General features: G+C 67.7%; 53 protein-coding genes (2 of these 53 cut by a window edge). 25 read left to right on the forward strand and 28 right to left on the reverse strand.

Translation table 11 applies throughout. The features are described from left to right. Positions 1-35, reverse strand: partial view of a helix-turn-helix transcriptional regulator gene (locus tag ACZ54P_RS07835; protein WP_465460727.1) — the 5' end (the start) only. Its footprint begins 928 nt before the window's first position; 35 of the gene's 963 nt are visible here — the first part of the coding sequence; it begins with the start codon at positions 33-35; its stop codon lies beyond the left edge, outside the window. Positions 36-96: 61 nt separating this feature from the next. Between ACZ54P_RS07835 and ACZ54P_RS07840 the strand changes: the two genes are divergently transcribed. Beyond that, the gene (locus ACZ54P_RS07840) at positions 97-1,254 is read left to right on the forward strand and encodes an epoxide hydrolase family protein (protein ID WP_465460728.1); all 1,158 of its coding nucleotides are present in this window, start codon (positions 97-99) and stop codon (positions 1,252-1,254) included. A 507-nt stretch (positions 1,255-1,761) separates the two neighbouring features. Here the strand turns inward: ACZ54P_RS07840 and ACZ54P_RS07845 are convergent. Next, entirely contained in the window at positions 1,762-2,121 is a 360-nt protein-coding gene (locus ACZ54P_RS07845) for an arsenate reductase family protein (protein ID WP_465460729.1), read from the reverse strand. A gap of 88 nt (positions 2,122-2,209) precedes the next feature. Here ACZ54P_RS07845 and ACZ54P_RS07850 point away from each other — a divergent pair, with 88 nt between their 5' ends. Continuing rightward, positions 2,210-2,779 (forward strand): YdeI/OmpD-associated family protein, encoded by a 570-nt coding sequence (locus ACZ54P_RS07850; protein ID WP_465460730.1) that lies wholly within the window; start codon positions 2,210-2,212, stop codon positions 2,777-2,779. Here ACZ54P_RS07850 and ACZ54P_RS07855 read toward each other — a convergent pair whose 3' ends face one another. Next, on the reverse strand, positions 2,780-3,985 hold the full coding sequence (locus ACZ54P_RS07855; protein ID WP_465460731.1) for a PP2C family protein-serine/threonine phosphatase: 1,206 nt from the start codon (positions 3,983-3,985) through the stop codon (positions 2,780-2,782). It lies immediately after the preceding gene. Between the two features lie 150 nt (positions 3,986-4,135). Between ACZ54P_RS07855 and ACZ54P_RS07860 the strand changes: the two genes are divergently transcribed. The 7 genes from ACZ54P_RS07860 to ACZ54P_RS07890 all read left to right on the forward strand — a co-directional run bounded on the left by ACZ54P_RS07860 (position 4,136) and on the right by ACZ54P_RS07890 (position 13,607). After that, complete coding sequence (locus ACZ54P_RS07860) at positions 4,136-6,187, forward strand: hypothetical protein (protein WP_465460732.1); 2,052 nt, start codon at positions 4,136-4,138, stop codon at positions 6,185-6,187. 10 nt (positions 6,188-6,197) lie between these two features. Beyond that, positions 6,198-6,620: a DoxX family protein gene (locus tag ACZ54P_RS07865; protein WP_465460733.1), complete on the forward strand. Its 423-nt coding sequence runs from the start codon at positions 6,198-6,200 to the stop codon at positions 6,618-6,620. Between the two features lie 298 nt (positions 6,621-6,918). Continuing rightward, the gene (locus ACZ54P_RS07870) at positions 6,919-8,211 is read left to right on the forward strand and encodes an extracellular solute-binding protein (protein ID WP_465460734.1); all 1,293 of its coding nucleotides are present in this window, start codon (positions 6,919-6,921) and stop codon (positions 8,209-8,211) included. Beyond that, entirely contained in the window at positions 8,208-9,194 is a 987-nt protein-coding gene (locus ACZ54P_RS07875) for a carbohydrate ABC transporter permease (RefSeq protein WP_465460735.1), read from the forward strand. The genes ACZ54P_RS07870 and ACZ54P_RS07875 overlap by 4 nt, the downstream gene beginning before the upstream one ends. Then, a complete protein-coding gene (locus ACZ54P_RS07880) occupies positions 9,191-10,021 on the forward strand; it encodes a carbohydrate ABC transporter permease (protein WP_465460736.1) in 831 nt (276 codons plus the stop codon). Before ACZ54P_RS07875 ends, ACZ54P_RS07880 begins: the two co-directional genes overlap by 4 nt. A 3-nt stretch (positions 10,022-10,024) precedes the next feature. Beyond that, entirely contained in the window at positions 10,025-11,470 is a 1,446-nt protein-coding gene (locus ACZ54P_RS07885) for a glycoside hydrolase family 3 protein (protein ID WP_465460737.1), read from the forward strand. Between the two features lie 214 nt (positions 11,471-11,684). Next, on the forward strand, positions 11,685-13,607 hold the full coding sequence (locus ACZ54P_RS07890; RefSeq protein ID WP_465460738.1) for a GTP-binding protein: 1,923 nt from the start codon (positions 11,685-11,687) through the stop codon (positions 13,605-13,607). A gap of 180 nt (positions 13,608-13,787) precedes the next feature. Here the strand turns inward: ACZ54P_RS07890 and ACZ54P_RS07895 are convergent, their stop codons facing one another. The 4 genes from ACZ54P_RS07895 to ACZ54P_RS07910 all read right to left on the reverse strand — a co-directional run bounded on the left by ACZ54P_RS07895 (position 13,788) and on the right by ACZ54P_RS07910 (position 17,591). Continuing rightward, positions 13,788-14,669 (reverse strand): NAD(P)-dependent oxidoreductase, encoded by an 882-nt coding sequence (locus ACZ54P_RS07895; RefSeq protein WP_465460739.1) that lies wholly within the window; start codon positions 14,667-14,669, stop codon positions 13,788-13,790. Positions 14,670-14,821: 152 nt separating this feature from the next. Continuing rightward, positions 14,822-15,559: a GNAT family N-acetyltransferase gene (locus ACZ54P_RS07900; protein ID WP_465460740.1), complete on the reverse strand. Its 738-nt coding sequence runs from the start codon at positions 15,557-15,559 to the stop codon at positions 14,822-14,824. Between the two features lie 51 nt (positions 15,560-15,610). Further along, a complete protein-coding gene (locus ACZ54P_RS07905) occupies positions 15,611-16,705 on the reverse strand; it encodes a glycosyltransferase family 4 protein (RefSeq protein ID WP_465460741.1) in 1,095 nt (364 codons plus the stop codon). Positions 16,706-16,802: 97 nt separating this feature from the next. Continuing rightward, the gene (locus ACZ54P_RS07910) at positions 16,803-17,591 is read right to left on the reverse strand and encodes an inositol monophosphatase family protein (protein ID WP_465460742.1); all 789 of its coding nucleotides are present in this window, start codon (positions 17,589-17,591) and stop codon (positions 16,803-16,805) included. Positions 17,592-17,609: 18 nt separating this feature from the next. On the opposite strand from ACZ54P_RS07910, the gene ACZ54P_RS07915 reads away from it, so the two are divergent. Then, a complete protein-coding gene (locus tag ACZ54P_RS07915; RefSeq protein ID WP_465460743.1) occupies positions 17,610-18,323 on the forward strand; it encodes a creatininase family protein in 714 nt (237 codons plus the stop codon). A 41-nt stretch (positions 18,324-18,364) separates the two neighbouring features. Here ACZ54P_RS07915 and ribA read toward each other — a convergent pair whose 3' ends face one another. From ribA to ACZ54P_RS07945, 6 genes are read right to left on the reverse strand one after another with little or no spacing between them, the layout of a single operon-like run. Continuing rightward, positions 18,365-18,988, reverse strand: coding sequence for a GTP cyclohydrolase II (ribA, locus tag ACZ54P_RS07920; RefSeq protein ID WP_465460744.1), 624 nt, complete (start codon positions 18,986-18,988; stop codon positions 18,365-18,367). Beyond that, entirely contained in the window at positions 18,985-19,980 is a 996-nt protein-coding gene (locus ACZ54P_RS07925; RefSeq protein ID WP_465460745.1) for a lysylphosphatidylglycerol synthase transmembrane domain-containing protein, read from the reverse strand. Before ACZ54P_RS07925 ends, ribA begins: the two co-directional genes overlap by 4 nt. Beyond that, positions 19,977-20,795, reverse strand: a complete 819-nt coding sequence (locus ACZ54P_RS07930; RefSeq protein WP_465460746.1) for a methyltransferase domain-containing protein — start codon at positions 20,793-20,795, stop codon at positions 19,977-19,979. Before ACZ54P_RS07930 ends, ACZ54P_RS07925 begins: the two co-directional genes overlap by 4 nt. Then, entirely contained in the window at positions 20,792-21,859 is a 1,068-nt protein-coding gene (locus ACZ54P_RS07935; protein ID WP_465460747.1) for a glycosyltransferase family 4 protein, read from the reverse strand. Before ACZ54P_RS07935 ends, ACZ54P_RS07930 begins: the two co-directional genes overlap by 4 nt. Beyond that, a complete protein-coding gene (locus ACZ54P_RS07940) occupies positions 21,856-22,254 on the reverse strand; it encodes a 6-pyruvoyl trahydropterin synthase family protein (protein ID WP_465460748.1) in 399 nt (132 codons plus the stop codon). Before ACZ54P_RS07940 ends, ACZ54P_RS07935 begins: the two co-directional genes overlap by 4 nt. Positions 22,255-22,275: 21 nt before the next feature. After that, a complete protein-coding gene (locus tag ACZ54P_RS07945; RefSeq protein WP_465460749.1) occupies positions 22,276-23,256 on the reverse strand; it encodes a zinc-dependent alcohol dehydrogenase in 981 nt (326 codons plus the stop codon). Between the two features lie 61 nt (positions 23,257-23,317). Between ACZ54P_RS07945 and ACZ54P_RS07950 the strand changes: the two genes are divergently transcribed. Next, a complete protein-coding gene (locus ACZ54P_RS07950; RefSeq protein WP_465460750.1) occupies positions 23,318-24,046 on the forward strand; it encodes a CDP-alcohol phosphatidyltransferase family protein in 729 nt (242 codons plus the stop codon). Positions 24,047-24,052: 6 nt separating this feature from the next. Here the strand turns inward: ACZ54P_RS07950 and ACZ54P_RS07955 are convergent, their stop codons facing one another. The 3 genes from ACZ54P_RS07955 to ACZ54P_RS07965 form a co-directional block, all read right to left on the reverse strand. After that, a complete protein-coding gene (locus ACZ54P_RS07955; protein ID WP_465460751.1) occupies positions 24,053-24,415 on the reverse strand; it encodes a tautomerase family protein in 363 nt (120 codons plus the stop codon). A gap of 1 nt (position 24,416) precedes the next feature. After that, entirely contained in the window at positions 24,417-24,980 is a 564-nt protein-coding gene (locus tag ACZ54P_RS07960) for a TetR/AcrR family transcriptional regulator (RefSeq protein WP_465460752.1), read from the reverse strand. A 755-nt stretch (positions 24,981-25,735) separates the two neighbouring features. Next, positions 25,736-28,213: a sensor domain-containing protein gene (locus ACZ54P_RS07965; RefSeq protein ID WP_465460753.1), complete on the reverse strand. Its 2,478-nt coding sequence runs from the start codon at positions 28,211-28,213 to the stop codon at positions 25,736-25,738. A 254-nt stretch (positions 28,214-28,467) separates the two neighbouring features. Here ACZ54P_RS07965 and ACZ54P_RS07970 point away from each other — a divergent pair, with 254 nt between their 5' ends. From ACZ54P_RS07970 to ACZ54P_RS07980, 3 genes are all read left to right on the forward strand, one after another. Further along, positions 28,468-29,619, forward strand: coding sequence for a beta-ketoacyl synthase N-terminal-like domain-containing protein (locus ACZ54P_RS07970; RefSeq protein ID WP_465460754.1), 1,152 nt, complete (start codon positions 28,468-28,470; stop codon positions 29,617-29,619). A gap of 128 nt (positions 29,620-29,747) precedes the next feature. Continuing rightward, entirely contained in the window at positions 29,748-30,434 is a 687-nt protein-coding gene (locus tag ACZ54P_RS07975; RefSeq protein WP_465460755.1) for a DUF998 domain-containing protein, read from the forward strand. Between the two features lie 55 nt (positions 30,435-30,489). Next, positions 30,490-31,122: an AAA family ATPase gene (locus ACZ54P_RS07980; RefSeq protein ID WP_465460756.1), complete on the forward strand. Its 633-nt coding sequence runs from the start codon at positions 30,490-30,492 to the stop codon at positions 31,120-31,122. A gap of 197 nt (positions 31,123-31,319) precedes the next feature. Here the strand turns inward: ACZ54P_RS07980 and ACZ54P_RS07985 are convergent, their stop codons facing one another. The 4 genes from ACZ54P_RS07985 to ACZ54P_RS08000 form a co-directional block, all read right to left on the reverse strand. Further along, complete coding sequence (locus ACZ54P_RS07985) at positions 31,320-32,474, reverse strand: 4-hydroxybenzoate 3-monooxygenase (protein WP_465460757.1); 1,155 nt, start codon at positions 32,472-32,474, stop codon at positions 31,320-31,322. A 70-nt stretch (positions 32,475-32,544) separates the two neighbouring features. Further along, positions 32,545-33,492, reverse strand: a complete 948-nt coding sequence (locus tag ACZ54P_RS07990; RefSeq protein WP_465460758.1) for a DNA polymerase domain-containing protein — start codon at positions 33,490-33,492, stop codon at positions 32,545-32,547. Between the two features lie 77 nt (positions 33,493-33,569). Next, the gene (locus tag ACZ54P_RS07995) at positions 33,570-34,085 is read right to left on the reverse strand and encodes a lytic polysaccharide monooxygenase auxiliary activity family 9 protein (protein ID WP_465460759.1); all 516 of its coding nucleotides are present in this window, start codon (positions 34,083-34,085) and stop codon (positions 33,570-33,572) included. Positions 34,086-34,311: 226 nt separating this feature from the next. Then, on the reverse strand, positions 34,312-36,231 hold the full coding sequence (locus ACZ54P_RS08000) for a CHAT domain-containing protein (protein ID WP_465460760.1): 1,920 nt from the start codon (positions 36,229-36,231) through the stop codon (positions 34,312-34,314). A 33-nt stretch (positions 36,232-36,264) separates the two neighbouring features. Here ACZ54P_RS08000 and ACZ54P_RS08005 point away from each other — a divergent pair, with 33 nt between their 5' ends. Beyond that, positions 36,265-36,672 (forward strand): hypothetical protein, encoded by a 408-nt coding sequence (locus tag ACZ54P_RS08005; protein WP_465460761.1) that lies wholly within the window; start codon positions 36,265-36,267, stop codon positions 36,670-36,672. Positions 36,673-37,011: 339 nt separating this feature from the next. Here ACZ54P_RS08005 and ACZ54P_RS08010 read toward each other — a convergent pair whose 3' ends face one another. Beyond that, complete coding sequence (locus ACZ54P_RS08010; protein ID WP_465460762.1) at positions 37,012-37,185, reverse strand: hypothetical protein; 174 nt, start codon at positions 37,183-37,185, stop codon at positions 37,012-37,014. Positions 37,186-37,551: 366 nt separating this feature from the next. On the opposite strand from ACZ54P_RS08010, the gene ACZ54P_RS08015 reads away from it, so the two are divergent. Then, positions 37,552-38,178: a hypothetical protein gene (locus tag ACZ54P_RS08015; RefSeq protein WP_465460763.1), complete on the forward strand. Its 627-nt coding sequence runs from the start codon at positions 37,552-37,554 to the stop codon at positions 38,176-38,178. A 52-nt stretch (positions 38,179-38,230) separates the two neighbouring features. Further along, positions 38,231-38,578, forward strand: a complete 348-nt coding sequence (locus ACZ54P_RS08020) for a hypothetical protein (protein ID WP_465460764.1) — start codon at positions 38,231-38,233, stop codon at positions 38,576-38,578. A gap of 66 nt (positions 38,579-38,644) precedes the next feature. Here the strand turns inward: ACZ54P_RS08020 and ACZ54P_RS08025 are convergent, their stop codons facing one another. Continuing rightward, the gene (locus ACZ54P_RS08025; RefSeq protein ID WP_465460765.1) at positions 38,645-39,103 is read right to left on the reverse strand and encodes a hypothetical protein; all 459 of its coding nucleotides are present in this window, start codon (positions 39,101-39,103) and stop codon (positions 38,645-38,647) included. A 154-nt stretch (positions 39,104-39,257) separates the two neighbouring features. Here ACZ54P_RS08025 and ACZ54P_RS08030 point away from each other — a divergent pair, with 154 nt between their 5' ends. Both ACZ54P_RS08030 and ACZ54P_RS08035 read left to right on the forward strand, forming a co-directional pair. Next, positions 39,258-40,154, forward strand: coding sequence for an ABC transporter ATP-binding protein (locus tag ACZ54P_RS08030; protein WP_465460766.1), 897 nt, complete (start codon positions 39,258-39,260; stop codon positions 40,152-40,154). Next, complete coding sequence (locus ACZ54P_RS08035) at positions 40,144-40,968, forward strand: ABC transporter permease (RefSeq protein ID WP_465460767.1); 825 nt, start codon at positions 40,144-40,146, stop codon at positions 40,966-40,968. The genes ACZ54P_RS08030 and ACZ54P_RS08035 overlap by 11 nt, the downstream gene beginning before the upstream one ends. Before the next feature lie 58 nt (positions 40,969-41,026). Here the strand turns inward: ACZ54P_RS08035 and ACZ54P_RS08040 are convergent, their stop codons facing one another. From ACZ54P_RS08040 to ACZ54P_RS08060, 5 genes are all read right to left on the reverse strand, one after another. Next, a complete protein-coding gene (locus tag ACZ54P_RS08040) occupies positions 41,027-41,884 on the reverse strand; it encodes an oxidoreductase (RefSeq protein ID WP_465460768.1) in 858 nt (285 codons plus the stop codon). Next, entirely contained in the window at positions 41,881-42,654 is a 774-nt protein-coding gene (locus ACZ54P_RS08045; protein WP_465460769.1) for a TetR/AcrR family transcriptional regulator, read from the reverse strand. The genes ACZ54P_RS08040 and ACZ54P_RS08045 overlap by 4 nt, the downstream gene beginning before the upstream one ends. A gap of 29 nt (positions 42,655-42,683) precedes the next feature. Further along, positions 42,684-43,097 carry a PGPGW domain-containing protein gene (locus ACZ54P_RS08050; RefSeq protein ID WP_465460770.1) on the reverse strand — a complete coding sequence of 138 codons (414 nt, stop codon included), beginning with the start codon at positions 43,095-43,097 and terminating at the stop codon, positions 42,684-42,686. 189 nt (positions 43,098-43,286) lie between these two features. Continuing rightward, positions 43,287-43,871 (reverse strand): FMN reductase, encoded by a 585-nt coding sequence (locus ACZ54P_RS08055; protein WP_465460771.1) that lies wholly within the window; start codon positions 43,869-43,871, stop codon positions 43,287-43,289. Beyond that, positions 43,868-44,953, reverse strand: a complete 1,086-nt coding sequence (locus ACZ54P_RS08060) for an LLM class flavin-dependent oxidoreductase (protein ID WP_465460772.1) — start codon at positions 44,951-44,953, stop codon at positions 43,868-43,870. Before ACZ54P_RS08060 ends, ACZ54P_RS08055 begins: the two co-directional genes overlap by 4 nt. 159 nt (positions 44,954-45,112) lie before the next feature. On the opposite strand from ACZ54P_RS08060, the gene ACZ54P_RS08065 reads away from it, so the two are divergent. Further along, positions 45,113-46,540 (forward strand): glycoside hydrolase family 76 protein, encoded by a 1,428-nt coding sequence (locus ACZ54P_RS08065; protein ID WP_465460773.1) that lies wholly within the window; start codon positions 45,113-45,115, stop codon positions 46,538-46,540. Here ACZ54P_RS08065 and ACZ54P_RS08070 read toward each other — a convergent pair. Next, a complete protein-coding gene (locus tag ACZ54P_RS08070; RefSeq protein WP_465460774.1) occupies positions 46,524-47,465 on the reverse strand; it encodes a hypothetical protein in 942 nt (313 codons plus the stop codon). The two genes, ACZ54P_RS08065 and ACZ54P_RS08070, sit on opposite strands and share 17 nt — an antisense overlap. A 284-nt stretch (positions 47,466-47,749) precedes the next feature. Here ACZ54P_RS08070 and ACZ54P_RS08075 point away from each other — a divergent pair, with 284 nt between their 5' ends. The 5 genes from ACZ54P_RS08075 to ACZ54P_RS08095 all read left to right on the forward strand — a co-directional run. Then, positions 47,750-49,801 (forward strand): DNA gyrase/topoisomerase IV subunit B, encoded by a 2,052-nt coding sequence (locus ACZ54P_RS08075; protein WP_465460775.1) that lies wholly within the window; start codon positions 47,750-47,752, stop codon positions 49,799-49,801. Positions 49,802-49,830: 29 nt separating this feature from the next. Beyond that, on the forward strand, positions 49,831-53,625 hold the full coding sequence (locus tag ACZ54P_RS08080; RefSeq protein WP_465460776.1) for a DNA topoisomerase (ATP-hydrolyzing): 3,795 nt from the start codon (positions 49,831-49,833) through the stop codon (positions 53,623-53,625). Between the two features lie 434 nt (positions 53,626-54,059). Further along, positions 54,060-55,067: an FkbO/Hyg5 family chorismatase gene (locus tag ACZ54P_RS08085; protein ID WP_465460777.1), complete on the forward strand. Its 1,008-nt coding sequence runs from the start codon at positions 54,060-54,062 to the stop codon at positions 55,065-55,067. Next, a complete protein-coding gene (locus ACZ54P_RS08090) occupies positions 55,064-56,521 on the forward strand; it encodes a class I adenylate-forming enzyme family protein (RefSeq protein WP_465460778.1) in 1,458 nt (485 codons plus the stop codon). The genes ACZ54P_RS08085 and ACZ54P_RS08090 overlap by 4 nt, the downstream gene beginning before the upstream one ends. After that, positions 56,518-57,272 carry the 5' portion of a DMT family transporter gene (locus tag ACZ54P_RS08095; protein ID WP_465460779.1) on the forward strand. 142 nt of this gene lie beyond the right edge of the window, so the window shows 755 of its 897 coding nt (coding positions 1-755); it begins with the start codon at positions 56,518-56,520; its stop codon lies off the right edge, out of view. The genes ACZ54P_RS08090 and ACZ54P_RS08095 overlap by 4 nt, the downstream gene beginning before the upstream one ends.

A 57,272-nucleotide genomic window follows, 5' to 3' on the forward strand; every position in this document is an offset into this window, starting at 1 on the left:
AGCAAACGGAGCAGTCTTGCCGAAGTTTCCAACATTCTTCGAGACTCCCTCCTCATTAGGAACGCAGTGTTCCTAATGGCACCTTATCTTGGTCTCATGAACGAGAACACCGAGATCAGACCCTTCCGCATCGACATCCCCCAGTCCGAACTGGACGATCTGGCCGACCGCCTCGCCCGGGTCCGCTGGGCGAACGAACTGCCCGCCGATCAGGTGACCGACGGCGTACAGCGAGGACCCGTCACGCCGGGCTGGGAGTACGGCGTGCCGCTCGAGTACGTGCAGCGACTGGTCGCCCGCTGGCGCGACGGCTACGACTGGCGTGAGTGGGAGGCGAAGCTCAACGCGTACCCGCAGTTCACCACCGAGATCGACGGACAGAACATTCACTTCCTCCACGTGCGCTCGCCGGAACCGGACGCGACGCCGCTGATCCTCACCCACGGCTGGCCGAACTCGGTCTTCGAATACCTCGACCTGATCGACCGGCTGACCGACCCGCGCTCGCACGGCGACGACGAGGCGAAGGCCTTCCACGTCGTGATCCCGTCGCTGCCGGGGTTCGGCTTCTCCGGTCCGACCAACGAAAAGGGCTGGAACCGCTACCGCACGGCTCGCGCCTGGGCCGAGCTGATGCGGCGGCTGGGTTACGAACGCTATGGCACGCACGGGAACGACGCCGGTTCGTTCGTCGCCCCCGAGGTCGGCCGCGTCGATCCGGAGCACGTGATCGGCGTGCACGTCACGCAGCTGTTCTCGTTCCCGAGCGGCGACCCGGCCGAGTTCGAGGGCATGACGGAGAAGGAACTGGAGTACATGGAGTTCCTCCAGAACTTTAACGACGACATGTCCGGCTACGCGAAACTCCAGGAAAGCGCGCCGCAGAACCTCGCACACGCGCTGGCCGATTCGCCGACCGGGCAGCTGGCCTGGAGCGCGCAGCTGCTGGCGGGCACGAACGACGACCACGTCCTCACCAACACGACGCTGTACTGGCTGACGAACACGGCGGCTTCAGCGGCGCGGTTCTACTACGAGGACAAGCACACCGACCACCCCACCGAGCCGACGACCGCGCCGACCGGCCTGGCGAGTTTCGCCTACGACTTCCGTCCCCTGCGGCGCTTCGCCGATCGCGACCACGCGAACATCGTGTCGTGGGAGGAATTCGACCGCGGCAGCCACTGGGCGACGCAAGACGCTCCGGACCTGCTGCTGGGGAGCATCCGGGACTTCTTCGGCAAGCTGGCATGACCGCTTGTGAGTGTTTTGGGTCGTTCTAACGACCCAAACACTCACGAGCCCTCGACTCGCGTCGCCCCTTGCCGCACCGGAATTGTTTGCGTGAAGTACGTGATGGCCCCCTTCCTTGCGCCAGGCGCAAGGAAGGGGGCCTTCATGTACTGGGGGAGGTGCCTTCACGCGCCGCCGCTGTGGCTGGTGGTGCTACTGAGGCTCCTGATGGTCTTCCGGGCGGGTGAAGGGAACTTTAAGGGACCCAGAGTCCTTCACGGACCGGCCGCTACCGAACTCGCCCACCGTAGGTACCTAAAACACGGTTGGCTCTAACGACCCAAAACACTCACGAGCCCTCGACTCGCGTCGCCCCTTGCCGCACCGGACCTGCCCTCCGTGACTGCTCCCGCACCCGAGCATCGCCGGCGAGCGTGGGATGTGGCGCCCTAGCGGCTTGATGCCCGCGTCCTGGTCGGCCCGCGACGGCCGTCGCCACGAATCGGCGACGGGCCCACAGCTGTCTCTCTATCCGGGAAGGACGGACTGGACGGCTTCGGGGGTGCGCGCGACGACCGTCGTGCCATCGTCGGCGGTGATGATCGGCCGCTGGATCAGCTTCGGCTGCGTGACCAAGGCCTCGATCCACTTGTCTCGGTCGGCGGGCGTGCGCCCCCAGGTCTTCAGTCCGAGTTCTTTCGTGATCGGCTCGGCGGTGCGGGTGATGTCCCACGGTTCGAGCCCGAGCCGCTTAAGGACGGCCTTCAGTTCCTTCGCCGTCGGTGGTTCCTCCAGGTACTTCCGCACGGTGTACTCGGCACCCGCCTCGTCCAGCATCGACACCGCCGACCGGCATTTGCCGCACGCCGGGTTCACCCAGATCTCCATGTCGGGCCACCTCTGTCCTGAAAGTGCTCAGTCGATGAGCACTTTACTTCCGATGATGGTCCCAGACGTTACGAGAGAGGACCCGGCCATGGACGAGCCCACCTTCACCGCCGCCACCCCCGCCGAGTGGCGTGCCTGGCTGAGCGAGCACGCCGGCACCGAGAAAGCGGTCTGGCTCATCATCCAGCACAAGGACAGCGGTGTCCCCGGCGTGGCCATCCACGAGGCGATGGAGCAGGCCCTGTGCTTCGGCTGGATCGACGGGCTCCACCGCAAGAACGACGCCGGTAGTTCCCGGCTGCGGTTCACCCCGCGCGATCCCCGGAGTTCGTGGAGCCGGGTCAACCGCGAGCGGGCGGCCCGCCTGATCGCGGAGGGCCGGATGACCGCGCGGGGTCAGGCGATGATCGACCTGGCCAAGGAGAAGGGCCGCTGGCAGGTCGTGCCCGACGGCGCCGGCGTCCCCGAAGACCTGCGGATCCGCCTCGACGCCGACGAGGCCGCCCGCACCCACTTCGAGAAGTTCCCGCCGTCGTCGAAAAGGCTGATCCTGGAATGGATCCTGACCGCGAAGAAGCCGGAAACCCGGGAGCGGCGGATCGCGAGGACCGTCGAACTCGCGGCCGTGAATCGCCGCGCCAATCACCCGGTCCGGTGATCAGTTCAGGTCGCGCCGAGCCACGAGGAGGGCGATGTCGTCCTGGGCGGGAGTCGATCCGACGAGCGCGGCCATCACCCGTGCGCACACCACGCCGGGCGGCTCGGCGGTGACCACGTTGGCGAGCCGCCGCAATCCGACGTCGATCAGGTGGTCCCGGCGCTCCACGAGACCGTCGGTGTACAGGGCGAGCACGCTGCCGGGCGGCAGGGCGATGTCCGTTCGACGGCGTTGCACCCCCGTGACCCCGATGGGCGGGTCGACCGGGGCGTCGATGAACACCGACGGGTGGTCACGCGTCGCGAGCACCGGGGGCAGATGCCCCGCCAGCGAGATCGCCACCCTGTCGCGTGAAGCGGGCATCAGCCCGTACACGACGGTGGCCAGCGCACCCGGCTCGAAATGGTGCACCTTCCGGTCCAGTTTGGACAGCACCTCCGCCGGGTCGTCCGATTCGAGGGCGTAGGCGCGCAGCGCGCTGCGTATCCGGCCCATGATCACGGCGGCGTTGAGACCGTGCCCGGCGACATCGCCCATCACGATGCCGAAGCGGTCACCCGGCAGGGGGAACAGGTCGTACCAGTCCCCGCCGACCCCCGGTTCGGTACCCGGCACGTACCGCGCGGCGAACTGCATTCCGGCGACGTCGGGCAGCCGTCCCGGCAACAGGCTCCGCTGAAGCGCCGACGCGGCCGCGCGATCGGCGGTGGAGACATCGATCTGGACCGCCAGCGCGATCCGCGCGGCCACCAGCCGCAGCAGGTCGGCGTCGGCCTCGGTGAACTCACGCGGCGTGATCGAGCCGACGTGCAGGACACCGACCAGCTCGTCACCCGCCAGCATCGGCACGCCGAGCAGGGCGCGGAGGCCGCGTTCCCACAGGAGCGCGTTGACGACGGTGGTCTCGTCGACGTGGTCGAGGATCACCGGACGCCGTTCCGCGGCCACCCGGCCGGCGAAACCGGAACCCACGGTGATCTGGACGTCCTGGTAGACCTCTTCTTCGATCCCCGAGGCGGCGATGGCGCGCAGCAGTTGCGCCTCCGGGTCGAACCGGAGCACCGTGGCCGTGTCGACCCCCATCACTTCGCGCACCCGGCCGAGGATCGTCTCCATCACCTTGCCTGGGCCGAGATGCCCCAATGCGGTGTCGGTGATGGCTTCGAGCACCTGGATGCGCTCGTCGGCCGTCGAAGTCTCGGACATGCGCTGAGCCTAACCAGTCCGGTCACGCGCTGTCGCCCAGGACGCCGCCGATCCGGCGTACCGCGTCACCTGAACCATCCGAAAGCAGGGTCACGGCCGGACCACGGGAGTTAAGATCCGGCGTCGACGTCATGTTCTGGGGGCAGAACCATGGAAGTGGAACCACGCCGCGCGGAGGCGGGCGGCTCCGGCTCCGGTGAGGCCGAGATCACCCGGCTCTGCCGGACGCTGATCCCGCTGGCGGCCGCCGGTGAACACGCCGAGGCGGCGTCGACCTACCGGTGGGTGACCAGGGCCTCGACCGGTGCCCCTCGCCGCTACGGCGACCACGCCCTGCGGCTGGAGTTCTGCGCGCTCACCGGCAACGAGCACACCGGTATCGCACTTCTGTCGCTTTTGGACGGTGTCGGCGATCACGCGGAGGCCGTCGACAGGCTGGAGTTCTTCACCGCGGCCGCCCTGCTCACCCGGCGGCTGACCGAAACCGGGTACGGCGAGATCCGGTTCACCCTCGACGGCCCGTACGACGGGCTGCTCCTGCGCCACTTGCACCAGCGGATGCGGGCGGCGGCGTTCGTCGAAGCCGAGGAACTCGACGAACGCGATCACACCCTGTACTTCACCGAGCACGCCCGGCGCAAGATGGCCGCGGGACCGGTCGCGGAGTTCGTGCCGCTCCTGCCTTCCGCGCTCCCCCGGGTCTCGATCCTGCCGCCGCCGGAGCTGTCGGTGGAGGAACTGGTCGTCCGGGCCGAAATCCACAATCACCGGTGCGAACCGGAGGAGGCACGGGCCTGTCTCGCCGCGATCGACACCGTTCCGGACGGGATCGCCCCTCGGCTGACCGAACTGCGCGCTATCTTCTTCCAGGGCGGCGACACCGAGGAGCGGCTGCGGCGCGCGGCCGCCGGGTTCCGGCGCCAGGGCGACGAAGTCCGGTTCCTGCTCAACCAGTGCTGGCTCGGCCTCTGGCTGGTCTTCGACGATCAGGTCGAGACCGGCGTCGCGCTGACGACGGTGGCCGCGGCGCGGTTGCGCGCCGGGAGCGACGACGGCGCCGCCTGCTGGGGCGAATACTGGCTGGCGCACGTGCTTTCCGGACAGGGCCGCACTACGGAGGCGTACGAAGCCTTGCGGCGCGGGGCGGATCGGGCCCGTGCGGCGGGGGATCCCTTGCTCCTCGGCACTCTTCTGTGCCTGGAGGCGTCGCTGCGAAATGGCGACGGCGAGGATCCGGCGACCACCGTGGAACTGGCGCGGGCGGCGACCGACGCCTTCATCGTCGGGAACGTCGGCGAGAAGGCCGTCGAAGCCGTCGAACAGGTCCGGATCGCCTATGAGCGCACGGGATCGCTCGACGAACTGGACGTCTTCGTGGAGCACATGCTGTCGACGCTGCCCGTGGGCGGCCCGGAGCGGTTGCGCGGGCACCTCCGCCAGCTTCGGGCCATGTCCCTGATCGGCACCGGTCGGTTCGCCGAAGCCGTCGACGACGCCTACGCGTCCCTCGGCGTCGCCGCGTCGAGGGGCAAGGACACGATGGAACACTGGTACGTCCTGGTCACCGCGCTGCACGGCGCCGGCCGTTACGACGAGGTGCTCGACGTCGCGCCCCGCACCATCGACCTGCTCGCCGGGCTGCCGGACTGGGATCAGCGCTGCCGGTGGATGTACGCCGGCGCCTACCGCGCGCTCGGCGAATCCTCGCGGGCGTTCGACGAATACGCCGTCCTCGCCGAAATCCTCCAGGAGGCGGGCGACACCGGGCATTCCTACATCTCGGCGAGTATGGCCGCCGCCGAACAGCTGGACCTGCTCGGCTACGGCGCGAACGCCGCCGACTTCTACGCGCGGGCCGCCGAGGCGGCGCTGGCGATCGGCGGCGGGTACGTGGCCGCCACTTGCCGTAACGCCGCGACGCTTTCCCGGCTGCGGTCGGGCGACCTCGACGCGGCACTGACCGCGCTCGCCGCCGCGGAAACGGCCGTGCACGCCGTGAAGACCGAAACCACGCCCGTCAGGGAGCATCTCGTCGCCCAGCTCGACCACGTCGCCGCGCACGTGCTCAGCGCCGCGGGCCGCGTCCGGGAAGCCGCCCGCCGCGCGCTCCGCGCCGCCGAAACCTTCCACCGGATCGGCGAGGCCGAGTCCGCCCGCGACGTCGACCTGCTGCTCGAACAGATACTTCTCGGTGACGCCTAAGATCCCTGGCATGCCCGAAGGAGCCAGCGGTACCCGGAGCCTGCCGATCGGCTCGATCGTGCTGTGGATCGTGCGCGTCGCGCTCGCCGCCGAGTTCCTCTACAGCGGCTACCTGCTGTTCGCGGGCGGGCACACCGAACAGACCTTCGCAGAAATCGGGCTCGGGCAGTGGCTCCGGTACGTCACTGGCGTCCTGGAGGTCGGCGGCGCCATCGGCCTGCTCATCCCCCGTTTCGGCGGCCCGGCGGCGCTCCTGCTCGCCGGGGTCATGGTGGGCGCGAGCGTCACCGAACTGTTCCTCCTCACCAACGGCGGTCCGGTCCTCCCCCTGATTCTGCTGATCGTCTGCGCGACGCTGGCGTGGTTCCGGCAAGATCAAACCAGGGCACTCCTCGGCATCGAGCCACCTCTCGACGACGACGAGGACCACTGATCCGATAGCCGCTCCGGCTTCCGCCGAACAGCCCCGAGCGTTCGGCCGAATGCTCCGTTCACCGGAACAGTCAACGAAAAACCGCATGTCAGCGCGCCTCGCGACAACTTGTCGAGTGCCGCGAAATCCGCGCGTCAGCGTGATCATGCCCTCACTCAAGGTGAAAGATTGCGGCTCGTTTACAACGAACCGGCCACCTGCTTGACAGTCGGAGTGGTACGTACCACGCTGCCCGCATTGGTCTACACCATTTTGTGGGAGCCCGGCATCGTGGCCGGGCATCGAAAGGACGGCACGAGTGAAGCGCTGGCTCAAGATGACTGCGGGCGCCGCGGCCATCACCCTCGCGACGGCGGGCTGCGCCGGTTCCGGCAGTGGCGACAGCACGAATTCGAGCGCTCCGGCCTCGAACGGCACGCTCACGGTCTGGCTCATGACCGGGACCGCCCCCGAATCTCTGACGAACTCGCTCCACAAGGAATTCGAAGACGCGCACCCCGGCGTCAAGATCAAGTACGAGATCCAGCAGTGGAACGGCATCCAGCAGAAGCTGACCACCTCGCTGGCGAGTGACAACCCGCCGGACGTGATCGAGCTGGGCAACACCCAGACCCCCGCGTTCGCGAACCAGGGCGTGCTCTCCGACCTCTCCGCGAGCGTGAAGGACTTCAACGGCGACCAGTGGCTCCAGGGCCTCAAGGCCTCGGGCGAGTTCGACGGCAAGACCTACGGCGTCCCGCTCTACGCGGCCAACCGCGAGGTCATCTACCGCAAGGACATGTTCGAGCAGGCGGGTGTCACCGCGACGCCGAAGACGCGCACGGAGTGGCTCGACGCGCTCACCAAGCTCAAGGCCAAGTTCGGCAGCGACCCCGAGTTCCAGGCCCTCTACCACCCGGGCCAGAACTGGTACGAGCTGCTGTCCTACATCTGGGACGAGGGCGGCGACATCGCGCAGGCCAACGGGAAGTCCTTCAAGTCCACCCTGGACACCCCGCAGGCCAAGGCCGGCCTCGAGTTCTACAAGCAGCTCACCGAGGCTGCCGGCACCAAGGCGCCGAAGGACGCCGACGAAGCGACGCCGCAGCAGGAAGGTATCTACGGCGCGGGCAAGGTCGCGATGATGATCGCCGTGTCGGGTGGCATCGACACCGCCGCCAAGACCGACCCGTCGATCAAGGAGAAGTCGGGCGCGTTCCCCATCCCCGGCAAGAACGCCGGCCAGTCCGCCCCGGTCTTCCTCGGTGGGTCCAACCTGGTCATCCCGGCCAACAGCAAGAACGCGGCCGCGGCCAAGGACTACGTCAAGCTGATCAGCACCCCGAAGTACCAGACCGAGTTCGCCAAGGCCGGCTACGTCCCCGGTACCTCGACCGACGTCTCCGCCCTCGCCGGCACCGAGTTCGGCAAGGTCATGGCCGAGGCGGCCAAGAACGGCCGTGCCGTGCCGACCAGCCCCAAGTGGGGTGACGTCGAGTCCGGCCAGAACCCGATCAAGGACATGATGACCGCCTACCTGACCGGAACGAAATCGCTCGACCAGGCGGCCGCCGACGCCAACGCAGCGCTCGACAAGCTCATCGGCGGATGACCACGACAAAAGATGTGACGACGCCGGCGGGGTCTTCCCCGCCGGCTTCGCCGCGCATCAAGCCGCCGAAGTCGAATCGGCGTCTCCGTCTCGGCGAACGGACGGCGCCGTATCTGCTGATCCTTCCCGCACTGGTCGCGATCCTGGTCCTGCTGGGCTGGCCGACGATGCAGCTGATCGGGATCAGTTTCCGCAAGCTCGACCTCCGTGAGCTGGTCTCCGGAGAAATGGTCTGGATCGGATTCGAGAACTTCTCCGAAATCCTGTCCGACCCCGAATTCTGGGAAATCACCGTCCGCACGCTGGTGTTCACCGCCGCGGTCGTGCTCACCACCCTGCTGCTCGCGCTGTTCATGGCGCTGCTGATGCGGCATCTCACCCCGGTCGTCCGGGTGATCCTGCAGGTCGCGCTGATCCTCGCGTGGGCGACCCCGGTGCTCGCGACGACCACGGTCTTCCAGTGGATCTTCGATCAGCAGTACGGGATCCTGAACAAGACGCTCGCGAAACTCGGCTTCGACGGGTTCATCGGGTATTCCTGGTTCTCCACCGGGCCGAGCACACTGACCGTCATCGGTCTGCTGGTCGTCTGGCAGGCCGTGCCGTTCGTGGCGTTCACCCTGTACGCCGGGCTTCTCGGCGTCCCGAAGGAGCAGTACGAGGCCGCGGGCATCGACGGCGCGAACGCCTGGCAGGCGTTCTGGGCGGTCAGCTGGCCCGCCATCCGGCCGATCCTCACCATGGTCACGTTCCTGTCGGTCCTGTGGGACTTCAAGCTGTTCGCCCAGGTGTGGGCGATCCGCCAGGGCGGGCCGGACGGCGCCAGCACGACACTGCCGGTCTACATGTACCTCAAGGGCCTCGCGGGCAACCACTTCGGCCTGGCGGCCACCGCCGCCCTGCTGATGATGCTCGTGCTGATCCTGCTCACCGCCCGGTACATCCAGCTGCTGGTGCGCACGAAGGAGGCCGATCTGTCATGAAAAAATCCCTGATCCAGCGGGTCGGCCTCGGCACGTTCGGGCTGATCGTGGCCCTCCTGTTCGTCTTCCCGACGTACTGGATGATCACGTCCTCGCTGAAGACGCCGGGCCAGGTCCTGTCGCCGGACTACGATCTGATCCCGCTCTCGGTGACGTTCGAAAACTTCGTCACGGCGCTGACGAAACCCGGGTTCACCACCTATCTCGCCAACAGCCTGATCGTCACGATCGGCGCGGTGCTGTGCTCGCTCGTCGCGGGCGTACTGGCCGCGGTCACCCTGTCCCGCATGCGATTCCGCGGGCGCAAGGGTTTCCTGATGCTGGTGCTGGTCGCGCAGCTCGCGCCGTTCGAGGCGCTGCTGATCCCGATGTACCTGCTGATGCGGGACGCCGGGCTGCTCAACCAGCTGCCTTCGCTGCTGCTGGTGTACTTCGCGGCGACGCTGCCCTTCACGTGCTGGATGCTCTACGGCTTCGTCAACGGCATCCCTTATGACCTCGAAGAGGCCGCGATGATCGACGGATGCAGCCGGGCGGGCGCGTTCCGCCGGGTGACGCTGCCGCTGCTCGCCCCGGGACTGGTGACCACGTCGGTGTTCAGCTTCATCACCGCGTGGAACGAGTTCCTGTTCGCGTTCGTGTTCATGCGCGACCAGAGCAAGCAGACGCTGCCGGTGTGGCTTTCGTCGTTCCGGACGGCGTTTTCCGTGGACTGGGGCGGCATCATGGCGGCGTCGGTGATCTACGCCGTGCCCGCGCTGGTGTTCTTCATCCTCGTCCAGCGCAAACTCGTGTCCAACCTGACCGCAGGCGCAGTGAAGGGATAAGCGTTGTCTTCACCGGAAAAGTTGGCCGGCTCCGTTCTCGTGTCGGGCTTCGACGGCACGACGGCGCCGGAGTGGCTGCGGCGCAAGGTGGCCGACGGCCTCGGCGGCGCGATCCTGTTCGGCCGCAACGTGGTCGACGACGAGCAGGTGGCCGCGCTGAGTGCGCAACTGCGGGCGGAACGGCCCGACGTGCTCATCGGCATCGACGAAGAGGGCGGTGACGTCACACGGCTCGACGTCGCCACCGGCTCGTTCGTCCCGGGACCACTCGCGCTCGGCGCCGCGGACGACGTCGAGCTGACGGCCTCGGTCGCCGCGGCGCTCGGCGAGCGGCTGGCCGCGTGCGGGGTCACGATCAACTTCGCCCCGTGCGCGGATCTGACCCAGGTGGCGGAGGATCCCTCGATCGGGGTCCGGGCGTTCGGTTCGGATCCGGTGAAGGCGTCGCCGCACGTCGCGGCGTACATCACCGGCATGCAGAAGTACGGCGTCGCCGCGTCGGCCAAGCATTTCCCCGGGCACGGGGCGGCCACCGAGGATTCGCATTACGCCTTGCCGGTGCTTCCCCGGACCGAGGCGGAACTGCACGAGATCGAACTCGTCCCGTTCAAGGCCGCGATCGCGGCGGGTGTGCGCGCGGTGATGACCGGGCATCTCGTCGTGCCCGCGTGGGGTGACCTGCCCGCGACGCTCAACCCGAAGGCGTTGACCGACGTCCTGCGTGGCGACCTCGGCTTCACCGGCGCGGTGGTCACCGACGCGCTCGACATGGGTGCCATCGCCGGTGAGCTGGGCAAGACCGAAGGCGTCGGCCGGGCGGCGGTGCGGGCGCTGATCGCCGGGGCCGACGCGCTCTGCCTGGGCGGTGTGTCGTTCGAAGAGGACGAACTGAACCGGATCGCGGCGGTCATCGCGGCCGCGGTCGAAGCCGGTGAACTGCCGCTGGAGCGGCTGGCGGAGGCGTCGGAGCGGGTCGCCGCACTCGGCGCTCCGCCGGTGTCGACGCCGATTTCGGCGGTGGATCACCGGCTCGGGCTGGAGGCGGCGCGCAAGGCGTTGCGGATCCAGGGTTCACCGAAGCTGGCCGGTCCGCCGCTGGTGATCGACGTCGAGACCGAGCCGATCGTCGCGGCCGGGCCGATGCCGTGGGGACTCGGCGCGCATCTGACCGAGCTCGTTCCCGGCACGCGGGCGCTCAAGGTCACCGCGGACGGGATCGCGACCGCGATCGACGCCGTCCGCGGCGCGCGCGACCTCGTCGTGGTGACCCGCGAGGCGCACCGCCACCCCGAGGTCCGCGAGTTCCTCACCTGGCTTCGGGAAGCAGGCGTGGACTACATCCGCGTCGAGACCGGCGCACCCGGCCCCGGCACCGACGACGGGCCGCGGATCGACACGTTCAGCGGGTCCTACGTCAGCCTCCGCGCCGCCGCGGAGTACCTGGCCTGACCCTTTTTCGCATTTCGTCCTCTGAATGCGGTACTTGCGCGTGCATCTACCGCATTCAGAGGACGAAATGCGTTGGGCGGTAATCCGGTTGCGGAGCCGAAGCCGGGGTGCTGTAGTCGGAAAGACCGATTCCCGGCCTAGGAGATGATCGTCTTGCGAGTGTCCGAGTCCTTCCACCAGGTAATTTCCGCCTACCTCAAGGACAAGACACCTCGTGAAGACCCTCAATCTGGGGATTTTGGCGCATGTTGACGCCGGGAAGACGAGCCTGACCGAACGGCTGTTGCATACGGCCGGGATCATCGGCGAGCTGGGCAGTGTCGATGACGGCAGTACCCAGACCGACACGCTGGCGCTGGAACGCGCCCGCGGGATCACCATCAAGGCGGCCGTGGTGTCGTTCGCCATCGGCGACGTCACCGTCAACCTGATCGACACCCCTGGCCACCCCGATTTCATCGCCGAGGTCGAACGCGCCCTCGGCGTCCTGGACGGCGCCGTCCTGGTGCTGTCGGCGGTCGAAGGCGTCCAGGCGCAGACCCGCGTGCTGATGCGGACCCTGCGACGGCTGGGCATCCCGGCACTGCTTTTCGTGAACAAACTCGATCGTCGCGGCGCCGACCCGGACCGGGTGTTCCGGGATATCGCCGCAAAGCTCACGCCGTCGGTCGTCGCGATGGACCCGGTCGAACCCGATCGGGTGATCAACCTGCTGGCGACCCTCGACGAAGACTTCCTGACCGAGTACCTCACCGATCCGGAGGCGTTCACGCCGTCGCGGCTCCATGCCGAACTCACCGCGAAAGTGGCCGAAGGGCTCGCGTATCCGGTCTACTTCGGATCGGCGATCACCGGCGCGGGTATCGACGCGCTGCGCGACGGTATCGAAAATTTGTTGCCCGCCAAGAAAAGTACCGCCGATGGCCCGCTTTCCGGCACGGTGTTCAAGGTCGAACGCGGTCCCGGCGGCGAGAAGGTCGCCTACGTGCGACTGTTCTCCGGCAGTCTCGCCGTCCGTGACAAGGTCCCGTTGGGTGACGGCGAAGGCAAGGTCACCGCGATCAGCGTCTTCGACAACGGCTCCGTCGTGCCGACGGGATCGGTCGAGGCGGGCCGGATCGCGAAACTCTCGGGGCTCGACGTCCGGATCGGGGACGTGCTCGGGACCAGGCCGGCACACGGACGGGAGGCGCTGTTTTCGCCGCCGACGCTGGAAACCGTCGTCTCACCGGTGTGCCCGGCCGATCGCGGGCCGCTGCACCAGGCGCTGACCCAGCTGACCGAACAGGATCCGCTGATCGGCCTGCGGCAGGACGAAATCCGTCAGGAGACCTCCGTTTCGCTCTACGGCGAGGTGCAGAAGGAGGTCATCCAGGCGACCCTCGCGGACGAGTACGGCATCGACGTCACGTTCAGCGAGACGACCACGATCTGCGTGGAGCGCGTCTCCGGTGTCGGGTCGGCCGTCGAACTCATCGACAAGGCGCCGAATCCCTTCCTGGCCACGGTCGGGCTGCGCGTCGAGCCAGGACCGCCGGGGAGCGGGGTTTCGTTCCGGCTGGAGGTCGAACTCGGCTCGATGCCGTACTCCTTCATCAAAGCCGTCGAGGACACGGTGAAGGAGACCCTGCGCGAGGGCGTCCACGGCTGGGAGGTGCTCGACTGCGTGGTCACGATGACGCATTCCGGCTATCACGCCAGGCAAAGCCACGCGCACGGCACCTTCGACAAGAGCATGTCCAGCACCGCGGGCGACTTCCGCGACCTGACGCCGCTGGTGTTGATGGCGGCGTTGCGCGAAGCCGGGACGACCGTGCACGAACCGATGCACCGGTTCGTCCTGCAGACCCCGGCCGACACGCTCGGCCCGGTCAGCGCGTTGCTGGCGCGAGCACGCGCCGTCCCGCGCACGACGCTCACCCGCGGGGAGACAGCCGAGCTGGACGGCGAGATCCCGGCGGCGAAAACCCATGAGGTGTACCAGCTTCTGCCCTCGGCGACCCGTGGGGAAGGCACGATGGAGACCGCCTTCCACGGCTACCGGCCCGTCCGGGGAGCGGCGCCGTCGCGGTCGAGGACCGACCACAACCCGTTGGACCGCAAGGAATACCTGCTTCGCGTGCTGCGACGCGTCTGAGGACCGGAGAACGACATGGTGCCACGGCTCGGAGTCCGGATCCCGCGCCGCCCGGTTGGAACACCAGTCGGCAGCTAGATGTCCGGTTTCGTAGGGGGTCGTGAGTGGCGATTCGGGTTAGAACCCGAATCGCCACTCACGACCAACTTGACCCACCCCACACCGGCAGCCTCAACGTGTTTAGTCCTCTAATGGCGTCTTGGGGCGGGCTTCGAGGGCCTTGACGACGGCGACCATGTCCGCGTCACCGAGGCCGAGCCGCGCGGTCTCGGCGTAGAGGGCACGGGACGCTTCGAGCAACGGCAAGACGAGTCCCGCCCTCCCGGCCGCCGCCGCGATCAGCTCGACGTTGGCCAGGACGTTCGCGATCGACGCCTGTGGCGCGAAATCCTCCTCGGCCAGTTTTGGCGCCTTGACCCGCAGGATCGGACTGGCCAGCTGTCCCGCGCCGAGGACACCGGCCAGCAGGCCGAGATCGAGGCCGTGCGCACGGGCGAAGTGAACGGTCTCGGCCAGGCTGGTCACGACCGCGGTCAGGTGCACGTTGACCGCCAGCTTCATCAGGAGCGCGTTCGGTACCGGCCCGCAGTGCACGGTCTCCCGGCACAGCGGCCCGAACAGCTCCCGGACCTCCTCGATCGCGCCGGGGTCACCCGCGAGCATGGCGACCAGTTCGCCCGCCTCGGCGGGGACCCGGGAGCCGGAAACCGGTGCCTCCACATACCGTGCCCCGACCGCGAGAAGGTCCGCTTCGAGCGCACGGGAATGATCCGGCGCCGTCGTTCCCATGTGGACGATCGTGCGGCCTCCCACCCGCTCGGCGAACGCGGGCCCTCCGCGGTCGAGCACGGCGTCGACGGCGGCCGCGTCCTTCAGCATCAGGATCACGACATCGCACCGCGCGAAGAGTTCGGCCGCGTCTTCGGCGGCCTCGGCGACCTGGTCGGCTTTACCCGGGGTGCGATTCCAGACGAGCAACGGGACTCCGGCCCGCGCCAGGTTCCGTGCCATCGGCCCGCCCATGCTGCCCAGTCCGGCGAAGCCGACTCGTGAGATACCCATGGATCCACTGTGCGGCACGGCCGGGAGCCGCTGCGCCCGATGCGACGTTCCTGCCGGAAATCGCGAGGAATGCCCCTACGGCCGCCTGAAAGCAGGCCCGGACTCGTGAGTGGTAATGAGGGTTCTAACCGTCATTACCACTCACGAGGCGATCAGAACGGGTGCTCCATCCACACGTTCGCCTCGACGTAGACCCCGCAGTCGCGCTCGAGGTTCGCGTGCACCGGAGCGATCCCGCCGGGGATCACGTTGTCGCCGTCGGCGAGTTCGACGCCCGCCCATTTCCGCCAGTCCGCGACGGAGCCGGAGACGGTCACGGCGAACGGGCACACCTTGATCATCCGCGCGCCGAGCCGTTCGTGGGTGCGCAGCCAGCGGTCGGCGAACAGCCCGTCCTCGCGCCGCCGGACGGCGTATTCGTTCATCGGGACGTCGGGCTCGTCCTCCTTGCCGATCGGCCGAACCGACACGATCAGCCGCTTCAAACCGGTCTCCGCCGCACGCGCCTTGAGCGCCTTCAGCATCGGTGTGGACAGCCCGGTCCCGCGCAGCCGCGGTGCGACGACGACTTCGAGTGCGCACAGCGTGTCCGGTGCGCGGCCGTCCAAGAGGTCTTGCGCGGCCCACTGGATCGCCTCGTCCCAGCCGTGATCCGGCAGTTCGGCGCGGTCTTCGGCGGGATAGGTCAGCGGGACCGACAACGCCCGCGCGATCGGTTCGCCATCGTCGTCCAGCGCGATCAGGAAGTACCGGGACCAGTGCCGGAGCAGGCGTTCCGGCGTGATCATCTTGCCGCTGAACCCGGCGTAGATGAAGTCACCGCCGACATCACCGAGATCCAGCGCGGGATCGAGGAGATCGGGGCGGGACGCAAGATCGACGATTCGCATGCCGCCAAGTCAACCGAGCCGGTGATCGGCCCGATAGCTGCTTCCGGGCGATCAAGCCAGCTGACGCGGGGTGGCCTGCAGCCGGGAAAGGACGTCGGTGAGCCTTCCCGCGGCCACGTCCCATTCTTCGAGCACGCTGCTGCGCGCGAGCGCCGACGTCCGCAGGGAATGCCGGAGTTCGGCGTCGATCGACCAGCGCAGCAACGCCGTCGCGAGGGCCGATGGATTGTTCGGCGGCACCAGCAGGCCGGGCACCCCGCCGCCGGGCGCCATGCCGAGCGCGTCGTGCGCGCCGGCGGTTTCGGTGGTCACCACGGGGATCCCGCGCGCCAAGGCCTCGGCGACGACCATCCCGGACGGGCCTCCTCGCGACGGCAGGACGAGCAGGTCCGCGCCGTCGTAGACGAGGTCGAGGTCTTCCGGCGGCTGGATGAGGCTGATCCGGGATCCGAGCCCGAGCCGTTCGACCGTCCAGCGCAGTTCGTCGACGTAGGCGAGGTCGTGCTGCATCGCTCCGGCGAACACGCATTTGAACGCCAGTTCGTCGACCGTCGAAAGCGCCTGGATGAGCACGTCCTGGCCGTGACGCGCGGTCATCGGCGCGAGACACAGCAGCCGGGAGACACCGTCGGCGCCGGTCGCGAGCGGTGCCGCGTCCGTGCCCGGTGTCGCGACGTACACGCGGGTGGGGTCGAGGTCGTGGTGGTCGATCAGCTGCCGCGCGAGCCACGGCCCGGTGGCGATGACCATGCCCGCGAGCCGCAGGGTCTCCCGTTCGCACGCGTCGAGTTCGGCGGCCCGCGCCGGGTCGAGCGCGGGATCGGCGGCGAGCGGCCGGTGCACCAGGACGGCCAGCCGCAGCCGCCGGGCGTGCGGGATCACGATCTCCGGGACCCCGCAGGCGACCGTGCCGTCGATCAGGACGACGGTGTCGTCGGGCAGCGCGGTGAGCGAACGGGCCAGCCGCGACCGGGACAGCGGCCCCGGCATCGGCCAGTCACCGGCGATCGGCAGTTCCAGCAGCGGAAGACCGGTGGCCGGGAGGTTCTGGCACATGCGGCGGTCGTACTCGCTGTCGCTTTCCTCGGCGTCCCCCGGCAGGACGAACACCACCGGCTCGGTGCCGCGAACATTCGAGGTGTACACGGGGAACCTCCAGGTGCGGACGGCGAACCGGCGGACGGCCTTACCAGGGGACACGGTTCCGGCGCCGGAACGGTTCACACCTGGAGCGAGGAATATTTCAGCCGTGCCCGCGGGCGATCGCGGCCACGAGGTCGTCGCGCAGCCCGGCACCGACGGCGATGGTGGCCGCCGAGCGCACCGTGTGGTCGCCGCCGTCGGTGTCGACGACCACTCCCCCGGCCTCACGGACCAGCAGCACACCGGCCATCGTGTCCCACGGTTGGTTCGCGAGGATGACACTCGCGTCGAGTTTGCCGTGCGCGACCCAGGCCAGGTCGATCGCGGCGGAGCCGAGGAACCGGACACGCTGGACCCGGCCGCCGAGTTCGCCCAGCAACGCCATCCGGACGCGATTCTTGACCTCCGCGCCCTCACCGACCGCGAAGTCGCCGATGGAGACGATCGCGTCGGACAGCTTCGTCGCTTTAGACGCTTCGAGACGCTCTTCGCCCACGTACGCGCCTTGACCCTCGGCGGCGGTGTAAGTGACGTCGAGGAACGGCAGGGAGATCGCCGCGACCGTGCTCTTCAGCCCGTCGACGAGGCCCAGCGAAACGCCGCACAACGGGATGCCGCGCGCGAAGTTGGCCGTGCCGTCGACCGGATCGAGCGCCCACCACAGGTCTTTGTTTCCCTCGTGGCCACGTTCTTCCCCGAGGATGCCGATTTCCGGGGTCTCGCGCGCCAGGAATTCGCGCACGGCGTCCTCGACGGCCAGGTCGACATCGGTCACCATGTCGCGATCACCCTTGGCGGCAACGGTAAACGTCGTCATCGAGCGGATGATCCCGGTCGCCTTGGCGACGGCCTCGCTGGCGACGGACAACAATGCGGCGTGGTCGGTCATCTGGGTACCGTAGCCCGGATGAACCTGTTCCCGACGGCCACGACGGCCGACGAACGCGCCCGGGGTGCCGACGTCGCGGTGCTGCCGATCGGCAGTTTCGAACAGCACGGCGCGTACCTCCCGCTCGCCACCGACGCGGTGATCGCGACGACGATCGCCGACGCCCTCGCCGCCGCGTACCCCGTGCTGCGGCTCCCGCCGATCACGATCGGCTGCTCGCACGAGCACGCGGACTGGCCGGGGACCGTGAGCATTTCGGCCGCGACGCTGTATGCCGTGGTGAACGACGTCGCCGCTTCGCTGCGCCGGTCCGGCGTCGGAAAGCTGGCGCTGGTGAACGCGCACGGCGGCAACTACGTCCTGTCCAATGTGGTCCAGGAGTCGACGTCGCCGATGGCGCTCTTCCCCGGCGTCGAAGGCTGGCAGGCGGCGCACGACGCGGCCGGGCTGGAGACGTCGCTCGACAGCGACATGCACGCCGGGGAGCTGGAAACTTCCCTTCTGCTGCACGCCCATCCTTCGCTGGTCCGGCCCGGTTACGCGGAGGCGGATCACCTCGCCGACGACAGGCGGCATCTGCTGACAGTGGGGCTTCGGCCGTACTCGGAGTCCGGTGTGGTGGGACGGCCTTCGCTGGCGACGGCGGCGAAGGGGCGGCTGGTGCTGGAGTCCCTCGTGGAGAGCTTCGCGGACACCCTGGCCGCGCTGGGGTCTCCCTCCCGCGTGCAATGAAGGACGCTTTCATTGCACGGGCTGGGCGGGCAACGGGTGCCTCAAGACCCAGCCGCCCCCAACGGACCGATGGCGTCCAGATGCGGCAGCAAGTGGTGCATCCGCTCCTGTTTCGTCCGCAGGTACCGCAGGTTCTCGGCGTTCGGCGTCACCAGCAGCGGCACCCGCTGGCTGATCCGCAGCCCGTGCCGCTTCAGCTGGTCGACCTTCGTCGGGTTGTTGGACAGCAGCCGCACCGACCGCACCCCGAGGTCGGCCAGGATCTCCGCCGCCGCGCGGTAGTCGCGCGCGTCCACCGGCAGCCCGAGCGCGATGTTCGCCTCGACGGTGTCGAGGCCTTCTTCCTGCAGCCGCATCGCTTTCAGCTTCGCGAGCAGGCCGATGCCGCGCCCTTCGTGGCCCTGGGCGTATACGAGGACTCCGGCGCCTTCCTCGACGATCGCCCGCAGCGCGGCGGCCAGCTGGTCGCCGCATTCGCAGTGCATCGAGCTGAACACGTCGCCGGTGAGGCATTCCGAATGGACCCGCGCCAGCGTGTCGAAACCCGCGACATCGCCGTGTACCAGCGCCATCTGCTCGGTCCCGTCGGCGTCGAGATACCCGTACGCGCGGAAAACCCCGTAATGAGTCGGCAGTCTGGTCTCTACGACCCTCTCCACGGTCATCGCATTTCTCCTATCTGTACGGGTGTCCTGACGACGCGGGCCGTGATGCGCGGTGCGGCGGGTGGGTGGACCCTGCCGACACCCGCGAGCAGCACGGCCGCGCCGGGAAGGCTGGCGACGAGGGCGAGCACGCCGTAGACGACGGCCACGGTGACGCCTTGCGCCGAACCGAGTCCGGCCGCGCCGAAAAGCAGCGCGCAGACGCCTTCGCGCGGGCCCCACCCGCCGATGTTGAGCGGTAGCCCCATCGCGAGCAGGGCGAGGATCATCAGCGGAAGCAGGTCCCCGATCGGCGCGGTCACCCCGGCTGCTCGTGCGGCGACGACGAACAGTGCGAGATGCCCGGCCAGCGTGGCCACCGAAAGGAGACTCACGCCGGGCCAGGTCTCCTTGGTCAGCAGGCCCAGCCGGACGTCGGCGAGGGTTACGGCGAACCCGCGCCGCCACTTCGCTCCACTGTGGATCCAGCGTTTCCCCGCCGTCATCCCGGTGACGACGGCCGCGAGGGCGAGCACGACGACCACGATCCCGGCGGCCATGACGATCTTGTCGATCGGCCGCGGTACCACGGAAGGCGTGCTGAGCACGACCGCGACCGACGCGCCGATCAGCACGATCTGCCCGGCCGTCCGCTCCAGCACCACCGCGCGGACGCCGCGCGGGACGTCGCCGGACGCGCGGCCGTGCTGCACGGCCCGGTCGACGTCGCCGAGGACCCCGGCCGGCAGGACACCGTTGAGGAACAGCGCCCGGTAGTACTCGCCGACCGCGCTCCACACCGGAAGTTTCAGACTCAGCCGCCGTGCGACCAGACACCAGCGCCAGGCGCTGAACACGGTGGTGGCGAAGCCGATTCCGAGCGCGGCGGTGACGCCGGCGACGTCGACCTGGCGCAGGCCCTCCAGGAACGCGTTCGTCCCCAGGCGCCAGGCGAGTACGGCGAGGATGCCGAGCGCGCCGAGGATCCGCAGCCACGGCCAGAACCGCTTCACGAAGGCACCACCAGGAGGTCCTCGTGGTGGATCATCGCGTTCAATTCGCCCGCCGCGCATTGCGAGAGCCGCCATTGCAGGTAGGTGTCGGCGTCGGGGCGCAATTCCGGCCGCTGCTCGCCCGCGGCGCCGACCCAGCCGGTGAGCCATTCCGCGGTCAGCGCGGCCTGATCCGCCCCGAGTCGCCACGGACTCGGCGCGCGCCGCACGGTGGCGCCGAGCCGTTCGAACACCCCGAACGCGACGTCCACCGCGTCCGGACCGAGCAGCCACCGGCCGTCGGTCACCCGGCGCTGATGCGCGTTGAAGGCGTCGGAAATCTCGACGTCGAACTTCTCCTTGGGCGACAGCACGACCCGGCCCGAAACGCTCAGTGTGAACAGGACCGCGCATCGGGCTTCGACGCACGCCTCCGCCAGCCGGGTCATCTCCTCGGCGGTGAGCAGATCGAGCAGTGCCGACGCCGCCACCAGCGACGTCCCGGCGAGGTCGGCCGCCCGCAACTCGGTGATGTCACGCTGTTCGGTGACCACCTCGACGTCGCTTCCGTCCAACGAGTGATCGGGACGGCTGGTGCGGGCCAGCGCATGCGTGAGGAGGTCGGGGTCGCGATCGTGCAGGATCCAGCGCTGGCGGCCGGGCAGGCGCCTGGCCAGCCAGCGGCCGAGCGATCCGGTGCCGCAGCCGAGGTCGCGGATGACGACCTCGTCCTGGGTGCGGAGGAAGGAACGGACCGGCTCCAGCAGCTCGGTCGCGCGGGCGGCGGCGTCGGCGTCCTCGCGTAGCCGCAGCCAACTGGGGGCGTACTTGGTCATGCCGCCGTCCTTTCGTTCAGCAGCACGGCGGCGACGCCGCGGGCCGTCGCGTCCCAGCCGGTCAGCGTCTCGCGGCGAAGGCGAGCCGACGCGCGAAGCCGGTCACGCAGATCGGGTTCGGTGAGCCAGCGGCGAAGGGCCGCGGCCAGCGCGTCGACGTCCTCGCCGGGCACGAGCATCCCGGGCACGCTGCCGTCGGGCGCCTGGCCAAGGGTGTCCGGCAGGGCGTCGACAGCGGTCGCCAGTACGGGAATCCCGTGCGCGAGTGCCTCGGTGACGACCATTCCGTAGGTCTCCGCGCGCGAAGGCAGCACGAGGAGGTCTGCGGCGGCGTACGTCGCTTCGAGTTCTTCACCGGACCGGGGGCCGGTGAGGGTGAACCGGTCGCCGAGAGTGTGTCGCCGCAGGCGCTCGACGTAGCGCGTCTCGCGGCGGATGGCACCGACGCATTCGCAGCTCCACGGAAGGTCCGAAAGCGACTTGAGCGCGTCAGCGAGCAGACCCTGCCCCTTGCGCGGAGTCACATTGGCGATACAGACCAGCCGGGTCCCGTCCAGGCTCCCGAACGAGACTTCGGCCTTGTCGACCCCGGGCGGCACCACGTGCACGCGATGCGGGGCGAGCCCGTGGTGCTCGATCAGCCGTCGCGCCGACCAGTCGCTGGTCGCGACCACGGCCTCGACCGCGCCGAGCGTCTCGCGCTCCAGCCGGTCCAGCTCGGCGGCGAGCGACGGCGGCAGCCCTGTCTCGTCGGCCAGTGGCAGATGCACCAGCACCGCGATCGACAGCCGCTGCGCCGACGGCACGATCACCTCGGGCACCCCGCACGCGACCAGGCCGTCGACCAGGACTGCCGAGCCGTCGGGCAGCTCGGCGAGCTTACGCGCGAGGACGTTGCGTGACTCGGTGTCGGGCCTCGGCCAACTCCCGCGCACGGCGATCTCGTGGACGTCCACGCCCGTGGCGGCGAGGCCGTCACACAGGCGGCGGTCGTAGACGTTGCCGCCGCTCGGCGCGCTCTCGTCGTCGATGTCGTTGGGCAGGACCACCCGGAGTCCGGTCACAGCGCACGCTCGTAGCTCGCCCACGCCACGTGGGACTCATGCAGTGCGACGGTGATGCCTTCGAGCCCGTGGGCTCCCTCGCCGAGCGCGCCCGCGTGGACGCGGTCGGCGAGCCGGTCGGCGATGACCTTGGCCAGGAACTCGGTCGAGGTGTTGATCCCGGCGAACTCGGGCACGTCGTCGAGGTTGCGGTAGTTCAGGTCGGCGAGTACCGCCTTGAGCTCTTCGGTGGCCTTGCCGATGTCGACGACGATGTTGTCGGCGTCCAGTTCGGACCGGCGGAACGTCGCGTCCACCACGAAGGTGGCGCCGTGCAGTTTCTGCGCGGGTCCGAAGACCTCGCCGCGGAAGCTGTGGGCCACCATGACGTGGTCGCGGACGGTGATACTGAACAACGGACCTCCCAGATCGTGCCCTTAACGCGTGTCCTCCACCTGATAGGTGACACGGAGGCAGAGCGTTCCCGGTTCATTCGCGGCCAGACGCGGCAGTACTTCCGGCAGTTGATGGAATGCACATTCCCCGCTGACCAGCACCTCAAAGGCCGGATCGGCCAGCAGGCGCAAAGAGAGCGCCAAGCGGTCGGCGTAACTCCGGTTCGCGCGGCGCGCCGGAGAGACCATGCCGACCTGGCTGGACCGGATCGTCAACCGGCGGGAGTGGAAGTTCTCGCCGAGCGGGACGCTGATCCGGCGGTCGCCGTACCAGCTCAGCTCGATGACCTCGCCCTCCGGCGCGAGCAGTTCCAGTGACCGCGTCAGCCCTGCTTCGCTCGCGCTGGCGTGCACGACGAGGTCGCAGTCACCCAGCGCGTCCTCCGGTGTCGAGAAGTCGACGCCGAACGCTTCGGCGATCTTCGCGCGCTCCGGGTCGACGTCGATCAGCTGTACCCGGGTCGCGGGGAAACCGGACAGCAGCTTCGCGACGCTTCCGCCGACCATGCCGGCGCCGACCACGGCGATCCGGTCGCCGAGTTTCGGCGCCGCGTCCCAGACGGCGTTGACCGCGGTCTCGACCGTCCCGGCGAGGATCGCGCGCTCCGGCGGCACCCCGCGCGGCACCGGCGTGACGGCCGACGCGGGAACGACGTAACGCGTCTGATGCGGGTAGAGGCAGAACACCACCTGGCCGACGAATTCGGCCGGACCTTGTTCGACGACGCCCACGTTGAGGTACCCGTACTTCACCGGACCGGGGAAGTCGCCTTCCTGGAACGGCGCGCGCATGGCCTCGCGCTGGCTCGCCGGGACCTCGCCGCGGAAGACGAGCGTCTCGGTGCCCCGGCTCACGCCGCTGCACAGCGTGCGGACCAGTACCTCACCGTCACCGACCGGAGGGAGCGTGACCGGCCTGAGCTCCCCATCGCCGGTACCACTGAACCAGAAGGCGCGTTCCATCGTGTCCTCTCATGTCGGACCCTGGAGACGGGGTCAACCGTCACCATAACGAGGAGGCCTCGTGATCAACCCCGGAGTTTTCCTGGGGGCCCTCGTCCAGCTGGCCCTTCTCGGCGCGCTGGACGCCTTCGTCGGACTCGGCCCGCTGGGCTGGATCACCGGAGTGGCCTACGGCATCGCCGTCGGCGGATTCCTGACCCACGGCTTGAACCGGAGCTCCGCGTGCTCCCTCGGCCCGGCCGACGCCGTCACGCTCGGCCGCTCCGCGCTCGTCGGCTGCGTGACCGCGCTCGTCGTCGACACCGCGGGCCGGGAGACCGCCGTGATGGTCGTCCTCGCGTCGGTGGCGTTGGTGCTGGACGCCGTCGACGGTCAGGTCGCGCGCCGCACGGGCACGGCGTCGCCGCTCGGCGCGCGCTTCGACATGGAGGTCGACGCGTATCTGATCCTCGTCCTGAGCGTCGTCGTCGCGCAGTCGCTGGGACCGTGGGTGCTCACGATCGGCGCGATGCGGTACGTGTTCGTCATCGCGGGCAAGCTGTGGCCGTGGCTGAACGACCCGCTGCCGTCGAGCATGGCGCGGAAGACCGTCGCGGCCGTGCAGGGCATCGTGCTGGTGGTGGTGGCCTCGACGGTCCTGCCACTCTGGGCCGGTTTTGTGCTCACGCTCGGCGCGCTCGGCCTGCTGACCTGGTCTTTCGGGCGGGACACGTGGTGGCTGCTGGAGCAGCACGCCTTCGGCACCGCCCCTGCCGAACCCCGCCCGCGCGTCGCCGCCGACGTCGCGTGAAGGGGATCAGGCGTACTGCGCTTCGCCGTTCCCGAGCGACCAGTTGACCGGATCGGTCTCGGTGATCGTGACGAGCACGTTCCGCGGCTCCGTCCCCGAATACTCCTCGGCCAGTTCCGCGATCCGCCGGTACAGCGCCTTCTTCTGCTCGTCAGTCCGGCCCGGCCGCATGGTGATCGCGACGAAAACGACGCCTTCGTCGCGGTGGATCCCCAGGTAGTCGTCGTATTTCAGAGTGCCCCGGCCGTTCAGGACCTGGAAGCGGTCGTCGGCCGGGATGCCGAGCGTTTCGACCATGGCGTCGTGGACGGCGTTGCCGAGGGCTTCGAGCTTGTCGGTCCCGATGGCGTCGATACGAACGAAGGGCATGTCAGTTCTCCTTGATGGCGAGAAGCCCGAGGGCGCCGTCGACGGCTTTCGCGAAGACGTCCGCGGAGTCGGCGGCGCGGGCAAGGATGTACCCGCCCTGCAGGACCGCGACCAACGCGGTCGCCGTGGCGAGCGGGTCGAGTCCGGCGTCGAGTTCACCGGCCGTGCGACCTTCGTCGAGCAGCTCGGCGAGACGGCCGGTGAGCCAGCCGAAGAACTCCTCGACCGGCTTTCGCAGCTCCGTGTCGGCCATCACGTCGGGATCCTGGGCAAGCCTGCCGACCGGGCAGCCCTTGAGCACGGCGCGCTCGCGGCGCAGGTAGACGGTGATCCGCTCGACGACCGTGCCGGGCCCGCTGAACTCGGCTTCGGCCCTGGCCCGCAGGTCTTCGGCACTCCGGCCGATCGCGGCCAGCGCGAGTTCGGACTTGCCTTGGAAGTGGTGGTACATGCTGCCCTGACCCGCGCCTGAGCGCTCCTGGATCGCCTTCGGGCTCGTGCCGACGTACCCGCGCTCCCACAGAAGCTCGCGAGTGCTCTCGATGAGCTGTTCCCTCTTGTCCACACCGAGACTGTACATACTAGTAGGTACAGAGACAACCCGAGCCTGCGGGAGCAAGGGACCTTTGCTATCACTTTCGCCGAACCTGCAGGTCAGGCGCGCACGCTCCTGGACGGAGGGTCCGCGAAGGCCCCCTTTGGGCGCAGACCAGGCCCCATCGTCCACATGGACATTCCCTGCGGTTGGGTGTCCGCTTTATGCCTTTACGCACAGTTCCACACAGGGTCGTGGTACCTGCCGCGGGCGAGTCCGGTAGCGGCCGGTTGCGAAGGACTCCTTAAGGGACCCAGAGCCCCTCAAGGCCCCTTCGCCCGTCCCGAAAGGCGTTCAGGAGTCTCAGCAGCACCACCAGCCACAACAGCGGCGCGTGAAGGACCCTTCCCCTCGGCTCAGCCGAGGAAACTCGACCTTCACACCTTCCCCAGTACATGAAGGCCCCCTTCCTTGCGCCTAGCGCAAGGAAGGGGACCATCACGTACTTCACGCAAGGCCGCACGCCACGAGTAGGTACCCAAGAGACGGTTCGCTAGAACCCGCATTAGCACTCACGACCCTCTTGCGAAGCCACGCGAAGCAGCCAAATCGGGCGCCTTGATCCAGAACAGCGTCCCTTGTGGACAGTCAAGAGCTGGCCTGTCCGTGAAGGCCTCCTTCCCTACGCTCAAAGTAGGGAAGGAGGCCTTCACGGCCCACAACATCGCCCAATAGACCAAGCAGCCCCAGTGACCCAAGCGTCACGACCACGAGCGTCGCCCGGTTCACCGCACGACGTGCTCGTACGCCGTCTTCAGCTCCTCCACCGGACCCGCCGGCGCCACCAGTGGCCCCTTCGCCCAGTCGCAGCCGAGTTCGTGCAGAACCGTCAATTGTCGCGCGGTCTCGACCCCTTCGGCGACCACCACGAGGTCGACCGCGTGCGCCATCGCCATGATTCCGGCGACGATCGGCTCGGCGTCACTCGACCTGCCGAGGTCGGCGACGAACGACCGATCGATTTCGACCACGTTCAGGTCGAGACGGCACAACTGGGCGAGCGAGGAATAGCCCGCGCCGAATCGTTCCGCGGTCACCTTGACCCCGGCCTTCCGTAGCGCGTCGACGGCGTCGGCCGCGTCTTTCAGCGCCGTTTCGTCGACGTCGAGACTCAGATCCTGCGGCCCCAGTCCCGCCTCGTCCAGAGTGGTCTGGACCAATTGCAGTAAGGCGGGATCGCCCAATTGGCGCACCGAAACACTCACATTCACATTACAGTGCACACCATGATCGGCACGCCATCGGGAGATCTCACCGGCGGCCTTGGCAAGGACCTCCGCGCCGATGATCGTCAGAAGGTCGCCGTCATCGGCGATCTCGACCAATTCCGCGGGATCGATCGGTCCCCGGATCGGGTGATCCCAACGGGACTTCGCCTTCACCGCCACCATCTCGCCGGTCCGCAAATCGACGACGGGCTGATAAACGGTCTCGATCAGGCCGTTCGCGACGGCGTTCCGCAGATCCTGTTCGAGAATGAACCGATCCTGCACCCGTTCCCGCATGATCGGCGCATAGAACGCGTACCGGCCAGGCCCGAACGTTTTCGCCTGATACATCGCCAAATCGGCGTCTTCCAGCATTTCGTCGGCACTGCGGGTATCACCGGGTTCGGCGATCACTATTCCGATGCTCGTATTTATATGCAGTTCCCGGCCGTGCACGGTGAGCGATTCGGCGAGCTGCCGCTGCAGATGATCGGCCAGCGCCCGCACCTCGGCGGCTTCGGTATAACCGGTCGTGATGACCAGGAATTCGTCGCCGCCGAGCCGTCCGACCAGGTCCGAGGGGCCGGCGGCGGCCCGCAGGCGTTCGCCGATGATGCGCAGCACCTGGTCGCCGACGGTATGACCGAGCGAGTCGTTGATGATCTTGAATTTGTCGAGGTCGATGAACAGCACGGTGGTCGTGAGCGCGGGATCGGCGATCGTGCGCCGCAGATGGTTCAGCGCGAGCGTGCGGTTCGCCAGCCTGGTCAGCGGATCATGGGTCGCTTCGTAGGCCAGCCGTTCGCTGATCGCCCGCCGTTCGGTGATGTCGGCGAAGGACGTCAGCACCGAGGGCACGCTCTGTCCCGGCGCCATCAGCGGACCGGAAGTCAGCGAAAGCCACCGATGCGCCCCGTCGCGCCGCCGCACCTGCAAGACCCGGCCGGTCTCGACCTTTCCGGAGCGCCGTACCCGCGCGGACGGAAGATCGTCGACGGGCACCGGGACGCCACGCTCGTCGTGCAACCGCAGCGTCCGGCTCTCCAGGCCGACCAGGGATCCCTCCGGCACTCCGGAGATCCGGTGCGCGGCGGAGTTCGCCAGCTCGATCCGCCCGCTCGGCCCGACCACCAGCACCCCTTCGTCCAGCGTCTCGACGACGGTGGCGAATTCGGCTTCGGCCCGGCGCTGCGCGGTCTCGTCGGCGCACAGCAGCACGTACCCGTCGAACATTTCCGCCGCCGAGACGCGCACCGAAAGCGCGGTGCCGTCGGCGCTGAAATGCGTGGCCTGCACGACCCCGCCCGACGCGACGACCTGCCGCGGGTCCATCGGCGCGCCGACGACCTCGGCCACCGGCACCCCGATGACGTCGTCGAGTTCATGCCCGTATACCGCTTCGGCCGCCGGATTCCAGCTCGTCACCAGCCCGTCGGGCGAGGTCGCGATGATCGCGTCACTCGCGTGGCCGACCAGTGCGGCCTGGAACCGCAGACCGGCCTCCGCCGCCTTCTGCGTGCTCAGATCCCGCATGATCACCTGATAGGCGGGCTTGCCCTCCCAGGTGGTGAGCACCGCCTGGGACTCGACGGTGACCTTGCCGCCATCGAGGGTGAGCAGCGTCATCTCGGTCGGTTCGCTGAAGGAACCGGGAGCGGCCAGCGAGCCGATCCTGGCGAGCAACGCGTCCTGCGAGCCGACGTCCACCATGTCCGTGATGTGCAGGCCGACGAGTTCGGTCGAGACCGTGGCGCCGACGAACCGCATCGCGGCCGAGTTGACGAACACCACTTTGCCGCGCTGATGGACACAGATGCCGTAGGGGCTCGCCTCGACCATCGTGAGGTATTGCGTGCCCAAAGTCCCGCCGTCGGAATTTTGCTCCAAAAGGCGGTACCCCTTGCCGAGAAATGCGAGCGCGGGCTCACCGCGAAGATCCCTTTCGGCGGACAGCTCGGTCAGCAGACGGACGAGCGACGCATGCCGGGAAGTCACTCCACCGGCGGGGGCGGATACTCCAACCATGCAGGTCGCGGCGCCGTTCGCCGGCGAGGAATCCTGATCCGAGGGCCGGCGGGTGTCGGGGGTCCCGCCGTCGAGATCGTCAGGATCCATGTGATCCAAACCCCCTACTCGACTGATGTAGCTTCCGATTAGATCACTAAATCGACGTAGCCGTCCTCTTCGGCCAGCTGCCCGGTGCGGCTTTATCCACCCAGCGTTGACAGAATGTAGTTGAAAGGAAACACGTGCGGAGCAAAACCGGCATCTGCGGCATCGGAGCCGTAACCGCCTATGGCTGGGGGCGCGAAGCGTTGTGGGAAGGCCTCACGAGCGGCCTCCCCGGCGCCCAGCTCGTCGAAGGATTCGGCGAGACCCGGGAATTGCCGGGCTGGGTCGGGCACATCCCCGAGGGCGGCAGACAGCGGGACGGCAGCCTGCATTGCCGCGCGCTGCTCGCGTCGGCGCGGGAAGCGATCGAGGACGCCGGCGCGCGCGGCTGGACTCCCGGCCGCCGGGTCGGCCTCGTCTACGGCGGCGTCCGCGACGACATGCGGACCTGGGACGGTTTCCACGCCCTCGGCGAGCGGCTCGCGTACCGGCGCCAGTTCATCGGCATGATGCCGTCGACGCCGATCACCTCGCTGATGGCCGAGTACGGTTTCCACGGCCCCACGATGACCGCGTCCGCGATGTGCGCGACCGGCAACGCCGCGGTGCTCACCGCGAAGATGTGGCTGGACGCGGGGATGGCCGACGACGTCGTGGTGGTCACCACCGATCTGTCCGCGACCCGGCAGGTCGTCCGGCATTTCGTGCACTGCGGCGTCGCGGTCACCGACGTGCCGCCGCTCGACGCGTGTCGTCCTTTCCAAGAGGGCACAAGGGGTTTCACCTTCTCCGAGGCGTCGATCGCGGTCGTGATGACCCAGCGGAAGACCGACGCGTACGCCACCGTGCTGGGCGGCGCCATGACGCATGAGGCGCATAACGCGATGGCGCTCGACCCCGACCCGGCGACCGCGATCGCGGCGGTGACCGACGCGCTGGAGAACGCGAACGCCGACGCGGCGGACGTCCGGTACGTGAACGCGCACGGAACGGGGACGAAACTCTGTCACCGCACCGAATCCCAGATCCTCGATGCGGTGTTCCCGCGCAGTACCGAGATCTTCTCTATCAAACCGCTGACCGGGCACAGCCAGTCGGGCAGCGCGCTGACCGAGATCGTGACGACCTGCCTCGCGGCGCGGCGTGACCTGATCCCGGCGCCGAAACCGGTGGCGGACGGGCATCCGCAGCTGATGGACGGACCGTCCCGGCCGGAAAGCGGGCTCACCGTCAAGACCTCGATCGGGATGGGTGGTTACGTCACCGCCGTCGTACTGGACGCCGCCTGAGGCGTCCAGTCGTCTTCGAGTCGACCAATTCGATAACACACGGTCTCAACGTCGTCACGAACCGTCATTTTCCGTGTTCGCGTGGGTGATACTCCCGAGTAGAGAACGCACTGAGCACGGAGGCGGCCATGAGCCCGAGAACGGTGTCCGACAACCTGGTCCACAACTACCTGTTCTTGCGGCGCGCCATAGGTTTCCTCGGCGTCGGCCTGCCTTTCGTGCTGATGTTCGGGAAAATGTTCGTCGACGGCGGCGGGCTGCTCAACTCGATCAGCGGGTACTACTACTCGGGGATGCGCGACGTCTGGGTCGGCACGATGTGCGCCATCGGCGTCTTCCTGTTGTCCTACCGGGGTTACGGCCGGATCGACGACATCGCCGGGAACATCGCGGCGGTGGCCGCGGTGGGGGTGGCGCTGTTCCCCACGACACCGGCGCACGGCGACCGCGTGGACGAGCTCGTCGGCATGCTGCATCTCGGCTTCGCCGCGGTCTTCTTCCTGACCCTGGCGTTCTTCTGCATCGTGCTGTTCACCAAGTCGGACAAGGCGATCCCGGGCGCGCGCAAACCCGAGCGGAACCGGCTGTACGTCACGTCGGGTGTGATCATGCTGGTGTGCCTGGCGTTGATCGTGCTCTGCGGCCTGTTCTTCGACGAAGAGATCAGAGCGCTCTACCCGGCGCTCTGGCTGGAGTCGGCGGCGATCCTCGCGTTCGGCGTGGCCTGGCTCACCAAGGGCGGGACGCTGCTGCCCGACAAACCGGTGGCCGTTTCTCCGACGCCGACCACGCCCGCGCCGCTGTCGGAGGCCTGACCTGGGCACCCGAAGGTAAAGGAACCTTTGTCAACGGCCGGGTCGTTGTCGCCTTATGACTGAGCGCATCGCACTTCAGCTCGGCCGCCGCGACCTCCTGGTGGTCGCGGGGATCCCCGGGGCGGGCAAGACCACGCTGCTGTCCCGGGCGGCGACCGGCGCGATGCCGGTGCTCGACTCCGACCAGGTCCGCGGCAGGCTCCGCGCACGACTGCCTTCGTGGTTGCCGTACCGGTGCTACCGGCCGCTCGTCCACCTGTGGCACCGGGCGCGCGTCGTCGGGTTCGCGGTGGCGGACGACGGCCCACTGATCGTGCACGAGCCGTCGACCCGGGCGACGACACGCGGACTGCTGGCCCTGCTCGGGCTGCTGAGCCGCCGCCCGGTCCGGCTGCTGTGGCTCGACGTGACGCCGGAGGAGGCCCGCGCGGGCCAAGTCGCGCGCGGGCGGGTCATCCGGCGGCACTCGTTCGCCCGCCACGTCAGAAGGGCCGAGAAGCTGCGCCGTGACCTGCGCGACGGCTGGGTACCGGTGGGCTGGCGGAGCGCGCGGATGGTGACCCGCGAGGTGAGCGGGGCACTGCGGTTCGTCGCCGAGGAAGAGCCCGTGAGAGGCGCGCGCCCCTCAGGCGACGTCCGGCTCGTCCCCGTCGAGCGGGCGGCCGCACCCACAATGCGCGCAGGGTGAGTGTTCCCGCCGTCCGGGCTCGGGTTCCTCCGCGGGAACCGGCCGATTCGGCTGCCTGGACGAGTTCCCTGGCGTCCAGCGGATGCGTACCGGCATCGGCGTCGTCCTTTCCACTCCGCGAAGGACCTCTCTACCGAGATACGGACCTGATGATCCACCGGTTCATGCCGGCCGCGAGAAAGACCCTCACCGGCGGATCAGATACCGACGTAATTCTCGGCGAAGAAGTCCTGATGAGCCCGCGAAACCCGCAGGCTTTCCAGCCTCGCGTCCCGCAGGGCACGCTGGAACAAGGCCTCGTCGCCGTACCCGGGCGGGCTGTGCAACAGGTTGATCATCCAGTGTGAGAATTCCTGCGCCCGCCAGATGCGCGGCAAGCAGTCCGCGGAATAGCGGCCGAGCGCGCTCGTGTCGTTCTTCTCGTGGGCGGCGATCAACGCGTCGGCGAGAATCTCGGCCTCCATCAGCGCGAGGTTCGCGCCCTTCGCCGCCGAAGGACTGATCAGGCTCGCCGCGTCGCCCGCGAGGAACAGCTTCTCCCGCTGGATCGTGTCCATCACCCGCGAACCCAGGTCCACGATCCGGCGCTCGATGACAGGGCCGCGTTTCAGCTCGCCGTGGTGCCCGGCCCCCATCCGCACGTGCAGCTCGTCCCAGATCCGCTCGTCCGGCCACGCTTCCGGATCTTCACCGCGCGGGACTTCGAGGTAGTAACGCGTCACCGTCGACGTCCTCGCCATATGCCCGGCGAACCCGCGTTCGTGGATCGCGTAACCGATCGCGGACATACTCGGCGGCGCTTCGGCGAGGATCGCGAGCCACGAGATTTCGTGGTCCCGCCGGAAGATCCGCGCCGGCACGGATCTCCGCGAGACACCGTGCTGACCATCGCAGCCGGCGATGTACCTGGCGCGCAACAGAAGATCATCCGCGATGACGGTGGCCTCCGTGCCCGACACCGAAGACACCTCGGTCCCGAACCTGATCTCTCCGCCCCGCGCGAGGAATTCCGCGATCAGGTCGGTGACCAGGAACTGCTGCGGATAAACGGTGTGTACCTCACCCGTGCCGAGTTCGCCGTACTTGAGCTCGAATTCCGCCTGATCGGTGCGGAAGGCGCAGGTGTCGTGCCGCGCACCGTCGCGGAGAAGTCCGTCGGCGAGTCCGTTTTCGGTGAGCACCCGGACGCTGTTGGCGGCCAGAAACCCCGCCCTCGCCCGGTTTTCGACATGCTCCCGGCTTTGCCGCTCCAGGATCAGGCACTCGATTCCAGCCGCGCGCAACAGATTTCCCAGCACGAGCCCGGCCGGACCCGCTCCGGCGATCAGGACGTCAGCATCGATCTTTCCCACGAAAGCCCCCAGTACCTCCGCCACCCCAGGTGGTCCAAGGTACACAAGACGCTTTCCCGTAGTCGGCTTTTCAGCCCTTCTGGGCACGCATCCGCGCGCGACGTTTCCCTTCGTGCATCGCCACGACCCTGGCGACCGGAATCGTGTGCCCCTGCTCGACCAGGTCGGCGGGCAGTGGCCGCGGTTCGGGCATCGACTCGACCCAAGGATCCTTGCCGCCCAAAAGGGCAGGCGCGGTGTGCACGGTGAAATCGGCGGGGACGACGTTTTCCAGGTCGTCCCACGCCACCGGGAACGACACCGGCATGCCCGGCCGCAACCGCGGGCTGTACGCCGCCGCGACGGTGTTGCTGCCCGCCCGCGTCGAATCGAGGTACACCTTGCCTTCGCGGTCTTCCACGATGTACGCGGTCGTCGCGACCGACGGATCGACAGCCTCCGCGCGGGCGGCGAGCGCTCGGGTCGCGGCCGCGACGTCGTCGAAGCCCTGCCCGGGCACCAGCGGGACGAAGATGTGCACTCCCTTGGAACCACTGGTCTTCACCGCCCCGGAAAGACCGGAATCGGCAAGGGCCTGGCGCACCAGCCCGGCGGCCTTCACGACGTGCGCGAAGTCGTCACCCACCGGTGGGTCGAGATCGAGGACGAGATGAGTCGGGCCCGTGTCGTCGCCCGCGCGCATCAACGTCGGGTGATATTCGACGGCGCGCTGGTTCGCGAACCACAGCAGCGTGCGGCGGTCGTCGCACAGCGCGTACGACACCTGCCGTTTCGAGGTCTCCGCCCACATCCCGTACCGCTTCACCCAGTCCGGCGTGTACTTGGGCAGGTTCTTCTGCATGAACGGGTCCTGCCCGCGCAGGATGCGGATCACCGAGAGCGGACGGTTCTCCAGCACGGGGAGGATGCGGCCGGCGACGGCGTCCAGGTAATCCACCAGGTCGCGTTTGGTCGCGCCCTCGAACAACGGCTGGTCGAGGTTGGTCAGCTTGACCCCGTCGCGTTCTTCATCGCTCATGGGGTGAGCGTGGCATAAAAAGCCTCGTGAGTGGTAAAGACGGTTCTAACCGTCTTTACCACTCACGAGACCCACTCTTAACTGATGTTGGCGTCGATGCAGGCGTAAAACGCGTTCGCCGTGTCGTAGACGTTCCAACGGGCGAGGATCTTGTGCCGCCCGCTCTGCTGCAGGTTCACGCTGTGCGTGACCGTGGCACCCGGCTGCGCGCCGTTGTCGTTGACGGTCGCGACCTTCGCCCCGTCGACGAAGTACTCCCAGGTGCTGGTGCGGTGGCGAGCCGTGATCGTCCACCGGAACGTGGTGGTACGGCCGAGGGAATGCACCTTCCAGCCCTTGCTGTCGTTGTTGAGATCCGCGAACCGGCCGACACCGCCGTTACAGCTCATGAGCCCCTTGGGGCCCTCGACACTTTGCGGTTCCCATTTGATGTCACCACAGGAAACGGTGCCCTGCGCGCATTGCGCCTGCCTGCTGGCAGGTGAGGAAACGTAGCCGTGCGCACTGGCCGTTCCCGCCGGGATCGCGACCAGCGCGGCCGGCACCATCGCCGCACCTGCCGCCAGGGTCAGAAGCCTTCGTTTGAAGCTCATGCCTACCCCTTTCGACACCCACCGCTGACCCGGTGGCAGAACCGTTTTCGAACCAGGTTCTGGGGCCACAGCGAGCGAAAACCAATGACGGTTGGGACCACATTCGCCAAAGCGCCAAGCCGGCGAATGTGGTCTAGACCATAATTGGTTCAGACGACTTGGTCAAGAGTAACCAACCGGTCACTTCGGGTCGTGAAGATCGCACGGAGGTTGTCAAGCCGGACGATCAGCCCGCACCCAAACAGACGAACGGTCGCCGGAACGGGTCAACCGCGATGGTGTCCGCGAGCGCTGTCGCCGGTCCCGCCCCTTCGGCGAGCCCTCGGTGGTAGTCGTCCATCGCCGCCGCGGCGGCCTCGTCACCGACTCGGCTCAACGGCGCGATCACCGTCCGCGAACCGCTCGCGAGCAAGGCGCTGGCGAACCCGAGGACTTCGTCGCCGGGTCGGATCCGGTTCAGCGCGAGCTCACACGCCGCGAAGACCACCTGCGACGGCGGCTGCGCGAGTCCGGCCATCTCGTGCGCGAAGAGCGCCCCGTCGGCCATTTCCAACCGGGAGAACAAGGCGTTCTCGGGCTCGTGCGCGCCGTGCGCGGCGATGTGGGCGAGCTTCGCGCCGTCCAGCGCGCGCAAAACCGACTTCACCGTCGCGTCGGCGCCGGCCAGCGTACGCGCGGTCCGATAATGAGTCGCGAGTTTGTCCAGCTCACCCCTGCTGCCGACCAACCCGGGGCCACGGACGAGGACGACCTTCCGCGCGTGTGCCGCCGTCGAACGCTCCGCTCCCAGCCACGCCGTCGCCGACGGGGCGACGACGATCGGCCGCGACCGCAGTGACGGAAGCACCCCCCACGGGACGGCGTACAGCGGTCCGGTCGGCACGACGACCAGGTCGCGGTCGCCGATCAGCCCGGCCAGCGGCCGGATCAGCTGGATGTCGAGCCGTTCGGCCTGCTTCCGCGCCGATCCGAGCACCGACCGGACCAGCGGTGCCGGCAGCTGATCCGGGGCGAGCGCGTCGAGGTCGACGTTCAGCATCCGCGCGGCTTCCGCCGCCAGCGCCGCCGAACCGAGCCGCACCAGTTCGCACCGCCCGCCCGCGACGACCACCGCCACCAGGTCGTCTCCGGAGTAGGCGAAACTCACCAGCGCGCGTTCGCCGAGCTCGTCGGCGACCTCGGCGAGCCGCGCGATCGGCCGCGGCCTGCCCCACCGTCCGGTATGCCACCCGAGCCGATGCGCCTCCCGCAACCGCTCGGCGTGTTTCGCGCGCAAGGCCGCCGTGGGATGCCCGTCGTGCTGCGCCTGGTGGATCGCCTGATCCAGACCACGGACCTCGCCGACCCGCTCGGCGAGATCCGGGTCGGTCGCCGCAACAGGTTCGTACCGGTGACTTTGCGCGCGCGTCCGCTCCGTCCAGGCGAACAACCGGGCCGCGTCGGCGCGTTCGAGCACGATCTTGATCGCCAGATCCGCCAGCTCCTGGCCGTGCAACGCCGTCCCGGACACCAATTCGAGGCCGCCCATCCGGTCACGGACCCGGTCGAGTTCGGTCAGCCCGGCGCGGATCTCGGCCAGCGCCCTGGTCTTGTCCCCCTCGGCGACCGCGAGTTCCGCGCGGCAGAGCCGGCGCAGCATCCGATAATCGACGGAAGTCAGCCGTCCCGGCCGCGGAATCCGCGAGAGCAGCCCGGCGGCACGTTTGCGTTTTCCCTTCCGCAACTCGACCCGGACGGCCAGCATGCGCGCGAGCGCGGCTTGATCGGCGAGCCGCGGCATCGGCATCCGGTTCGCCGCACGCAACGCCCTGGCGGTCAGGGTGGGCGGTATTTCGTTGGTGCGCAAGGCGTCCCGCACATCGGCACGAAGACCGACGATGGTCGCGTTGGCGACGCAGGTCTGGCAACCCCAGCGGAGCATCCTGCGTCGCGCCGAGGCGGCATGGGCACGAGCGAGTTCGAGATCGTCGCTCATCAGCGCGGCGGACGCCCGGAGAAGCTCGGCTCCTGCCAGATCCCTGGCGACACTCCGTTGCTCCAGCATCCATGGGAGTACTTCGTCGAGATGATTTCCCGCCTCGTCCGCGAGTCCCGCGGCGAGCAGAGCCCTGGCCTCTTCCTGCTTGAGGAGCGGAGGAGTCGTCATCTCCAGCTCCTGATAAATCCGCTCGCTTTCTTCATGCACACGAAGCGCTGCGGGGATGTTCCCGACGTGCTGTTCAAGGATCCCCAGATGACGTCTCACTTCAGCGCCTTGCACGCGCAACCCGTTCGAGTCCGCTATCTCGATGCCTTCGGAAAGGTCGGCCCGCGCCCTGGCAACTTCACCCAGCCGGGTAAACGCGAGGCCACGCGTCGCCAACGTGTTCAAGAAGGCGTCAAGCAGTGGGAGCGGATCAGTGGCTGCCGCCAATCCCGCCTTCTTGTGCTGGAGCGACGCGTCGAAAAAGGCGATGCTCTCTTCATTGCGCCCGGCCGACATGAGCAAAAGAGCGTAGTTGTGGTCGAGCCTGCCGCTCAGGTCTGTCTTCAGCCAGGGGTCCGAGACCTTTTCGAGAAGGGTCCTGACCTCATCGAGCCCCGCTAGGCCTGCCGATCCCGCGCCACTGGTCTCAGAGCCCACTGTGGCGATGGTCGAAGCCAGCCGGATTCTGGCGACCAGCCAATCGTCCTCGTGCTCCGCCGCCACGGGGTGGATCGACTCGAGCAGCGTCATACCGCGGCGAAGCAGCCGGATTCCCTCGCGCTGCCGCGCTGAACAAGCCGCCTCGAGTCCGGCTTGATGCAGGTCACGCGCCTTGCGAATGACCTCGAGTTGGCCGAGCCTGGTGACAACCACTGATCTATGAGAGCACAGTCCGTATCCGAAAGAAGCCCACCCGCCGGGCGACCCCGGCGGGCGGGCGGCTTTCACGCGCTTCGCGCCTCAGCGAGCCGGCGGCGGGGTCTGAGCGCAGCCACCGGTGCACTCCAGCAGCCGGTCGCGATTGTGTTCGCAGTCCGGGCTGTGTTCGTGGTGCGGCAGGTCGGGCTCGGGCAGAACCGGGTCGACCGGCTCCTCCTCACCGATGGGATCCTTGACGTCCGTAGGCGTCGACATATGACGATCTCCTCCCCTAGCGATCTTTTCTGTCGTGCCGGGCGACCCCATCGCGCCGGGTCCCCTCATTCGCAGGCCCTCTTCCTGCGAATGGGGCAATAGTGCCACAACGGAGCAGTGATCGGGAGACATTACCTACACTGAGTCATCCCAGGCATCCGAAAGGGGGACGCTCCGTTAGCGGACCTCACGACCTGGGCCGAATGGCCTACTCGGTCCGCCGCCACGCCGATTCGCGACGAATTCCACTGCGCCATCCGGCCTAAGATCCAAAAATTCTTGTGGCACAAGGGTTTCCGCCACTGAACCCGGGGGCATCCACGACTTGTCGGGGGAGTGACCGGCAAATATCCGGAGGAGATAACGATGCCAACGTGGTTGGTCATCATCATCGTCATCGCCGCGGTCCTGGTGGTGGGAGCGGCCGCCTGGTTCGTCATCGCCGGGCAACGCAAGCGGCGATTGCGCGAGACGTTCGGGCCCGAGTACGACCGGGCCGTCAAGGAACACGAGAGCCCACGGGAAGCGGAACGCGATCTTTCGTCGCGGATGAAGCGCCATTCGGATCTCGACATCCGTCCCCTGCCGGCGACCACAAAGGACCGGTACGCCCAGGAATGGGCGCTGATCCAGGAACAGTTCGTCGATCGTCCGTCCGGCGCCGTCGTCGAGGCGGACCGGGTACTGGTCTCGCTGATGGCCGAGCGCGGTTACCCGACCGAAGGGTACGACCAGCAGCTCGCGGATCTGTCCGTCCGGCACGCGAACACGTTGCGGCACTACCGCGCCGGGCACGACACGCTGGAGCGCCATCGGGAATCCGAAATGTCCACAGAGGACATGCGTGAAGCGATGAAGCACTACCGCGTGGTGTTCGAAGATCTGTTGACCGACGGTGACGAAGGAGCGGAAAGTCATGGAAAGCAGGCCTCTGGGAACCGAGGGAACGGAACCGCGGACGGAGGATCGGCTCGACGGGGATCGGACCGCTGACGGTTTCGACCGAACCGCCGCGGACACCGAAGGCCGCGACTCCGGGCATACCTTGAGCACCGAGGACCTGGTGGCCGCCGAACCCGATTCCACCAGGGAGTCCGCCCCCACCGAAGAGTCCACAGAGGACGATGCGCAGACCCTCTTCGACGACTCCGACGTGACGCGGTTCCGGGAGAGCTGGCAGGGCATCCAGACGGCCTTCGTGGACGATCCGCAGCGGGCCGTGAAGGAAGCCGACGAACTGGTCGCCGTCGTGATCCAGAATCTGGCCACGACGTTCGCCGACCACAAGAAGGAACTGGAATCCGCGTGGAGCCAGGGTGAACCGGCCACCGAGGACCTCCGGATCGCCTTGCGCCGCTACCGGTCGTTCTTCAACCAGTTGCTGAGGGCGTAATACCCCGGTCCGTGAAGGCCTCCTTCCCTACCCTCAAAGTAGGGAAGGAGGCCTTCACGGACTTTCTCAGGCGCCGGTGGTCGACCCCGGCCGCACGATCATCAGCACCGTCACCACGGCCCAGAGCAGATTGAACATCCCGGTGTACATCGCCACCCGCCCGGCCGTCAGCGGTTCCGACGGCGGCTCGGCGTCCAAGGCCGTGAGGATCGCCTTCTGTCCCGGCAGCACCAGCAACGCCAGCACACCGGCGGCCGCGGCGGTGAGGACGATCGACACGATGACCCACGCGTCTCCGAAGACCCGCATGCTGCCCGCCGTCGCCAGCCCGAAGAACGGCACCGTGATACCGATGACGGCGTAGACCCGGCAGATCCGGTGCAACGCGCGCAGTACGGAGAGACCGGCACCCGGTTCGGCGAAAGCGCGGCGGGCGGCGGCCGGGAACATGCTCGCCGCGACCGTGACCGGTCCGATCGCGATGACGGCGGCGAGGACATGAAGGATCAAGAGGACTTTCGACACGCCGCCGAGCCTAAGATCGTCACCCTCTCCTCCGGTACCGGTGTTTTCGACAGATGTCACAGGATTCCGGCCATCGGCTACGTCCGGCGACGTACGCCGAGAGCCGCCTGAGAACGGATGTGGCGCGACCTCGCCGCGGGCACCCTTGGTCACCATGACCATTCCCGTGGACACAGACGAACTCACGAAACGGTACGGCGAACACCTCGCCGTCGACCGGATGAAGCTGACCGTGCTGCCCGGTGAGATCTACGGCTTCCTCGGCCCGAACGGCGCGGGCAAGACGACGACGTTGCGGATGTTGCTGGGCCTCGTGCGGCCGACGTCGGGCCGCGTGCGGCTGTTCGGGCGGCCGCCCGGCGACCTCGACGGCGTCGGCGCGTTGATCGAATCGCCCGGCTTCTACCCGTATCTGTCCGGTTCGGACAACCTCAAGGTGCTGGCCCGGTACAGCGGAACGGATCCGCTCCGGGTCGGTGAAGTGCTGGCGCTGGTCGATCTCGCCGATCGCGGCGAAGACCGTTATTCGACGTACTCCCTCGGCATGAAGCAGCGGCTCGGTGTCGCGGCGGCGTTGCTGAAAAATCCGCGGTTGCTGATCCTCGACGAGCCGACCAACGGACTCGACCCGGCTGGAATGGCCGACATGCGCGTGCTGATCCGGCGGCTCGGCGCGGAGGGCTGCACCGTGCTGCTGTCGAGCCATCTACTGGGCGAGGTCCAGCAGATCTGCGACCGCGTCGGCGTCGTCTCGCACGGGCGGCTGGTCGCGGAGAACACGGTCGCCGAACTCCGCGGCGGCACGGTGCTGCACATCGAAGCCGACGAGATCGCTCGTGCCGCCGAGCTGGCGAAGCGCTGGATCGGCGGGGAGAACGTGCGGACGAGTGGGACCGGTCTCGACCTGACCGTCGCCCCGGAGCGCGCGTCGTGGCTGAACCGCGAACTCGTCACGGAAGGGATCGCGGTGCGCGAACTGCATGTCCGCGAACGGGATCTGGAACAGGTTTTCTTCGAGCTCACCGGAGAGGTGGCGGACCATGTGGGGTAGCTGCAGCGCCGAGCTGGCGAAACTCGTCCGGCGTCCGGCGAACTGGTTCATGCTGGGGATCGCGGTCGTACTCGGGCTGACGTTCACCTACCTGCTGCCGCTGGCCGGCGCGGTCGGCTCGTCGAGCGGGGCGCCCGGCACGGATCGCGGGCTGGCCGCGACCATGCCGTCGAACCTGGTCGGCAACTCGATCGGCGGGCTTCCGGTGTTCCTCGGGGCGATCCTGCTCGTGCTCGGGGTACTGGCCGTCGGCACCGAATACGGCTGGAGCACGTGGAAGACCGTGCTGACCCAGGGTCCTTCGCGCATGACCGTCTACAGTGGAAAGTTGTTCGCACTGGCCGTCGCGGCGCTGACCGTCGTGCTGACGAGTTTCGCGACCGGTGCGGTCACGAGCGCGCTCATCGCGTCCTCCGAAGGCGAGCCGATGGACTGGCCAACGGTCGGCTCGCTGGTCACCGGGATCGGCGCCGGCTGGCTGATCGCGATGACCTGGGCGGTGCTCGGCGCGGCACTCGCCATCGCGATGCGCGGGGTGGCGCTGCCGATCGGGCTCGGCCTGGTGTGGCTGCTCGTGGTCCAGAACCTGCTGTTCGGGGTCGCGGCCCCGCTGCTGGACTGGGTCGACACGCTTCAGCGAGCCCTCCCCGGGGCCAACGCCGGTTCGCTGGCCGCGTCGCTCGGCGCTTCGGGTGCGACGCCAGGGGTCGGCGAACTCGTCAGCGTCCCTCAGGCGACGCTGGTGGTGGCCGGCTACCTGGTGGCCTTCACCGTTCTCGGCGGCTGGCTGCTGCGGCGCCGGGATGTCCTCTGAAGTACGTGAAGGCCCCCTTCATTGCGCCTAGCGCAATGAAGGGGGCCTTCACGTACTTCTAGGCGAGGGCGTCGAGGTCCGCGACGACGTCCTTGGGCAGTTCCAGCTCCGCGGCGGCGACGTTCTCACGCAGGTGTCGCAGCGACGACGTGCCAGGGATCAGCAGGATGTTCGGCGACCGCTGAAGCAGCCACGCGAGAGCGACCTGCATCGGCGTCGCGTCGACGCGGCTGGCGCAGTCGTCGAGCACGCCGGACTGCAGCGGGGTGAACCCGCCGAGCGGGAAGTACGGCACGAACGGGACGCTGATGGCCGCGAGGGCGTCGAGCAGCCCGTCGTTGGCACGCTGCGCGACGTTGTACTCGTTCTGCACGCAGACGACCGGCGCGATGGCGCGGGCTTCCTTGACCTGCTCCGCCGAGACGTGACTCAGGCCGAGGTGCCGGATCAGGCCCTGTTGCCGCAATTCGGCGAGCACCGCGAAAGGCTCCGCGATCGAGACCGGGATCGGGAAGACACCGTGCTCCCCCGCGAGCCGCAGGTTGACGACGTCGAGCGCGTCGACGCCGAGGTTGCGCAGGTTGTCGTGGACCGCGGAGGTGAGTTCCTCGCGCGAGAGCGCCGAAGGCCAGCCTTTGTCCGGAGTCCGCTTCGCACCGACCTTCGTGACGATGTGCAGGTTCTCCGGGTACGGGTGCAGCGCCTCGCGGATCAGCTCGTTGACCGTGTGCGGGCCGTAGAAGTCGCTGGTGTCGATGTGGGTCACGCCCAGCTCGACAGCCTCGCGAAGGACGGCGATCGCGGTTTCGCGGTCACTAGGCGGTCCCCAGATGCCGGGGCCGGACAGCCGCATGGCGCCGTAGCCCATCCGGCTCACGGTGAGATCGCCGAGGGTGAGGGTGCCGCCTGGGCTCATGGTCGCTCCTTGTGCAAGTGGGTTCCGCTCACCTTAGGCAGGGTCAGCCGCCTCGGCGCGCCCGGGAAGGGAGCAAGGGACCTTTGCTCTCGCCCGGCGCCCTGACCTGCGCGAACGACCAGGCCGACCAGCTGGTTGGCCAGCCCTTCGGCCAGCCCGTCGACGAACATCTCGCGGCCGGCGGGCGCTCCCCGTTCGGCCAGAACCGTCGCCACGGCCTCGCCCGGGTTCGCGTAGGGCCACAGTCCCGCGACGAGGATGAAGACGGCCTTCGCGAAATGCCCGGCCGCCTCGGCGTCCAACGGGACCTGGGCGCGGACGACGTTCGCGAGCCGTTCGATCCGCTCGGCGGCCCGGCTCTTGAACGTCCGTGCGGTCTCCACGGAGATGTTGTGTTCGAGCACGGCGGCCATCGTGCTGATCAGCTCGCACAGCAGCCGCTGCCGCGAGATCGACGTCGCTATGACGGTCGCGACGCGCACTTCGTGCTCGTACGCAGGCTTCGCGTCGCGAGGAGCGCTTAACTCGCCTTCAAGCTCGTCGAGCCACGCGACCCAGATCGAATCGAGGACTTCCAGGAAGATCGCCTCGCGGCTGTCGAAGTACCGCAGCACGTTCGACTTCGCCAGGCCGACGCGATCGCTCAGTTCCCGCAGACTGATCCGGGAAACCGGCCGCTCGGCCAGGAGTTCGCGCGCCGCCCCGAGGATCGCCGTGCGCCGGGCCGCCACCTGTTCCGGCCGCCGGGCGCGCTGAAAGTCGGGGGCCACGCGCCGCACGCTACCAGACCACCCGGCTGTTATTCGGTCTTCGCGGCCCGCCGATCCCGCACCCTCTTGTAGCTCCAGATCAGGAGCGCGAACAGGATGATCCCGGACAGGATCAGGCTCGAACCGGTACTCCAGCCCCCGAGCGGCAGCCCGGGCACCAGCCCCCAGACGACCCCGGCCGCCAGCAGGCACAGCCCGGCCAGCACCGAACCGGCGATGCGCAGCGGCGAAGAAACACTGTCCTCGGCCGCCTTCATCGCCCTGTCCCGAATGGGATCGACGTACTTTTCCACCACCGGGAACTCCGACGCCAGCACGAGCAACCCCGCGAGCACGAGCAACAGGCCCGGTCCGGGCAGCACGAGCAGCGCGATGCCGACCAGCAGGAGAATGCCGCCCGCGATCAGGATCAGCCCCTGCTTCACGGGTTTTCCGATACCCACCGTTTTCTCCTCGCCGTCGTCTCTTCTCCTTGATTGTGCCGGTCGCGCCGGGAAAGCGCTGGTCCTGGCGTAACTCGCGTGTCTGGATCCCACTTGGGTGTTACGCCTCCAAGCACACGAGATCCGTCTTTGAGCACGCGAGTGCGGTGCCCACCTCACCCAGGCCACGCGATAGCAAAGGTCCCTTGCTCACTCCCCCGCGCGCAGCAGCTGCTCGAACGGCACGAACCCGCTGGCCGGAGCCGCCGTCGCCCCCTCCGAGGACAGCCGAGAGGCGAACTCCCGCCCAGCCCGCGAAGCCCGCGCATCGAGATCGCCCGGAGACGCCCAGTCCGACGAAGCCGCGTACACCGCCGTAGCGACGGGCTCCGCGCGGAGGTAGGCGAAGAGCGGACGCAGTGCGAAGTCGAGCACCAGCGAGTGCCGTTCGGTCCCGCCGGTAGCGCCGATCAGCACCGGCTTCCCGTCGAGCGCCTTCGGGTCCAGCACGTCGAAGAACGACTTGAACAGCCCGCTGTACGACGCGGTGAACACCGGCGTGACGGCGATCAGGCCGTCCGCGGCGGTCACCGTGTCGATGGCCGCGCGCAGCGCCGGGGACGGAAACCCGGTCAGCATGTTCTTCGTGACGTCGAGGGCCAGGTCGCGGAGTTCGATCACCTCGGTCTTCACAGCCGGGAGCGCGGACGACACCGCCGCGGCGAGTTTGTCCGCGAGCAGCCGCGTCGAGGACGGTTGGCTCAACCCCGCGGTCACGACAGCGATCGTGGTCATGCGGTCACCGCCGACGAAGCCTCGACAAGCGAAGCGTGCGTAGGCGCCTCAGGGACATGAGCCGGACGAAGCGAGTCGAGTTCCTTGCGCAGCACCGGGATCACGTGCTCACCCAGCAGGTCGAGCTGCTCCAGCACGGTCTTCAACGGCAGCCCGGCGTGATCCATCAGGAACAGCTGACGCTGGTAGTCGCCGAAGTGCTCGCGGAAGGTCAGCGTCTTGTCGATCACCTCTTGCGGGCTGCCGACGGTCAGCGGTGTCTGCTCGGTGAACTCCTCCAGCGACGGGCCGTGCCCGTACACCGGCGCGTTGTCGAAGTACGGCCGGAACTCCCGCACGGCGTCCTGCGACTTCGGCCGCAGGAACACCTGGCCGCCGAGGCCGACTATGGCCTGGTCCGCCTTGCCGTGCCCGTAGTGCTCATACCGCTCGCGGTACAGCTCGATCAACGCCTGGAAGTGCTCCTTCGGCCAGAAGATGTGGTTCGCGAAGAACCCGTCGCCGTAGTAGGCGGCCTGTTCCGCGATCTCCGGGCTGCGGATCGAACCGTGCCAGACGAACGGCGGCACGCCGTCGAGTGGACGCGGGGTCGAGGTGAACTCCTGCAGCGGCGTCCGGAACTTGCCGGACCAGCTGACCACGTCCTCGCGCCAAAACCGGTGCAGCAGGTGGTAGTTCTCGATGGCCAGCGGGATGCCCTGCCGGATGTCCTGCCCGAACCACGGGTACACCGGCCCGGTGTTGCCACGGCCCATCATCAGGTCGACCCGTCCGTCGGCGAGGTGCTGCAGCATCGCGAAGTCCTCGGCGATCTTCACCGGGTCGTTCGTGGTGATCAGCGTCGTCGACGTGGAAAGAATCAGTTTCGACGTCCGCGCGGCGATGTAGTCGAGCATCGTCGTCGGCGAGGACGGCACGAAGGGCGGGTTGTGGTGCTCGCCGGTGGCGAAAACGTCGAGGCCGACCTCTTCGGCCTTGAGCGCGATCCGCACCATCGCCTTGATGCGCTCGTACTCGCTGGGCGCCTCCCCGGTGGTCGGGTCGGTCGTCACATCGCCCACCGTGAAGATTCCGAACTGCATGACCTGCTCCCTCGATCACCGGATCATCTTTACTTGAGCGTTCAACCTTACGCGCGGAAGATGTATTCCCTTCCGTCGCCCTACTGGTCCAGACCTTCGGCGCGAGCTGAACGAGTGACTTGGTCGGACACCGAGGTGACCGCCCGCACACTCGAAGCCATGTGGCTCACTTCCCTGCTTGTGACAACGTTGACATTGGCACTCTCCCCCGCCACTCCGACCACTCCTGCCCCGTCCGTCACGGCGACCATCTGCGCGAAGTACTGCGACGGCCGCGATCCGGCGGTCGCCGTCGGCGACAGAAGACCCGCGACGACGTCCGTCTGGGGCCGCGGCATCGTGCTGCACCTCTCCGACGGCGACGACATGGGCTGGGGCAGCATCGAAAACGGCGATCCCGGCGACGAGGTGTGGCTCGACCGCTCTTTCGACGGCGGCCGCACCTGGGCCGGTGACAGCCGGCTCGGCGACACGAAGATCCCCGCCGGTCACCGCGGCTGGCGGACACTGATGTTCAACGGCGACGATCCCGCCAACCATCGTTTCGGCGCGCTCCGCGCCTGCGGCAAGGCCGGAAACCGGCCGGAAATCGCCTGCACGCCATGGTTCCGCACCACCGTCGCCGCGAACAATCGCACCGAAGCGGCGGCCACCGCGCTGATGCAGTTCTACGACAACGGCACCGGGCTCTGGCAGACCACGGGCTGGTGGAACTCCGCGAACGCGCTCACCGCGATCCTCGACTACAGCACCCGCACCGGCTCGCAGAACTACCGCTACGCCATCGCCAACACCTTCGATCGCAACCGGGGCGACAACTTCACGAACGAATACATCGACGACACCGGCTGGTGGGCGCTCGCCTGGATCCGGGCATACGACCTGACCAAGGACCGCCGCTACCTCGACACCGCCGTCATCGCGGCGAACTACATGTACTCCTACCGCGACGGCACCTGCGGCGGCGGTCTGTGGTGGTCGACGGCCCGGACGTACAAGAACGCGGTCACGAACGAGCTGTACGTCAAGGTCGCCGCGTCACTGCACAACCGCCTCCCCGGCGACACGGTCCAGCTGGCGAGGGCCCGCGAGGTCTGGGACTGGTTCGGCAACAGCGGCATGATCAACGGGAGCGACCTGATCAACGACGGGCTGAACTCCTCGTGCGCCAACAACGGCGACGCCGTGTGGAGCTATAACCAGGGCATCGTCCTCGGCGCGCTGGTCGAACTGAACCGCGCGACCGGTGACGCCGCACTGCTCACCAGAGCCCGCCGGCTCGCCGACGCCTCCACCACGGCGCCGTCGCTGCATTCCGGCGGGATCCTGCGCGACCCGTGCGAGTCCGGCGATTGCGGCGCGGACGGGCCGTCGTTCAAGGGCGCGTACGCCCGCAACCTCGGTGAGCTGGACCGGGCGCTCGCGGGCAGGCCGTACCGCGCTTACCTGACCCGCCAAGCGAATTCGACCATCGCGAACAACCGCACCTCGCTCGATCAGCACGGCCTGCGCTGGGCCGGTCCGGTCGACCGGATCGACGCGGCCCGTCAGCACAGCGCGCTGGAGGTCCTCACGGCAGCCCTCTGATCACCGGCGTCGGGACGTGCAGCCAGGCGAGGACCTCGGTCTCCTTTTCCTGCACGAGCACCTGCCGGTAGCTCATCGTGTCGAGACCGGGGCCGCCCTGGTCCTGGACGTCCTCATGGAACCGGTCCGAGACGATCACGACGACGGGCGACTCGTCCGGCGCTTCGGCGAGCGCGTCACGCAGCACCCGCGAGTCGAGCAGCCGGGCGAGCAGCACCTTCGGCCGCCCCGTCACGCCGTACTCGTCGAGCGTGACCTCGCCGGCGTGGATCGCCACGCGCACCCGGATCCGCAGGGCCGGCTCGGTGACCACGTTGTATTTGGCCAGCTCCGCCGCCAGTTGGGAAAGCAGCGGGAGCAGCAGCCGGAACTTCGGGAAATGCGGCGGGACGACGACGATCATCCCGTCGCCGGTATCCCGTTTGAGACACATGTTCCAGGCGATCCCGCTGGCTTCGAAGGCGTTGGCCAGCAGGCCGAAGAGCATCCGCCGCACCTGGACGAAGATGTCGCTGCTGCGCCCGACCTGGCCGAATCCGGCGATGTCGATCGAGAACAGCCCGCAGTGCATGCCGGATTCGACCCAGACCGTCCGCTGCGGGTAGAGGATCTTCTTCCTCAGCAGGGCGAGGTGGACGCAGGACACGGCGATCAACAGGATCGTGCCGAAGAACCACAACATGGCCGGGAGCGTCTCGACCTCTTCTTCGATTTCCACGGGCGAGAGCAGATAGAGCAGCCCATAGGCCCAGGCACCGTAGAAGAACACGAACAGCACCAGGTACGCACGGCGCAGCCGAATCGCCGCGTGCACGAACGGCAAGGGTGCGAGCAGCCCGAGTGACGCGACGACCACCACGAAATACCAAAGACTCACCACGCGCTGTGCGGTCGACGCGCGCGTGGGACCGACTCCGACGGTCACTTCCCGATTCCCCCTGCCGCCCCCAGCAGTGTGACAGTGGAGACCATAACGCCTCATCAGATGACTGTCAGGAGCAGGACCAGGGTAAAAGCAGCGGTCTTCACGGACCGTCGCGAAAGCGCGTCATCGGATGACAGGGTGTGGCCACGAACAGGTGTTCGCCACACCGAGGGCGCTGGAGAAGACGAACTGTCGGGGCTGCCGGATATCCTCCAGTACGGTGTCGCGTTGAACGCCACCTCCACGAGCAAGTTCGCGAGCCACGACTCCAGGAGAAAGACCCAGTGACTGCTGAGACCCTGTACGGGGCCGACGACCTGACGCATCTCGAGGGTCTGGAAGCGGTCCGCAAGCGCCCCGGGATGTACATCGGCTCCACCGACAGCCGCGGTATCAACCACCTGTTCTCCGAGGTCGTGGACAACTCGACCGACGAAGGTGTGGCGGGTCACGCCACGAAGATCGTGGTCACCCTGCACGCCGACGGCAGTGTCCAGGTCGACGACGACGGCCGCGGCATCCCCACCGGCACGCACGCCAAATCCGGTTTGTCCGGTGTCGAGCTGGTGCTGACGAGGCTGCACGCCGGCGGCAAGTTCGGCGGCTCGGGCTACAAGACCTCCGGTGGCCTGCACGGCGTCGGCGCTTCGGCGGTGAACGCGCTGTCGCACCGCTTCGACGTCACCGTGAAGCAGAACGGCAAGGTCCATCAGATGTCGTTCGCGCACGGCGTCCCCGGGGTGTTCGACGGGCCCGGCCCGAAGGCGAAGTTCACCCGCAAGTCCGGGCTGAACATCACCGGGAAGATGAAGCGCGGCGAGAGCAGCGGCACGTCGATCCGGTACTGGTACGACTCGCGCTACTTCGAGACAGGCTCTTCGCTCGATGTCGAAGGCGTCCGCACGAAGATGCGCAACACCGCCTTCCTGGTCCCCGGCGTCACGTACGTGCTGCGCACCGCTGTCGACGACTCGATCAGCGAAGAGACCTTCCACTTCCCCAACGGCCTGTCCGACATGGTCGACTTCCTTTCGCCCGCGGGCGAGAAACCCGTCTGCGGCACGCTTTTCATCACCGGTGAAGGCACCTACAAGGAGAACGCGGCCGACGCCAACGGCGTCATGCAGTCCAATGTGGTGCGTCACGCGGAGATCGAGGTCGCGCTGCGCTGGGGCACCGGCTACGAGCGGACGGTGGAGTGCTTCACCAACACCATCCGCAACGTGCACGGCGGCACGCATCGCCGCGGTTTCGACCGCGCGGTACTGAAAGCCTTGCAGGACGCCATTTCCAAAACCCGCGGGCTGCTGAAGCCCAAGGAGGACATGCCGACCGTCGAGGACGTGCTCGAAGGCATGACGGCGGTCGTGCACGTCCGGCTGCCGGAGCCGCAGTTCACCTCGCAGACCAAGGACGAGCTGTCCACCGCCGGGATCGCCCGGGTCATCCAGGGCGTCGTCGACAAGCACATCCGCGCCTGGACCGAAGAACGCAAGACCAAATCCGAGGCCAAGGTCGTCCTGCAGAAGGTGGTCGACGCGTCCCGCGTCCGGCTCACCCAGAAGCAGCAGAAGGACGCCGCCCGGCGCAAGACCGCGCTCGAAGGCGCGGCCATGCCGCCGAAACTGGTCGACTGCCGCACCACCGGCGTCTCCCGCAGTGAACTGTTCCTCGTCGAGGGTGACAGCGCGCTCGGTTCGGCGCGGATGGCTCGCGTGTCGGAGTACCAGGCGCTGCTTCCCTTGCGGGGCAAGATCCTCAACGTCCAGAAGGCCTCGCTCGGTGACACGCTGAAGAACGCGGAGATCGCCTCGATCGTGCAGGTGCTCGGCGCGGGCAGCGGACGCACGTTCGACCTGTCGACCATGCGCTACGGCCGGGTGATCCTGATGGCCGACGCGGACGTCGACGGTTCGCACATCCGGACGTTGCTGATCACCCTGTTCGCCAAGTACATGCGGCCGGTGATCGAGGACGGCAGGCTCTACGCCGCGATGCCGCCGCTGCACAAACTGGTCACCAAGGGCCGGAACCCGGAAACCCACTTCACCTTCTCTCAGAAGGAAATGGAGACCAAGTACGCGGCGCTGGAACGCGCGGGCAAGCAGATCGTCACGCCGGTGCCCCGGTTCAAGGGTCTCGGTGAGATGGACGCCGACGAACTGTGGGACACCACGATGAACCCGGCCACCCGCTCGGTCCGCCGCATCACCCTCGACGACGTCGAAGCCGCGGAGAACGCGTTGGAACTGTTGATGGGCGAGAAGGTCGAACCGCGCCGCAACTGGCTCGTCGAATCCTCCGACCGGGTCGACCGCGAAGCCATCGACGCCTGATTTCGCTGCTATTCAAGGAGCTTTGAGCAATGGCACGCCGTAAGGGCACCACCACCAAGGTCGACCCCTCCGCGTTCGACCGGCCCGGCGCGAACGTCTTCGACAACTCGCTGAAGACGGAGATCGAGGATTCGTACCTGGAGTACGCCTACTCGGTCATCCACTCGCGGGCGCTTCCGGACGCGCGGGACGGGCTGAAGCCGGTACACCGCCGGATCCTCTTCTCCATGCACGAGAACGGTTACCGGCCGACCCACGCGTACGTGAAGTCGTCGCGCGTCGTCGGCGACTGCTTCGTTCGTGGCGCGTTGGTCTCGACTCCGGACGGCCTGCGCCCGATAGAGGACATCGAGGTCGGAGAGCGCGTACTGGACGGCGGGGGCAAGGCCGTCCCGGTGACGGCGGTCTACGAAAACCCGGTGTCCGAACTCGTTCGCATCACCTGGTCGAACGGGCACACCATGGTGGTCACGCCGGGACAGCGCTTCCGGACGGTCTCGGACGACTCGGCTCTCGAATGGACCGACGCGCGGGATCTCGCGGGCCGCCGCACCGTGGGATACGGAAGCGGCCGCAGCGCCGCCCGTCACGCCGGCGGTGGGGACCTTTACGGGTACCTGCTCGGGTTGATCGCGGCCGAAGGCTTCGCCGTCGACAGGGCTCGGGGCGTCGACGGACGAGTCCGGATCCATATGTGCGACATCGAGCCGCTCGACGCCGTTCACGACTGGGCGACCGCGAACGGAATGACCGTTCACCGCGGAACCCGCGCGGCTCAGGAGGCCGGGCATCGAGATCAGCACATTCTCACGTTCGCTCGGCACGAAGGTCTTCTGGTGGCCGGCACCCCGCTGAGCGACCAAAAGCACATTCCGCTCGAAGTTCTGGCCGATCGGTCGGCTTGGGCGCCGTTCCTCGCCGGCCTGTTCGACGGCGACGGATATGTGCGCAAGGAGCGCCGGGAAATCGTCTTCGTCAGCACGAGCGAGAAGCTGATCCGGCAAACTTACTCGATCCTCGCCGATCTCGGCATCCACGGCCATCACTGGTCCTCGCCGAAACCGGAAGGCAGGAAGACCCTGCTGGGCCTCTCGTTCAGCGGGCAGGACGCGAGCGAGCTCGCTCGGATCCTGTTGCCGTGGATCAAGATCGGCTACAAGAAGAACGACTTGTCCAGGGTCGCCGAGATCTCGTATCAGTACCGTGGCAAACAGGGCAATGACCGTCTTCCCTACCAGGCCGTCATGGCCGAATTCTCCAACGCCCACCTGGGTGGCGGCTGGTTCCGCGACACGTCCGGGAAGGCGTTCAGGTCGTCGCTCTCCAGTGTCAGCGGCGCGAAAGTCCGCTACGGAAAAGACCGACACGGGCTCGCCCTGGCGGATCGGTCATTCCCGCTCTCTCGCGCCGAACAAGACGGCTGGATCGAGAAACTACAGCGAATCGGCTCGCCGATGGCGGGGCGGCTCGGAGCACTGTCCGGGTACTCGTTCCTCGAAGTGACGTCGGTCGAGCCTGTCGAGCCGGACACGACCTACGACATTCAGGTGGGTACCGAGGAACACGCCTTTGTCGCCGAGGGTTTCGTCGTCCACAACTGCATGGGCAAGTACCACCCGCACGGCGACACCGCGATCTACGACGCCATGGTCCGGATGGCGCAGGACTTCTCGCTCAACGTGCCACTGGTCGATGGGCACGGGAACTTCGGTTCCCCGGACGACGGACCGGCCGCTTCGCGTTATACGGAAGCGAAAATGTCCCCGGAAGCGATGCTGCTGGTCGGCGAACTCGGCGAGGACACCGTCGACTTCAGGCCCAACTACGACGGTTCGCTCGAAGAGCCGACGGTGCTGCCAGCCGCGTTCCCGAACCTGCTGGTCAACGGCACGTCCGGGATCGCGGTCGGGATGGCGACCAACATGATCCCGCACAACCTGACCGAGGTGATCGGCGCGGCGCGGTGGCTGATCAACCATCCGAACGCCACGCTCGACAAGCTGATGGAGTTCGTCCCCGGCCCCGACCTGCCGACCGGCGGTTCGCTGCTGGGGCTGGACGAGGTCCGCCGCGCGTACGAGACCGGCCGCGGTGTGGTGCGCATGCGCGCCAGCGCCGAGACCGGACCGCTGGAAGGCAGCCGCGGCCGCCAGGCGATCACCGTCACCGAACTGCCGTACGGCGTCGGCCCGGAGAAGGTGATCGAGAAGATCACCGACGAGGTCAACAAGTCCAAGCGGCTCACCGGGATCGCCGACGTCAAGGACCTCACCGACCGCGAGAACGGCACGCGGCTGGTCATCGAATGCAAGGTCGGCGTGAACCCGCAGGCGCTACTGGCGGATCTGTACCGGCTGACGCCGCTGGAGCAGTCCTTCGGCATCAACAACCTGGTGCTGGTGGACGGGCAGCCGCAGACGCTGGGGCTCAAGGCGCTGCTGGATGTCTTCCTCAGCCACCGCTACGAGGTCGTCACCCGCCGCACGCGCTACCGCCGCCGCAAGCGCGAAGAGCGTCTGCACCTGGTCGACGGTCTGCTGATCGCCTTGCTCAACATCGACAAGGTGATCAAGCTGATCCGCGAGAGCGAGAACGCCGCGGCCGCGAAGGACGGCCTGATGAAGCGGTTCAAGCTCTCGGAGATCCAGGCGACCTACATCCTGGACACGCCGCTGCGGCGGCTCACCAAGTACGACCGGATCGAACTCGAGGCCGAGCAAGACAAGCTGCGCGAGGAGATCGCCGAGTTGTCGAAGATCCTCGACGACGAAACGGTGCTGAAGAAGGTCGTCTCGGCCGAACTGGCCAAGATCGCCAAGGACCACCCCACCGAACGCCGCACCGCGCTGATCGACGGCGACCTCAAGGAGGTCCTCGCCGCGTCGAAGCCGTCGGGTCCGCTGGAGGTCGCCGACGACCCGTGCCAGGTGATCCTGTCCGCGACCGGGCTGGTCGCGCGGACGGCGGCGGAATCGGAGGAGGCGTCGGAAGTGCGGCGCCGCAACGGCCGTGTCAAACACGACTCGGTGTCCGCCGTCGTGCACTCGACCGCCCGCGGTCAGGTGCTGCTGGTGACCAACCGCGGCCGCGCGGTCAAGACCGACGTACTACCGCTGCCGGTGTTGCCCGAGCAGGCGGGCACCGTGTCGCTTCGCGGCGGAATGGCCGCGAAGGAACTGGTGCCGCTGGAGAAGGGTGAACGCGTCATCGGCCTGGCCCCGCTCGGCGAGCAGGCCGCCGGCTCCCCTGGTCTCGCACTCGGCACGAAACTCGGCGTGGTGAAGGTGTGCTCGCCGGAATGGCCGGTCCGCTCGGACGAGTTCGACGTGATCAGCCTGAAGGACGGCGACGAGGTCGTCGGCGCCACCTGGCTCACCGACGGTGAGGAGACCCTGGCGTTCCTGTCGTCCGAAGCGTCGCTGCTGCGTTACCCCGCTTCGCTGGTGCGGCCGCAGGGTCTCAAGGGCGGCGGTATGGCCGGGATCGCCGTGCGCGGCGAGGCGGAAGTGGTCTTCTTCGGTGCCGTCCGTACTGATGACGCCGAGCACGGCGAGCCGATGGTCGTCACCGCGACCGGCTTGAGCGTGAAGGTGACACCGTTCAGCGAGTACCCGGCGAAGGGCCGCGCGACCGGCGGTGTCCGGGCACAGCGGTTCCTCAAGGGCGAAACACGGCTGGCCGTCGGCTGGATCGGCCCGCGTCCCGCCGGCGCGTCACGCACCGGTGACCCGGTGGAACTGCCCGAGATCGACGTCCGGCGCGACGGCTCCGGTCACGCGCACCCCGGCCCCGAGGTCGTCGGCCACCTGATCGAACGCAGCTGACCCTCCGCCTCCATCCCCACTCCGCCCCCTTACTCGCGCCTGGCGCGAGTAAGGGGGCGTTCCTGCGTAAACAGTCGTCTGCCTGCGATCGGCGTGAGACGTAAGGACACCTTCCGACCCAAAAAAGGGCAGACCAGGGCCTCCGCTCGCTTGGGCCTCCCCAGACCCACGTCGCGTTTTCAGCATCGATCTCTCAGCAACATTGCTGAAATCGTAGACATCGCCCGTACGAAGGTTCGAAAAGATCATCCGCATACCGACGACTCAGAATTTCAAGGGTCCATTCGAGCGGTTCCTGCTTTCCTTATCATCGGTTGACTTCGCGGCCGAAACGCGGATAGTTTCCAGTTCGGCCCACTCGGCCCGAATATTCAACGCGAAGACGCGAAGACGCGAACAGCAGAACTGCGATTCTTGCCTTGAGGGGAACTCGGATGCCCGGTTTTGTCGACCTGTTAAACTCACCACAAAAGACCCGGCCGAACATAAAATTCGAGCAGTCGGGGGAACAGGCGGACAACCAGCACATCCTTGCCCGCGTCGCGTTCGAGAGAAATGGGTTCGCCCCTGAATTACACCAGGGCGTACCGACTCTGGGCGTACCGATGACCACGGAGACCGAGCCGGAATTCCACGAGGTTTTCGCCGCTTCGGGCCCTGTCATGGCAGGCAGGGAAGGCGGCCTTGTCTACGCCGTGGACAGCCGCCATCTGTTCTGCGCCGTACAGGTCGCCGAACGTGACGTCTATCGCGATGCGGCCCGGATCGCCTACGACTCCGCCTTCGAGCTCGCCACGCGACTCGGCTACCCGAACATCCTCCGCATGTGGAACTTGGTCGGCGGCATCATCGACGACAACGCGGACGGCATGGAGATCTACCGCGACTTCTGCGCGGGACGGGCCGAGGCCTTCGCCTTGTGGGCAGGCAGAATCCTCCACATCCCGGCGGCAACCGGGATCGGCACCCGGGGCAACGGCGTGTACCTGTACTTCATCTCCGGACGGGCCGACGCCGAGGTGCACCACTTGGAGAACCCTCGGCAGACTCCGGCCTACCACTATCCGGAAAACTACGGCCCCAAAGCGCCGAGCTTCGCGCGAGCGACTTTCGCCGACGGAATCCTGTACATTTCCGGCACTGCGAGCATCATCGGCGACGAAACCGTGCACAAGGGAGATATTTCGGGTCAGGTCGACGTCACGCTCGAGAACATCACGACGCTGATCAGCACGGAAAATCTGGGGAAAGTTCGCGCAGAAGGCGGCTACAGCCTCCATGACCTCGACTTGATCAAGGTTTACGTCAGCCGTCCCGAAGATATCCCGTTCGTCCGCTCACGGTGCGAGGAAGTCTTTTCTCCCGACGCGCGGGTCGTCTACCTGAACGTCGACATCTGCCGCCCCGATCTGCTCGTCGAAATCGAGGCGATAGTCCAATGAATCTGGCCGGTCACCTTGCCGCACTCGCCGACGACGAAGGCTGGTCCGGGCGAATCGCCTACCATATCGACGATGTGACGGTGTCTTACGCGCAGTTGTATGCCGGTTCGGCTCGATTCGCCGGCGGACTGGCCGCACACGGGGTGAAGGCGGGAGACCGTGTCCTGCTGGTGCTCCCCGACAGCGTCGAGCTTGTCCAAGCCGTGCTCGGCACGATCCGGCTGGGAGCCGTGGCGATCCCCGTCAACACTCTCATCCACGAGGCGGCGATCCGGCGCGCGGTCGAAACCGCGAGCCCGTTCCTGACCATCGCGGAACTGGGGACACCTGGCCTCGACCAGGTCGGTCCGGTCACGCCGGCACGGCTCCTCGACCATGAGCCGAGAGCCGAGTACGCCGCGGTTCACGCGGATACGCCGGCGTTCGCCTTCTTCACCTCCGGTACGACTGGGACTCCCCGGCTCTGCTTCCACACTCACGGTGACCCGGAGGTCTACGACCAGGCCATCGGCTCGGTGGTGGACCTCGCCCCGGACGACATCACCCTGTCCGTGTCGCGAATGTACTTCGCTTACGGATTCGGTAATTCCATTCTTTTACCGCTGCTTCGTGGCGGCTCGACGGTGTTGAGCCGGGAACGCCTCACCGAATCCGCGGCCTTGGAGCTGATCACCCGTCATCGGGTCTCTGTCCTCTATGGACAGCCAAGCTTCTACGCTCGACTGCTCCAGCACCCCTTCGCCGAGGTACTCCAGGGCCTGAGGCTGGCGCTGGTCGCCGGCGAACCACTGCCCGACAGCGTCGAAACCACGCTCCGCGAGACGCTCGGGAAGAGATTCCTCAATATTTTCGGCACCACTGAAACAGGGCACGCGCTGATCGCGAACACACTGTCCTCGCAGCGGGACGGCACTATCGGCCGGATCCTTCCGCCGTACCGCATGCGAATCGTCGACCAACTGCGCCGAGAGGTGGCGGCCGGGGTGGAAGGGAAGCTGGAGGTTCTCGGCCCGACGATCGCGCCTGGGGTCCCTCGCGGCTCCGATACACCACTACGAACGCCGGACGACTGGTACGTGACCGGTGATGCCGCCACTGTCGATCCCGACGGCTTCGTCCGCTTGCACGGCCGGATGGACGACATCGAGATCGTCGGCGGGCAGAACGTGCATCCTGCCGAGATCGAAGATCTCCTGGTGAGCCACCCCGCCGTCCGCGCGGCCGGTGTCTGTTCGGTACGCCGGAAGTCCTCCGCGACTTCACTCCGCGCCCACGTCGAACTGGACGAGGACGCCGAGCCGGACCAGGTGATCGCCGAGATCGGCTCCCTGACACAGAAGAACCTGAGCTGGTACCAGATACCGGAGGACATCATCGTAGTCGAATCACTTCCTCGTACTCCGGTCGGCAAGCTGGATCGCCGGGCGCTCCGGACACTGGCGGCCGTTCGATGAGCACTCGGACCGAGGTCGAGGCCGGGATCGACATCAAGTCCGTCGCCGCGGTCACCGTCACGCTGATCTTGTGGGCATCCGCCTTCGTCGGTATCCGCTTCGCCGGTGCACACTACGAGCCGGGTTCCCTCGCCTTGGGCAGACTCCTGGTCGGCGCGCTCGCCCTGGGTGCGATCGCGGCGGTCAAGGGCATGCCGCTCCCGCCGCGCAAGGCATGGCCTGGCATAGCCGGTGCCGGGGTCTTCTGGTTCGGCCTGTACATGGTCGCGCTGAACTGGGGGGAACGCTATACCGACGCGGGGACGGCGTCGCTCCTGGTCGGGATCGGCCCTGTCTTCGCCGCGATCCTCGCCGGGATCGTTCTGAAAGAAGGGCTCCCCCTCCCCCTGGTGATCGGGCAAGTCGTCGCCTTCACCGGCGCGGCGATCGTGGGACTCTCCTCGCGGCACGGCTCCTCCAGTGCCCTCGGCGTCGCGCTCTGTCTGCTGGCGGCAGCGGGATACGCCGTGGGAGTCGTCTCTCAGAAACCGGCTTTGCGCCACGCCACCGCGCTGCAGGCCACGACCTTCGGCTGCGCTGTCGGCGCCGTCGCCTGCCTTCCGTTCAGCGGTCAGCTGATCCACGATGTGGCGACAGCCCCGGCATCGGCCACCTGGTCGGTGGTCTATCTGGGCTTGTTGCCCACCGCGCTCGCGTTCTACACGTGGGCATACGCGTTGTCCCGCACATCGGCGGGAAAGCTCGGCGTGAC

Source organism: Amycolatopsis sp. NPDC034160 (assembly GCF_055575355.1).

Excerpts from the sequence above, each read along its gene's own strand:
- ACZ54P_RS07895 (WP_465460739.1), bottom strand. The coding sequence starts at position 14,669 with ATGGGTATCTCACGAGTCGGCTTCGCCGGACTGGGCAGCATGGGCGGG.
- ACZ54P_RS08040 (WP_465460768.1), bottom strand. The coding sequence starts at position 41,884 with ATGAGCCCAGGCGGCACCCTCACCCTCGGCGATCTCACCGTGAGCCGG.
- ACZ54P_RS07975 (WP_465460755.1), top strand. The coding sequence starts at position 29,748 with ATGAGCCCGAGAACGGTGTCCGACAACCTGGTCCACAACTACCTGTTC.
- ACZ54P_RS08090 (WP_465460778.1), top strand. The coding sequence starts at position 55,064 with ATGAATCTGGCCGGTCACCTTGCCGCACTCGCCGACGACGAAGGCTGG.
- ACZ54P_RS07855 (WP_465460731.1), bottom strand. The coding sequence starts at position 3,985 with ATGTCCGAGACTTCGACGGCCGACGAGCGCATCCAGGTGCTCGAAGCC.
- ACZ54P_RS08010 (WP_465460762.1), bottom strand. The coding sequence starts at position 37,185 with ATGTCGACGCCTACGGACGTCAAGGATCCCATCGGTGAGGAGGAGCCG.
- ACZ54P_RS07840 (WP_465460728.1), top strand. The coding sequence starts at position 97 with ATGAACGAGAACACCGAGATCAGACCCTTCCGCATCGACATCCCCCAG.
- ACZ54P_RS08080 (WP_465460776.1), top strand. The coding sequence starts at position 49,831 with ATGGCACGCCGTAAGGGCACCACCACCAAGGTCGACCCCTCCGCGTTC.
- ACZ54P_RS08000 (WP_465460760.1), bottom strand. The coding sequence starts at position 36,231 with ATGACGACTCCTCCGCTCCTCAAGCAGGAAGAGGCCAGGGCTCTGCTC.
- ACZ54P_RS07915 (WP_465460743.1), top strand. The coding sequence starts at position 17,610 with ATGAACCTGTTCCCGACGGCCACGACGGCCGACGAACGCGCCCGGGGT.
- ACZ54P_RS07990 (WP_465460758.1), bottom strand. The coding sequence starts at position 33,492 with ATGAGCGATGAAGAACGCGACGGGGTCAAGCTGACCAACCTCGACCAG.
- ribA (WP_465460744.1), bottom strand. The coding sequence starts at position 18,988 with ATGACCGTGGAGAGGGTCGTAGAGACCAGACTGCCGACTCATTACGGG.
- ACZ54P_RS07860 (WP_465460732.1), top strand. The coding sequence starts at position 4,136 with ATGGAAGTGGAACCACGCCGCGCGGAGGCGGGCGGCTCCGGCTCCGGT.
- ACZ54P_RS08005 (WP_465460761.1), top strand. The coding sequence starts at position 36,265 with ATGCACACGAAGCGCTGCGGGGATGTTCCCGACGTGCTGTTCAAGGAT.
- ACZ54P_RS07930 (WP_465460746.1), bottom strand. The coding sequence starts at position 20,795 with ATGACCAAGTACGCCCCCAGTTGGCTGCGGCTACGCGAGGACGCCGAC.
- ACZ54P_RS07995 (WP_465460759.1), bottom strand. The coding sequence starts at position 34,085 with ATGAGCTTCAAACGAAGGCTTCTGACCCTGGCGGCAGGTGCGGCGATG.
- ACZ54P_RS08065 (WP_465460773.1), top strand. The coding sequence starts at position 45,113 with ATGTGGCTCACTTCCCTGCTTGTGACAACGTTGACATTGGCACTCTCC.
- ACZ54P_RS07845 (WP_465460729.1), bottom strand. The coding sequence starts at position 2,121 with ATGGAGATCTGGGTGAACCCGGCGTGCGGCAAATGCCGGTCGGCGGTG.
- ACZ54P_RS07850 (WP_465460730.1), top strand. The coding sequence starts at position 2,210 with ATGGACGAGCCCACCTTCACCGCCGCCACCCCCGCCGAGTGGCGTGCC.
- ACZ54P_RS07955 (WP_465460751.1), bottom strand. The coding sequence starts at position 24,415 with ATGCCCTTCGTTCGTATCGACGCCATCGGGACCGACAAGCTCGAAGCC.
- ACZ54P_RS07900 (WP_465460740.1), bottom strand. The coding sequence starts at position 15,559 with ATGCGAATCGTCGATCTTGCGTCCCGCCCCGATCTCCTCGATCCCGCG.
- ACZ54P_RS07910 (WP_465460742.1), bottom strand. The coding sequence starts at position 17,591 with ATGACCGACCACGCCGCATTGTTGTCCGTCGCCAGCGAGGCCGTCGCC.
- ACZ54P_RS07980 (WP_465460756.1), top strand. The coding sequence starts at position 30,490 with ATGACTGAGCGCATCGCACTTCAGCTCGGCCGCCGCGACCTCCTGGTG.
- ACZ54P_RS08060 (WP_465460772.1), bottom strand. The coding sequence starts at position 44,953 with ATGCAGTTCGGAATCTTCACGGTGGGCGATGTGACGACCGACCCGACC.
- ACZ54P_RS08015 (WP_465460763.1), top strand. The coding sequence starts at position 37,552 with ATGCCAACGTGGTTGGTCATCATCATCGTCATCGCCGCGGTCCTGGTG.
- ACZ54P_RS07875 (WP_465460735.1), top strand. The coding sequence starts at position 8,208 with ATGACCACGACAAAAGATGTGACGACGCCGGCGGGGTCTTCCCCGCCG.
- ACZ54P_RS08055 (WP_465460771.1), bottom strand. The coding sequence starts at position 43,871 with ATGACCACGATCGCTGTCGTGACCGCGGGGTTGAGCCAACCGTCCTCG.
- ACZ54P_RS07880 (WP_465460736.1), top strand. The coding sequence starts at position 9,191 with ATGAAAAAATCCCTGATCCAGCGGGTCGGCCTCGGCACGTTCGGGCTG.
- ACZ54P_RS07945 (WP_465460749.1), bottom strand. The coding sequence starts at position 23,256 with ATGGAACGCGCCTTCTGGTTCAGTGGTACCGGCGATGGGGAGCTCAGG.
- ACZ54P_RS08085 (WP_465460777.1), top strand. The coding sequence starts at position 54,060 with ATGCCCGGTTTTGTCGACCTGTTAAACTCACCACAAAAGACCCGGCCG.
- ACZ54P_RS08035 (WP_465460767.1), top strand. The coding sequence starts at position 40,144 with ATGTGGGGTAGCTGCAGCGCCGAGCTGGCGAAACTCGTCCGGCGTCCG.
- ACZ54P_RS07865 (WP_465460733.1), top strand. The coding sequence starts at position 6,198 with ATGCCCGAAGGAGCCAGCGGTACCCGGAGCCTGCCGATCGGCTCGATC.
- ACZ54P_RS08030 (WP_465460766.1), top strand. The coding sequence starts at position 39,258 with ATGACCATTCCCGTGGACACAGACGAACTCACGAAACGGTACGGCGAA.